Origin of the sequence: Embleya sp. NPDC008237 (genome assembly GCF_042956465.1) — a bacterium.
Lineage (GTDB): Bacteria > Actinomycetota > Actinomycetes > Streptomycetales > Streptomycetaceae > Embleya.
Genome location: NZ_JBIBGL010000039.1, coordinates 1 through 42725 on the forward strand (window position 1 = coordinate 1; position 42725 = coordinate 42725).

Annotated in this window: 42 protein-coding genes and 2 pseudogenes; 21 read left to right on the plus strand and 23 right to left on the minus strand. The window is 70.3% G+C overall.

What is annotated here, in order from left to right:
• The first annotated feature begins 500 nt into the window (after positions 1 to 500).
• Positions 501 to 1373 (plus strand): hypothetical protein, encoded by an 873-nt coding sequence (locus tag ACFZBU_RS47180; protein WP_391590008.1) that lies wholly within the window; start codon positions 501 to 503, stop codon positions 1371 to 1373.
• A 275-nt stretch (positions 1374 to 1648) separates the two neighbouring features.
• Here the strand turns inward: ACFZBU_RS47180 and ACFZBU_RS47185 are convergent, their stop codons facing one another.
• The 4 genes from ACFZBU_RS47185 to ACFZBU_RS47200 all read right to left on the minus strand — a co-directional run bounded on the left by ACFZBU_RS47185 (position 1649) and on the right by ACFZBU_RS47200 (position 4821).
• Positions 1649 to 2239, minus strand: a complete 591-nt coding sequence (locus ACFZBU_RS47185) for a hypothetical protein (RefSeq protein WP_391590009.1) — start codon at positions 2237 to 2239, stop codon at positions 1649 to 1651.
• Between the two features lie 734 nt (positions 2240 to 2973).
• Positions 2974 to 3522, minus strand: a complete 549-nt coding sequence (locus ACFZBU_RS47190) for a TetR/AcrR family transcriptional regulator (protein ID WP_391590010.1) — start codon at positions 3520 to 3522, stop codon at positions 2974 to 2976.
• A gap of 26 nt (positions 3523 to 3548) precedes the next feature.
• Positions 3549 to 4019, minus strand: a complete 471-nt coding sequence (locus ACFZBU_RS47195) for a nuclear transport factor 2 family protein (RefSeq protein ID WP_391590011.1) — start codon at positions 4017 to 4019, stop codon at positions 3549 to 3551.
• A gap of 292 nt (positions 4020 to 4311) precedes the next feature.
• A complete protein-coding gene (locus ACFZBU_RS47200) occupies positions 4312 to 4821 on the minus strand; it encodes a hypothetical protein (RefSeq protein WP_391590012.1) in 510 nt (169 codons plus the stop codon).
• Positions 4822 to 4952: 131 nt separating this feature from the next.
• On the opposite strand from ACFZBU_RS47200, the gene ACFZBU_RS47205 reads away from it, so the two are divergent.
• The 3 genes from ACFZBU_RS47205 (at position 4953) to ACFZBU_RS47215 (ending at position 8152) form a co-directional block, all read left to right on the plus strand.
• Positions 4953 to 7112 carry a transposase gene (locus ACFZBU_RS47205; RefSeq protein WP_391590013.1) on the plus strand — a complete coding sequence of 720 codons (2160 nt, stop codon included), beginning with the start codon at positions 4953 to 4955 and terminating at the stop codon, positions 7110 to 7112.
• Positions 7113 to 7470: 358 nt separating this feature from the next.
• On the plus strand, positions 7471 to 7869 hold the full coding sequence (locus ACFZBU_RS47210; RefSeq protein WP_391590014.1) for a TniB family NTP-binding protein: 399 nt from the start codon (positions 7471 to 7473) through the stop codon (positions 7867 to 7869).
• 13 nt (positions 7870 to 7882) lie between these two features.
• The gene (locus ACFZBU_RS47215; protein ID WP_391590015.1) at positions 7883 to 8152 is read left to right on the plus strand and encodes a hypothetical protein; all 270 of its coding nucleotides are present in this window, start codon (positions 7883 to 7885) and stop codon (positions 8150 to 8152) included.
• An 810-nt stretch (positions 8153 to 8962) separates the two neighbouring features.
• On the opposite strand, the gene ACFZBU_RS47220 is transcribed toward ACFZBU_RS47215, so the two are convergent.
• A complete protein-coding gene (locus tag ACFZBU_RS47220) occupies positions 8963 to 9475 on the minus strand; it encodes a MarR family transcriptional regulator (RefSeq protein WP_391590016.1) in 513 nt (170 codons plus the stop codon).
• Between the two features lie 459 nt (positions 9476 to 9934).
• Between ACFZBU_RS47220 and ACFZBU_RS47225 the strand changes: the two genes are divergently transcribed.
• The 3 genes from ACFZBU_RS47225 (at position 9935) to ACFZBU_RS47235 (ending at position 12687) form a co-directional block, all read left to right on the plus strand.
• Entirely contained in the window at positions 9935 to 10222 is a 288-nt protein-coding gene (locus ACFZBU_RS47225) for a hypothetical protein (protein ID WP_391590017.1), read from the plus strand.
• Positions 10223 to 10741: 519 nt separating this feature from the next.
• Positions 10742 to 11740 carry a phage/plasmid primase, P4 family gene (locus tag ACFZBU_RS47230; protein WP_391590018.1) on the plus strand — a complete coding sequence of 333 codons (999 nt, stop codon included), beginning with the start codon at positions 10742 to 10744 and terminating at the stop codon, positions 11738 to 11740.
• A 611-nt stretch (positions 11741 to 12351) separates the two neighbouring features.
• Positions 12352 to 12687, plus strand: coding sequence for a hypothetical protein (locus ACFZBU_RS47235; RefSeq protein ID WP_391590019.1), 336 nt, complete (start codon positions 12352 to 12354; stop codon positions 12685 to 12687).
• A 113-nt stretch (positions 12688 to 12800) separates the two neighbouring features.
• Here the strand turns inward: ACFZBU_RS47235 and ACFZBU_RS47240 are convergent, their stop codons facing one another.
• The 4 genes from ACFZBU_RS47240 to ACFZBU_RS47255 all read right to left on the minus strand — a co-directional run bounded on the left by ACFZBU_RS47240 (position 12801) and on the right by ACFZBU_RS47255 (position 15582).
• A complete protein-coding gene (locus ACFZBU_RS47240) occupies positions 12801 to 13418 on the minus strand; it encodes a hypothetical protein (RefSeq protein WP_391590020.1) in 618 nt (205 codons plus the stop codon).
• A 242-nt stretch (positions 13419 to 13660) separates the two neighbouring features.
• Positions 13661 to 14437 (minus strand): hypothetical protein, encoded by a 777-nt coding sequence (locus tag ACFZBU_RS47245; RefSeq protein ID WP_391590021.1) that lies wholly within the window; start codon positions 14435 to 14437, stop codon positions 13661 to 13663.
• Positions 14434 to 15309, minus strand: coding sequence for an NlpC/P60 family protein (locus ACFZBU_RS47250; RefSeq protein WP_391590022.1), 876 nt, complete (start codon positions 15307 to 15309; stop codon positions 14434 to 14436). Before ACFZBU_RS47250 ends, ACFZBU_RS47245 begins: the two co-directional genes overlap by 4 nt.
• Before the next feature lie 114 nt (positions 15310 to 15423).
• Complete coding sequence (locus tag ACFZBU_RS47255; protein WP_391590023.1) at positions 15424 to 15582, minus strand: hypothetical protein; 159 nt, start codon at positions 15580 to 15582, stop codon at positions 15424 to 15426.
• Positions 15583 to 16703: 1121 nt separating this feature from the next.
• Between ACFZBU_RS47255 and ACFZBU_RS47260 the strand changes: the two genes are divergently transcribed.
• Both ACFZBU_RS47260 and ACFZBU_RS47265 read left to right on the plus strand, forming a co-directional pair.
• Positions 16704 to 17162 carry a DUF6924 domain-containing protein gene (locus ACFZBU_RS47260; protein ID WP_391590024.1) on the plus strand — a complete coding sequence of 153 codons (459 nt, stop codon included), beginning with the start codon at positions 16704 to 16706 and terminating at the stop codon, positions 17160 to 17162.
• 264 nt (positions 17163 to 17426) lie between these two features.
• A protein-coding gene (locus ACFZBU_RS47265; RefSeq protein WP_391590049.1) for an IS5 family transposase occupies positions 17427 to 18331 on the plus strand; the annotation gives its coding sequence in 2 pieces (ribosomal slippage) (positions 17427 to 17763 and positions 17763 to 18331; 906 coding nt in all).
• 19 nt (positions 18332 to 18350) lie between these two features.
• On the opposite strand, the gene ACFZBU_RS47270 is transcribed toward ACFZBU_RS47265, so the two are convergent.
• Positions 18351 to 19208 (minus strand): hypothetical protein, encoded by an 858-nt coding sequence (locus ACFZBU_RS47270; protein WP_391590025.1) that lies wholly within the window; start codon positions 19206 to 19208, stop codon positions 18351 to 18353.
• A gap of 263 nt (positions 19209 to 19471) precedes the next feature.
• Here ACFZBU_RS47270 and ACFZBU_RS47275 point away from each other — a divergent pair, with 263 nt between their 5' ends.
• The 4 genes from ACFZBU_RS47275 to ACFZBU_RS47290 all read left to right on the plus strand — a co-directional run bounded on the left by ACFZBU_RS47275 (position 19472) and on the right by ACFZBU_RS47290 (position 21798).
• Complete coding sequence (locus tag ACFZBU_RS47275) at positions 19472 to 19654, plus strand: hypothetical protein (RefSeq protein WP_391590026.1); 183 nt, start codon at positions 19472 to 19474, stop codon at positions 19652 to 19654.
• A gap of 1062 nt (positions 19655 to 20716) precedes the next feature.
• On the plus strand, positions 20717 to 20848 hold the full coding sequence (locus ACFZBU_RS47280) for a hypothetical protein (protein WP_391590027.1): 132 nt from the start codon (positions 20717 to 20719) through the stop codon (positions 20846 to 20848).
• Between the two features lie 148 nt (positions 20849 to 20996).
• Positions 20997 to 21239, plus strand: a complete 243-nt coding sequence (locus tag ACFZBU_RS47285) for a hypothetical protein (protein ID WP_391590028.1) — start codon at positions 20997 to 20999, stop codon at positions 21237 to 21239.
• A gap of 247 nt (positions 21240 to 21486) precedes the next feature.
• Positions 21487 to 21798 (plus strand): hypothetical protein, encoded by a 312-nt coding sequence (locus ACFZBU_RS47290; RefSeq protein ID WP_391590029.1) that lies wholly within the window; start codon positions 21487 to 21489, stop codon positions 21796 to 21798.
• Positions 21799 to 21841: 43 nt separating this feature from the next.
• Here the strand turns inward: ACFZBU_RS47290 and ACFZBU_RS47295 are convergent, their stop codons facing one another.
• Together ACFZBU_RS47295 and ACFZBU_RS47300 are read right to left on the minus strand one after the other, a co-directional pair.
• Positions 21842 to 22198 carry a hypothetical protein gene (locus tag ACFZBU_RS47295; protein WP_391590030.1) on the minus strand — a complete coding sequence of 119 codons (357 nt, stop codon included), beginning with the start codon at positions 22196 to 22198 and terminating at the stop codon, positions 21842 to 21844.
• Positions 22199 to 23380: 1182 nt separating this feature from the next.
• Complete coding sequence (locus ACFZBU_RS47300) at positions 23381 to 23620, minus strand: hypothetical protein (protein ID WP_391590031.1); 240 nt, start codon at positions 23618 to 23620, stop codon at positions 23381 to 23383.
• A 168-nt stretch (positions 23621 to 23788) separates the two neighbouring features.
• Between ACFZBU_RS47300 and ACFZBU_RS47305 the strand changes: the two genes are divergently transcribed.
• Entirely contained in the window at positions 23789 to 25096 is a 1308-nt protein-coding gene (locus tag ACFZBU_RS47305) for a hypothetical protein (RefSeq protein WP_391590032.1), read from the plus strand.
• 733 nt (positions 25097 to 25829) lie between these two features.
• Here ACFZBU_RS47305 and ACFZBU_RS47310 read toward each other — a convergent pair.
• Positions 25830 to 26008 (minus strand): annotated as a pseudogene (locus tag ACFZBU_RS47310) (IS5/IS1182 family transposase); the annotation flags it as partial.
• The gene (locus tag ACFZBU_RS47315) at positions 26005 to 26346 is read right to left on the minus strand and encodes a hypothetical protein (protein ID WP_391590033.1); all 342 of its coding nucleotides are present in this window, start codon (positions 26344 to 26346) and stop codon (positions 26005 to 26007) included. The pseudogene ACFZBU_RS47310 and the gene ACFZBU_RS47315, both read right to left, overlap by 4 nt.
• Positions 26347 to 26824: 478 nt before the next feature.
• Between ACFZBU_RS47315 and ACFZBU_RS47320 the strand changes: the two genes are divergently transcribed.
• The 3 genes from ACFZBU_RS47320 to ACFZBU_RS47330 all read left to right on the plus strand — a co-directional run bounded on the left by ACFZBU_RS47320 (position 26825) and on the right by ACFZBU_RS47330 (position 29874).
• Positions 26825 to 28225 (plus strand): protein kinase, encoded by a 1401-nt coding sequence (locus tag ACFZBU_RS47320; protein ID WP_391590034.1) that lies wholly within the window; start codon positions 26825 to 26827, stop codon positions 28223 to 28225.
• Between the two features lie 24 nt (positions 28226 to 28249).
• Positions 28250 to 28588 (plus strand): hypothetical protein, encoded by a 339-nt coding sequence (locus ACFZBU_RS47325; protein ID WP_391590035.1) that lies wholly within the window; start codon positions 28250 to 28252, stop codon positions 28586 to 28588.
• Positions 28589 to 28656: 68 nt separating this feature from the next.
• A complete protein-coding gene (locus tag ACFZBU_RS47330; RefSeq protein WP_391590036.1) occupies positions 28657 to 29874 on the plus strand; it encodes a caspase family protein in 1218 nt (405 codons plus the stop codon).
• A gap of 256 nt (positions 29875 to 30130) precedes the next feature.
• Here the strand turns inward: ACFZBU_RS47330 and ACFZBU_RS47335 are convergent, their stop codons facing one another.
• The 5 genes from ACFZBU_RS47335 to mihF form a co-directional block, all read right to left on the minus strand.
• Positions 30131 to 30565: a MerR family transcriptional regulator gene (locus ACFZBU_RS47335; protein ID WP_391590037.1), complete on the minus strand. Its 435-nt coding sequence runs from the start codon at positions 30563 to 30565 to the stop codon at positions 30131 to 30133.
• Between the two features lie 24 nt (positions 30566 to 30589).
• Positions 30590 to 31615: an MDR family NADP-dependent oxidoreductase gene (locus ACFZBU_RS47340; RefSeq protein WP_391590038.1), complete on the minus strand. Its 1026-nt coding sequence runs from the start codon at positions 31613 to 31615 to the stop codon at positions 30590 to 30592.
• A 321-nt stretch (positions 31616 to 31936) separates the two neighbouring features.
• Positions 31937 to 32575 carry a hypothetical protein gene (locus ACFZBU_RS47345; protein WP_391590039.1) on the minus strand — a complete coding sequence of 213 codons (639 nt, stop codon included), beginning with the start codon at positions 32573 to 32575 and terminating at the stop codon, positions 31937 to 31939.
• A 476-nt stretch (positions 32576 to 33051) separates the two neighbouring features.
• The gene (locus ACFZBU_RS47350; RefSeq protein ID WP_391590040.1) at positions 33052 to 33384 is read right to left on the minus strand and encodes a tyrosine-type recombinase/integrase; all 333 of its coding nucleotides are present in this window, start codon (positions 33382 to 33384) and stop codon (positions 33052 to 33054) included.
• Between the two features lie 254 nt (positions 33385 to 33638).
• Positions 33639 to 34007 carry an integration host factor, actinobacterial type gene (mihF, locus tag ACFZBU_RS47355; RefSeq protein ID WP_391590041.1) on the minus strand — a complete coding sequence of 123 codons (369 nt, stop codon included), beginning with the start codon at positions 34005 to 34007 and terminating at the stop codon, positions 33639 to 33641.
• 118 nt (positions 34008 to 34125) lie between these two features.
• Between mihF and ACFZBU_RS47360 the strand changes: the two genes are divergently transcribed.
• Positions 34126 to 34875 carry a DUF6461 domain-containing protein gene (locus ACFZBU_RS47360; protein ID WP_391590042.1) on the plus strand — a complete coding sequence of 250 codons (750 nt, stop codon included), beginning with the start codon at positions 34126 to 34128 and terminating at the stop codon, positions 34873 to 34875.
• Here the strand turns inward: ACFZBU_RS47360 and ACFZBU_RS47365 are convergent.
• Positions 34869 to 35372 (minus strand): hypothetical protein, encoded by a 504-nt coding sequence (locus ACFZBU_RS47365; protein WP_391590043.1) that lies wholly within the window; start codon positions 35370 to 35372, stop codon positions 34869 to 34871. The genes ACFZBU_RS47360 and ACFZBU_RS47365 overlap by 7 nt on opposite strands.
• 363 nt (positions 35373 to 35735) lie before the next feature.
• On the opposite strand from ACFZBU_RS47365, the gene ACFZBU_RS47370 reads away from it, so the two are divergent.
• Positions 35736 to 37322 carry a hypothetical protein gene (locus tag ACFZBU_RS47370; protein ID WP_391590044.1) on the plus strand — a complete coding sequence of 529 codons (1587 nt, stop codon included), beginning with the start codon at positions 35736 to 35738 and terminating at the stop codon, positions 37320 to 37322.
• Positions 37323 to 37842: 520 nt separating this feature from the next.
• Here the strand turns inward: ACFZBU_RS47370 and ACFZBU_RS47375 are convergent.
• Positions 37843 to 38754 (minus strand): annotated as a pseudogene (locus tag ACFZBU_RS47375) (IS481 family transposase); the annotation flags it as partial.
• A gap of 177 nt (positions 38755 to 38931) precedes the next feature.
• Between ACFZBU_RS47375 and ACFZBU_RS47380 the strand changes: the two are divergent.
• Both ACFZBU_RS47380 and ACFZBU_RS47385 read left to right on the plus strand, forming a co-directional pair.
• Positions 38932 to 39213 carry a three-helix bundle dimerization domain-containing protein gene (locus ACFZBU_RS47380; RefSeq protein WP_391590045.1) on the plus strand — a complete coding sequence of 94 codons (282 nt, stop codon included), beginning with the start codon at positions 38932 to 38934 and terminating at the stop codon, positions 39211 to 39213.
• 253 nt (positions 39214 to 39466) lie between these two features.
• Positions 39467 to 40111: a dihydrofolate reductase family protein gene (locus ACFZBU_RS47385; protein ID WP_391590046.1), complete on the plus strand. Its 645-nt coding sequence runs from the start codon at positions 39467 to 39469 to the stop codon at positions 40109 to 40111.
• Positions 40112 to 40513: 402 nt separating this feature from the next.
• Here ACFZBU_RS47385 and ACFZBU_RS47390 read toward each other — a convergent pair whose 3' ends face one another.
• Both ACFZBU_RS47390 and ACFZBU_RS47395 read right to left on the minus strand, forming a co-directional pair.
• Complete coding sequence (locus ACFZBU_RS47390; RefSeq protein ID WP_391590047.1) at positions 40514 to 41263, minus strand: Imm53 family immunity protein; 750 nt, start codon at positions 41261 to 41263, stop codon at positions 40514 to 40516.
• A 394-nt stretch (positions 41264 to 41657) separates the two neighbouring features.
• Positions 41658 to 42296, minus strand: a complete 639-nt coding sequence (locus ACFZBU_RS47395) for an alpha-ketoglutarate-dependent dioxygenase AlkB (protein ID WP_391590048.1) — start codon at positions 42294 to 42296, stop codon at positions 41658 to 41660.
• Positions 42297 to 42725 lie beyond the last annotated feature (429 nt).

The following is a 42725-nucleotide window of genomic DNA, read 5'->3' on the forward strand; positions in this document are numbered from 1 at the left end:
GCTTCAACGTGTGGGTCACACCGCCGGCTGCGCGAAGGGGGTATTTCGGGTGCCACCCCTTCAACAAGCACGCCATCAACGTGTTGCACGGCCTCCAGTTCGAAAACAGGTACTGACCACGCTCGGCACACGCTGGAGACAGCCGACAGATCAGCCGAAGCCGAACGCGTAGTCGCAAGGGCCACCCACCGCTCGAACGCACCAAGGACCGACCGCACCGGGGATGGAGCGCGCCCGGGAAGGAGGTACGGGAAACCCGACACCGGTCGATACGGCTTCCTGTCACCGCATATTCGGGAAAATGTCACCATGATCAGCCACGAAAAACCCCTCTGACCAGCAGAGAACACCCCGACACCCGATGACACACGAAACCGAACAACCCACCGACACCCCCACCGAACCTCACATCGTCGTTTCCCTCGACGCGGCGGTCTATCGGATGCACTCTTGAAAGGCCGTTGCGCGCACTGGTTGTGACGTGTGTTCGGGAGGCGTTGATGGGCGTCTGGGGCGTGTCCATCGTGGTGCTCGGAGGATTGACGGCGATCGCACTCGTGCCGTCCGTGCGTCTGCTGCGGGCCCGGAGAGCGCGAAACCTCGCCGAAAAGGCGGTGGTCGAGCGCCTGATCGCCGCAGGACCGGGCGTGTACGAAGCGGTGCACTACGCCTCGGTCCCGAGCTGGTCGACCGTCGACGAGATCGTACTCGGCCGGCTCCATCACCAGGATCGGGTGCACGTGTCCCGGGAGGGCCTGATCACCTTCGCGACGTCGGGGGCCGAATCCCCGATGCCGGAGGACCCCCTCCTGGCGGCCGCCCTCGCCGCGGTGCGAAGGCGACCCGACGGCATCGGCCTGTACGAACTCCGCGAGGACGACGCCTATCGCGCCGCCGAGCGAACCCACGCGCCCCGGCCGGTCGAGACGTACTTCGCAACCGACACGCCGACGCGGCGTACCCCCCTGCGGGACGGCATGCAATCGGTGATCTTCCCCTGGTCGGCGGGAGTCATCGCCTACCTGACATGGTTGCTGTCGTGGGACACGGCCCACGCCGTCCGGTCGGTGCTGTTGATCGTGCTGATCCCCGTCCCCGCCGCCATGGTCACGACGGCGCTGCTCGTCGAAACGTGGCCGCCCCGCCTTCGGCCCTGGGTCAAGATGCTTCGGGACCACTGCGACGAGGTGGTGCTTCGGGAGACACGTGATCTCGACCCCGCGATCGCAACGGCGGTGCGACGGCGTCGCGAGCGTCCTCTCTCCGACGCGAACGATTGCTCATCGTGCACTTCGGGCTGCTTCGTCGGCTGCGGCGGACCCTCCCCCGAACCGCCCGCGCCCCAGGACCCTCCGATGACATGCGCATGGTAGGGGGCACGGGAAATCGTCGACGGGAATCGTGCGACCCCAACCGAACGGCGGGTAGACCCCCCGAACGGGCATGGCGGGCGGCCAACGCATTCGCTACTCGCCCGCATCACAACAGGAAAACACGACAGCCGGAGGGCACGGTCGGCCGACCACCCACACCGCCCGGCTCGGGCAGGACACGCGCCCGGGCACGCGCGGGTGGGCTTTCACCGGGCAGTGGCCTGCGGGCCCGGGTCGGGGGCACCGGGGCATAGCACGCCCGGGACACCGCCGGCTCACGCGGCTGCGGCCAGGCGGACGGCGTGCGCCACCAGCGCGGCCGCGGCGGACCGACGCAACGGCACACCCCACGAGACGGTGGTGACACGGTCGTTGCGGCGCAGCACGCCGCGGCCGTCCTCGTACGCGAGGGTGACACCGCGCAGGCCGGGCAGCCGCTCGGGAACCACCGTGGCGGGTCCCGACGGGGACACGGCAAGGTCGGCGGCCAGGTGCCGAAGGTGGTGTGCGTCGTGGTCGCACGGTCCGTGACAGACGACCCCGGCCGGCCGGGGGCCTTCCGGCGTTTCGTACAGGGCGTGGCGTGTACCGGTGCCCGGCCGCCTTCCGTGTACGACCGCCGTCGCGGCGGCGGGATTGTCGCGGGTCAGCCAGAACGCCTGGCCGTCGTCGTCGTGCCACGCCCAGCCGATACGGACGCCGGGGGTGCGGCGAACCTCCTGCCACGTCGCCGGGATCGCCGTCCGCTCGTCGGGCCACGCGTACAGGTCGAGCGTGCCGCGGCCCGAGGCCGGATCCGCCCACATCGCCCCCGGCGTCGGCGGCAGGGGCCGCACGCGGGCCAGGAACACCGCAACGCCCGCCATTCCAGCCCGCCTTCCCGCGCCAGGACACGGGCCTGCACCGGGCATCGCCCGCACCACCCCGGCGCCAGGCGGTGACAGCGTTCGTACCCTCCCCAGCAACGCATGCTCACCGCCGTACGCCTGCATGGTCAGGCCGGCGCCTGCGTCGACGACCCGGCGCCTGGGCACACCGTCGGCGGCGAAGACGTCGGAACCCGGCTGGACCGGCAACGACTCAGCGGCGCGAACCTGACACCGGCGCAGCGGGCGGCGCTGTCGGGTGTGGGTGTGGAAGTCGACGTCGGCGAGCGGGAGGAGCAGTCGGCGACGTCGGCGAGCGGGAGGAGCAGTCGGCGACGTCGGCGAGCGGGAGGAGCAGTCGGCGACGTCGGCGGCAGGGGCGGCGCGGCGGACCGGTGGACCCACACCCCCGCAGCGGCCGCGTTCCGGGACCGGAGGGACACCTCCTCGCCGGAGCACCCCGTCCACGGGTTTTCCCAACGGAACCGACCATCCGTCCCAGATCCTGCAAAACCACAGCCCACAGACCCGACAAAGCCGAGCAAGACAGCAAAACCCAGGCCACGCAGCCAAGATCCAAAATCCCGGATCCTGCAAGCCCAACGGTCAACACACGATCAAACGACAAGAACTTTCAAAACAGCCGGGACGGAGCAACCAGTACGCGCCGTGACTGCGGCCGGCGTCCGGCACGCGGAACCCGGGGCCGTCGGCGCCGAACTGCCGGTGACGGGTCATCGTGCGGTGAGGACGTGCGCCCACGGCTCGTCGATGTCGGCCAGGCCCAGCACGGCGACCACGTTGTCGAGCATTCCGGCGCCGAACCAGTGCCGCACGGCGTCGTCGTCGCCCAGGAGCTGTCGAACGGTGGCGACCTGTTTGGCGTAGCACCGGCGTACGGCCTGCCCCACGAGCGGCTCGCCGGCGGCGCAGTTCGCGTGCATGAGGAAACGCAGGATGCTCCGGTCCGCGACGAGCGCGGCGTAGGCGTCACGCGCGGCGCCCAGCGCCTCCTCCGGCTCCGGCCCGGCCCCACCTGATGCCGGGGCGTGGGCGACCAGCGTGTCGGTCATGACGACCGACACGTGGTCGACCACCGCCGCGAACAGGGCTTCCTTGTTGGGGTACAGGCGATACAGGTACGGCTGGGAGACGCCGGCCCACTCGGCGATCTCGTGCGTCGTCGTCCCGTAGAACCCCTTTTGCGCGAAGCAGTCGACCGCGGCGGCCATGATGGCCCGGCGTCGTTCGTCGCTCTTGGTGCTGGTACCGGCGGCAGGCATGGGCGTCAGTCCAACATGGCCTGGGGTCAGGCGCCAAACGTGACGCTGCGGTCGGAGGCGGCCGGCACCTCGGAGGGTGTGAGGGCCTCGATCGCGACCAGGGGGTTCCAGTAGTCCAGGTAGTGGGTGATGCGTGCGTCGTCGTCGGTGCGGACGACCGAGATGCAGGTCTGCTCGTACGGCTTGCCGGTGGGCAGCGCCGTGCCCGTCGAGCGGAATTCCGCGACCACGAGACTCGGATCGACCGTGTCGTGGAACACGAGGTCGACGAACCTGACGTCGAAGGTCTCGGGGAAGCCGCGCATGTGGGCGAGCAGGGCGTCTCGCCCGATGACCTGCTTCGGCACGCCGTCCGGGGCGTACGGAAACTCGAGTACCGCGTCCGGGGCGAACAGCTTCACCCACTCCTCGGTGTCTCCCGCGGCGGTGAGGCGCAGGTGCTCGGCCACGGCGTGCTGGGCAACGGCGCGGCGGGCGTCGTCTTCCGTGCGTGTCATGCTCACTCCTATGTTAGTGGTCGACCGATAACCTACTACGGCCGCGATCGGTGTGGGTGGTCGGTGTGCATGGTCAGCCTGCCGACACCGGTCTCACGCCTCGTTCATCACCCTGCGGCAGCCGATCGGTCACCTCACGTCAGCCGGCGATACAGGGATCCGAACCACCGGTACACGCACTCCGTCGATTACCGTCGCCGACGACCAACCACCGCCATGACACCGACCATTCACACGCCACGACAACCACCAGGCACCCCCGACAGGCCACCCGGACGCCCTCCTGCGGCCCTCACGCCCGGATCCGCCGCCACCAACCCACCAGCCGGCACAACGCCCCACAGCGCCATCGACAAGCCCGACGCCCGATCAACAACCCGACCCGAAAGTCGTAAGGAAAACCCGACGGGAAACCGAAAGGCACCACAGGAACCGCCACGCCCGCGACCCCGATTCGCCTCAACCACGCCATGGCCCGCCGACCAGGGTCGGTCGCGAGCACGTCGACCTCCCCCGCGTGCGTCCACGGGTTCTCGACGGCGTCGACGATGTTCGGATCGGAGGCCAGGCGCAGTTGCGCGGGTCGGAACTCGCCGGGGCCGGGTGTGGTGTAGCCCAGAACCACGACCCGAAGACGAGTCCCGGCCGGATACCAGCCGTCCGTGTCCCGCCACGCCGGCTCCGCGTACTCCGGTTCCAGCAGGCCGACCTCGCCGTTCGGCATCTCGACCATCATTCCGAAGGGGCGGTGACGGACCACGACCGCCTCCACCACCGCGCCCCGCGAGTACCCGTTCGCCATCGCCACCGGTCCCCCAGCCCTCGTCGGAATCCCTCGCCGTACGATCCGCGAACGCCGCGACGACCCTGGGACGGTCCCGGAAGGGAATCCTCAATCGCGACGCGCAGCAGGTCGTCGCTCTGGAGGGTCCGGTGGTGCGGCTGGTGGACGAGCGGGGTGTGGTCGCGTCGATGCTGGTCGGGTACCTGTGCGCGGCCCCGGACTTCGCGCTGGTGGGCGCGGCGCCCGTGGCGGGGGTGCCGCGGTGGGGGTTGTTCGAGGCGGTGCCGTTGCGAGAGCGCGAGCGGGTGCTCGCGTGGCAGCGGCACATCCACGAGATCGAGTGCGGGTTGCCGGACGGCCCGGGCGGTGTGGGGGTGGCGCGTGCGCAGTACGGCCCGGGTCGGTCCATGGCGGAGCGGGAGCGGGCCAAGGCCGAGGAGATGCGGGCGTCGGGGTGGGCGGTGAGTGTGGCGACGGTACAGCGGATGCGCGGCCGCTATCGGCGGCAGGGATTGTGGGAGCTGGTCGACAAGCGCACCACGCGCGGCGCGAGTGCGACCGGGCGCAGCGACGAGCCGATGGTGGTGGCCGTGTTGGAGGCGTTGCGGCGGCAGCGGGGGCGGTCGAAGGGGACGGTGGAGGGGTTGCGGCGGTTGGCCGGGGAGATCCTGGACCGGGCGCACGGGCCGGGCGTGGTGGCCTTGCCGTCGCGGGCGACGTTCTATCGGTTGGTGAACGCTCTGGCCGATCCGGCGGAGTTGCCGGGGCGGCCGGCGCGGACCGCGAGCGCGACGACGCCGCCGTTCGCTCCCGTGGGCGCGTCGCGGCCGGGTGAGCAGGTCCAGGACGACACCACCCGCCTGGACGTGATGGCCGCCCTGGACGACGGCCGGTTGGGGCGGCCGGAGTTGACGATCGCGGTGGACGTGGCAACGCGGAACATCGTGGCGGCGGTGCTGCGGCCGGCCGGTACCAAGGCGGTCGACGCCGCCTCGCTGCTCGCGGAAATGGCCGTGCCGCATCCGACGCGCCCGCACTGGCCCGAGGCGTTGGAGCTGTCGCGGGCGAGCGTGCCCTACGAACGACTGGCGGCGATCGATGGGCGGTTGGAGGGCGCGGCGGCGAGGCCGGTGATCGTGCCGGAGACGATCGTGGTCGACCGGGGCCGGGTGTTCGTGTCGGAGGCGTTTGTGGCGGCGTGCGAGACGTTGGGGGTGAGCGTGCAGCCCGCTCCGCCGCGCAGGCCCGCGGCGAAAGGAGCGGTGGAGCGGACGTTCGGCGCGATCAACACGCTGTTCTGTCAGTACGTGGCCGGGTACACGGGCTCGAACACGACCGTGCGCGGGCACGGTGTGGAGGACGAGGCGTGTTGGACGGTGCCGCAGTTGCAGGAGTTGCTCGACGAATGGATCGTCTGCGGGTGGCAGAGCCGGCCCCACGAGGGACTGCGACACCCGATGACGCCCGGGGCGGCGCTGACGCCGAACGAGATGTGGGGCGCGTTGGTGGGGGCGTGCGGGTATGTGCCGGTGCCGCTCACGGGGCGGGATTATGTGGAGTTGCTGCCGGTGCGGTGGCATCGGGTCACCGACCGCGGGATCCGTATCGACCACCGCACCTACGACCATCCGGTCCTGGGGGCGTGTCGGGGACGATCCTCGGGAGTGGTCGCGCGGCAGGGGAAGTGGGAGGTCCACCACAACCCCCACGACGGCCGCCAGGTGTGGATCCGTTTGCCCGGCGGGGAGTTCGCCGAGGTGCCGTGGATCCACCGCGACCACGTGAACGCCCCGTTCGACGTCCACGCGTGGAGACACGTGAGGGAGAGCGTCGAACGACGCGGGGACCGTGAGCGGCACGAAGCCGACCTCGCAGAGGCCCTCGCGGCGCTCCTGCGCGAGGTCCGCCCCGCCGCGGGGCCCGCCCGCGGCGAGAGCAGTGAACGCAAGGGCACGGCGGCGGGTCGGGCGGTTCCCGGAGCGCGCCGCGTCGTGGGGCAGGCGGGAAGCGGGCACGACGGGCGGGCCGCGAACTCGGCGAGTGTCACGGGATTCGCCTTCCCGGGGCGGGCACCGGGCGCGGCGGCAGCCGACGGTACCGGCGCCGGCGCCGGTGTTGGTGTTGGTGTTGGTGTTGGTGTTGGTGTTGGTGTGGAGAGTCCGGATGACCTCGACCTCGACGACGGCGACGAGTTCTTCGGCGAGGACACGGACTCCGACTCCGAGGCGGGGTCGGGTGGGGTGTCCGGCGGAGGGGGCGGTGGCGGGTTCGGGTTGTACGACGCGCACGCCGAGGCCGAACTGTGGTGACCGGCACGGAGGCGGCGGACGGGCGCCGGCCGTCGCCGGCGACGTAGGACGGCTTCCGGGACTTCGTCGACCGGCCGCCCGTCACACCGCCCGAAGCGGGCGCGGCCGAGCGCGGGATGGAGGAACGGCTGGCGTATCACTCGCGGTTCGCGGTCGTGCGCACCCCGACCATCGACGCGATCTCGCGGACGGTGCGCACCCTGATGATCCTCGGTCGCCACCGGGACACCGGCGCCCGGCCGTGTGTGATCGCCGGCGGGCCGCCGACCACGGGCAGGACCACCGCGCTGCTGCAGGTGGGTCGGGCGTGCCACCTCGCCGAGGCCGCCCGACGCGGCCGGGGGGGGTGGAGGGGTGGGTGCCGGTGGCGTACATCCTGGTCCCACCCGGAGCAAGCGCGAAGGCCTTGGCCGGCGAGTTCGCCCGCTTCCTCGGGGTTCCGGTGACCGCGAGGACGACCCAGGCGCAGATCGTCGACGCCGTGTGCCACACCTATCGCGAGGCGGGGGTGAGGCTGGTCGCGATCGACGAGATCCACCGCCTCAACCCGCGCACCACGACGGGGGCGGAAGCCGTCGACCTGTTGAAAGACCTCACCGAACGCATCGGCGCGACGTTCGTGTACGCGGGCATCGACGTCACGGCGACCGCTTTGTTCAGTGGTGTGCGGGGGGGCGCAACTCGCCGGGCGCGCCACGGTCGTCGACTGCGGGCCGGTCCCCCTCGCCGACGGGGGCGGGCGGACGCCGTTCCGTGACCTGGTCGCGGCCATGGAGGCGTGTCTGGACCTGCGGGCACACCGGGCGGGGACACTGCCCCGCGCGGCGTCGTATCTCCACGCCCGCACCGGCGGACGCATCGGCAGCCTCGCCCGCCTCGTGCGCCAGGCCGCGATCGCAGCGATCCTCGACGGCACCGAGAAAATCACCAAAGGCGGCCTCGACGCCATCGTCTTGGACCACACCGCCGAAGACCACTACCGGCCCCGAGCCGGCGGACGCGTCCGCACCGGCGGCCGCACACGCCGACACGACACGTGAAGGCGACCAAGGCGGTCCCGGAGTCGGCCCCGGGGTCGAAGTCGGGGTCGAGGTCGGGAGGACTCGCGCGACACGACGACAAGGACCCGCGGGGCCCGGCCGCCGAACCCGCGCCACGGGATCGGACCGGCACACGAGCGGGCGCGTTCCGTGTCGCGCCCCTGCCCCACGAGTCCACCGCCTCCTGGGTCGGCCGCGTCGCGGCGACGTATCGGCAGAGCGTGCCCGAGTTGCCGGACGGCATCGGCATCACCACCACGGGCGCGCGGGGCGCCGACGACTGCGACACGACCGAGATCCACCTCGACGACGCCGCGTGGCACCGACTCCCCGTCTTCACCCGAGTCCCCCGCCACCACCTCGCGCGAGCACTCCCCCACCTCGAACGGCCACGGAACCGGAACCCGGCCCGAACACCGGACACCGTCGGGACAACTGTCGGGGCGACCGGGGCCGGCATCGCCGCGTGGCACCGGCCCGACCCGTACGAACAACCCTCGTGGGCGTGCCCGTGGTGCACCCTGCGCCACACCCGCGGCGCCACCGCGCGGGCACGGGCGTACCTGCCCGCCCACCGCGTGTGGTGCCCGCGGCACGCGTGTTGGAGCACCGGCGGACCCCGGCCGCGGCTCCTGGACACCCGGGGTGTGCCCGAACTCGCCCACACACACCGGGAACACCGAAGGCTCCTGCGCCGGCCGAACGCGAACACCGCCTACACGTGGGCACAGGCGATCGTCACCCGCTGGTACGACCACGAGCTGTATCCCACCGGCCGGTGGCGGGCACGACGACACCGCCTGGCCACCTTCAACCGAGACCACACGCCGACGCGGTGTCGTGTACGGCCTCGCCGGGTGCGGGCGCGGCCGGGGCGGTGGTGTCCTCCTTCGTCGCCGTGGGTTCGCCGTCCTGTGCGGGTTCGCCGTCCTCGGGCGCGGGCGTCCGTGTGCCCGGGGCCGCGTCGTCGTGCGCATCCCGCATCTGCGTCGCGTCGTTGGCCTCGGTCGCCTCGGGTGCGGGGTCGACAGCGGCGTCGGCGACGGTGCTGTTCGTGTCGGCGGTCGCGTCCGGGTCCGGGTCGGCGGTGGGCGCGGGCGTGGTGTGCCAGCGGGTGGGCTGCGGCTTACCGTCGACGCGCGGGGTGGTTTCGCGGCGTACCGCGCCCCGGGCCTCCAGTTCGGCCAGGAGCTTGGTGACGGTGGAGCGGCCCAGGCCGGTGGCCTCGGACAGGCCCGGTGCGGTGAACCCGCCCTCGGGGGCGGTGTCGGCGAGGGCCGTGCGCAGGCGTTCGGCGGCGGACGTGCGGGTGTTCTCGGGCATGGTGGGGTCCCTGTCTCGACGGTGCGGATGGGCCCCCGGCCGGGGTGGCCCGGCGCGTGGCCTACGCGGTGTCCCGGGCTTGGCTCCATGGACGCTCTGCCCTGCCCGCAGAGTCAAGTCGCCTTCCCCGCCAAGCATTTCGTCGCGGCCGAGTCCGGGCGGGTGTTGTCCGCCGTGACCCGTCTCCGGATTCGCCATGGGAGATGCCGGCGGATCGATGGAATGTCGCGGATTCCCGGCCCGCCGTCATGATCGGCTCATGGGCCTTGACGGTGGTGATCGCGTTGCCTGCGGGAATCCTTCTCGAGACCGGAGCGCACTGGCTGCGTTCCCGTCGCGCGCAGGAAGACGCGATCGAGAGGCATCCCTGGCAGGTCTGGCCCTGCCGGATGGAGGACGTCCACGGCACCAGTCCGCGCCGCGCCCAGGTCCTCCGGCCCCTATGAGTTCGGTCGACCTGTGCGGCGTGTGCTGCTTCTGGGCCCCGACGGCCGAGCGGTTCGCCGCTACCTCACGGTCATTCCGGACGACGTATGGCCTTCGACCACCGACGGACTCGGTGCGCTGTGGATCTGCGGCGACCTACGCTCGGCCATCGTGTTCGCCACCCCTGGCGCCGCCACGTGCTGGCCGGGCATCCCCGAGCCCTCCACACCGAGTACACACCGCGACCCGGAGTTCAACTCGGACGTGATCAGCACCATCGCCCGAGAGGCCGGAGCAGCGGCAGCGCTCGAATGGTTCTGACCACCGCAGCCATGGTGTTCGCGACGGCATGACGCGGTCGAGGTGCGCGATCGCCGATCGCCGCCGGGCACGGTCTCGACGACAACTGCGCACCTGCCTGGTGACACGTCTCGTGTCATCGCCACCGACATCCCATGTCGTTTCGCTGTTGTCGGCTGTGAACCGCGTGGCACACGACGGCAGAGGCGCGGGTAACGCGTGTTACCCCGAGTAACACGCGCCGTTACCCTCGCAGGTCACCGCTCCGGGCGGGCGTCGACGGGGGTGTCGGCGGGTGGTCGTTGAGCCAGGCGCGCAGGTGGACGGCGCGGTCCTGTTTCAGGCGCAGGGTGCGGCGGATCAGGCGGATCAGGCGGATGGACGCGGGGCGTCCGGTCTCGGTACGGGTGTGTTGGTCCAGGCGCCACGCGGCCAGGTAGAGGAAGCACGAAACCGAACTCGCCCGACTTCAGGGGCACCGCTTGGTCGTGTGCTCCGAGGTCAACCAGGACGCCCGTTTCGACGAGGCCCGGGGCCCGGATGAAGCTCTTGACGGGCGGCGACACGCTCACCGCGAGGTTCATGCGGCAGGACCATTTCACGTTCACGCCGACCCACCACCTGTGGCTCATGGGCAACCACCAGCCCCAGGTACGTGCCGGTGGCGACTCGTTCTGGCGCCGGCTCCGACTTGTTCCCTTCACCCGCACCGTGCCACCCGGGCAGGCAATCGAGAACCTGTCCACAATCCTCGTCGCCGAGGAAGGCCCCGGCATCCTGGCGTGGATCGTGGCCGGCGCCAGCGCCGTGTTCCGCCCCGGCGGCGGCCTCGCCGAGCCCGAGTCCGTCATGGCCGCAACACGCGTATACGCGGCCGAGGAGGACGCCCTGGGGCGGTTCCTCGGCGAGTGCTGCCACTTCGGTGGTGGCGACCACGTCCGCACCGAGACCAAGGTTCTGCGCGCCTCCTACGAACGCTGGTGCCACGCCGAGGGCGAAACGCCCATTGCCCCAAGCCCGTTCGGGCGCGAGCTCAAGCAGCGCGGCATCACCTCAAAGATTGACAGCAGAACAGCAGATGTGTACATGACGACCCCCGCGCGCACATGCGCATACGCGGGAGTGACGAACGACCGAAACGCAAGTTGCTGTTCTGCTGTCATGCCGTTCTGCCAGCCCCGGGCGGTGCCCGACGACGCGCCGCCCGGCCTGGCTCGACGACCGCGACCCCCGCACAAACAAGGTCCGCGTCGTGCCCTGCCCGGTCCCATGCGACGACGAACCCGAGTTGTTCCGACGGCGTCATGCTCTGGCCAGCGGCCGAGCGCGCCGCCGCAATTGGCCGCATCCTCGACACCCACGTCCTTGGCCGAAATCACCGTGCTGCGTGGCGATCGGGAACGAGCCGACGCCGCAGAGACCGCGCTCGCGCCCGAACGCGCGGTCGTCGCCGAGTGGATCCGCGCTGCAAACGACGGCGAAGGCAAGGACGTTGACGACCTGATGTACGCACTGGAGCACGCGCACGACACCCCCTGACACGCCGACGGCCCGCCCGACATGAAGCCCATGGCCAACCGCGACCACCCGATCGTCGGCGAACACCACTGCCCCGGACCCGCACCGCCCCCGGTGCCCGAGCCCGAACCCGACCGCCTGTCCGGGCGGGCCGAGGCCCCAGGCGCCCACACCGTACGACCGCAGGAGCAACCAGTGAAGAGCACCGATATCGACATTGACACGCCGCCGGCCGACGTCATCGCCGAGCACTGGGCTGACCTGCGCGCAGCATCGACGCCCGGCACCCGGCGACCGCGGGCCAGCCACATCGGGCGGCACCTCGCCGACGCGATAGCCGAGCGGGACCGGATCGAGCGCGCCGAACGGTCGACCCTCGGCCGCGGCGCCTCCCCGGCCGCCGCCGACCTGTCCGCCGTCCAGGTCGCGCGCGTCGCCGAACAAGCCCTGCCCTACGTCGAGTCCGAGGCCCGCGCCGCCCTCGGCCTGACCATGTACAGCCGGCCCACCGGCAACCCGCTCACCGTGCCGGCGGCCTGCCGAGACCTCGCGATCTACCGAGACTGGCTCGGCGGCGACCAGGTCCGATGGGTTGATGCGACGCTTCGTCCGTCGCCCGCCGGGTCGTCGCCGTGCTCGGCCTCGGCGACGACCGCCCGCTCACCCTGCTCCAACCGTGTCCCTGGTGCCGGTCCGCGCTGGTCGTACACGCGGCACACGCTCTCGGCCCGCATGTCGAGTGCACCGGTCGCATCGACGTATGCGAGGCGCCGTGCACCACCTGGGTCCAGGGCCGGCCGATGTGGCGGTGGAACGACCTTGCAGCGCTCGGGCAGGCCCTCGACGCACCGATGCAGCAGGACGGGCCGGCCCTGGTCGACGACGCCGAACGCGGACGGCGTGCACCACACCTCACCACGGCCGAGCAGGACCGGATGCGGGCCGAACTGACACCCGGCGCCGCCTGATCAGTTGCGATGCACGCGATCACGATCTCACCTAATCGAAGTTATCCACAGCTTGTGATTCCGGCATGCCCGGATACACCCCCGAGCCAAGCGGCCCGGGGTTGTCGCGGATTTTAGTAGTGCGGCACAACCCAGAACGCTTCGAGCCACCTAGCCTCGCCCGTGGTGCCGATTGTGATGTCCGACAGCACTCCCGTGCCCACCCAGTTCGGGTTGTTCATGATGTGACCCGCGCCCTCGAACGTGCCGTTGGTCGACCGGAAGTTAATCGCCTCGATTGCCGGTCCAGCCGTACCGGGTGCCCCGAACCTGATCGTGTAGTTACTCACAACCGTCTTCCAACTGCCCCAGCCCATCCCGGCGAAGTGAACCCTGACTTGAGCCTGCATGACCGTTGGCGCCATGAAGATGAACTCCACCGATTCAAGCGGCTCGCCCAGTCCCGTGGTTCCCGTGAAGCCCGACTCTGCCGGGCTGCACAGAAAACGGTTCATGCCCACATTGCGAGTTTCAGACGAATAACAAAGATTTACGGTAGAACTGGCCGACTGCTGCCGTTTAGCAAGTATCTCCGGCGGTACCGGTCCTGTGCTGAAGAGCGCATCGGCAGCAGCGCTACTCGGGGTGACGGGGGGTGGACTCGGTTCGGCCGCCTGCGCGGTCGGCGCGAGGCCAAATGCAGCCATCGCAACGACCGCTAGCGAAACGACTGCTTTCACGCGGATTCTCATGATTTCCTCCTCTGGCGGCTCGGGTCAGCCGCGCATAGGAATTCAACTGTCTGAACAATCCGCTGGAACATGATCTTTTGAGCCTGGATCACGCAATGTTCGGCTCGAAACCTCGGCAACCTTTTGGCCAACTCGTTTGTCCGCCCGCGCTTCCCCAGCGCCGCCCACCGCATGCCTGCGGACCTCCCGATCGGCGGGCCGAGTTCGGTCCCGGCGTACAACCTCCCGACCGTGCCGCCGGTCTACCAGGGAACATCAACCCTGGGGGCACAGTGCGACGCATCACCCGGCACGCAACGCCCGCCGCGGCTACGGCCGCCGGCACCGCGCCGTGTTCCGGCCCGGAGTCCTGCGGCATCCCAGCCGTCCGGGCCGTCCGGGGGCGGGTCGGGGACCTCGTCCTGTTGGGGAGCGACGACCGTGGCGGGGCCCGGTGGTGGAGGCGGTGCGGGTTTCGGCACATGGGCGTGGTGCGGGAGTGCCGGTGTCGGGTTCGGGTGCGTTGTCGGTGGGGGTTGGAGGAGCTGATTCCGCAGGTGGGTGATGAGTTCGGTGATGCGGCGGCGGTAGGCGGCGACGGCCTCGGCCAGGAGCATCAGCAGGATCGGGGGGATGGAGTGCAGGACCACTGCGGCGGCGTCGGCGTCGCGGGGGACGCCGACGCGGCCGGTCGGCCACCAGGCGGTCCAGGTGTTGACGGTCAGGGTGGCGATGCCCGCGTACCAGCGCAGCACGCTCCCCCACGCAGGCGGCCGCACGTGGTGGTCGGCCAGGCGGGAGTCGGTGAGCAGGCCGGTGGCCAGCGCCAGCGCGAGCATGGGGTCCAGCAGCCAGGCGATCGACGTCGAGACGCCGTGGTCGCGGGCGAAAGTGGTCACGTTGACGGCGGTGAACACCAGCGCGAGGGCCGCCACTCCGACCAGTGCGGCGGTCAGGCGCCGCAGCAGGGTGCGCAGCCGGGCGATCTCGGCTTCGACGGCGTCGGGGGTTGCCGGGGTGTGGTGAAGGTGGGTGGTCATCGCGCCGCCGTGGGTCGGGTGACGCCGAAGAAGTCGTTGCCGGGGTAGCGGATCGGGCCCAGGCGGACGGGGACGCCCGGGCGGGGCGCCTCGATCATGCGGGTGGCGTCGACGGCGAGTCCGACGTGGTGGATGTTGGACGCGGTGCCGAAGAAGACCAGGTCGCCGGGCTGGATCGGGGTGCCGGGTGGAAGGCGTGGCGTCGAGTAGTACTGGTCCTGGGCGACGCGCTCCAGGGTGATGCCGGCTGCGGCGTAGGCGGCCCTGGTCAGGCCGGAGCAGTCGTAGCCGCCCTCGGCCGGGCCGTCCCCGCCCCACACATACGGGGTGCCGAGGGTGGTGCGGGCGAACGCGATGGCCTTCGCGACCGCCTCGTTCGGCGGCGCGCCGCCGGCCGCGGTCGAGGGTGCGGCGTATTTCGCGGCTTGGGCGAGGACTTGGTTCACGTACCAGTCGGCGTGGTTGTAGGCGAAGATCGCGCCGCGCAGGTTGCGGCTGTCGCGGGCGCCCTCGGCGCAGAGCATGCGGGCGGCGGCCGGGATGGCGTCGGCGGGGTCGTACACGTTGGGGGTCGCGCCGGGTTTGGTGCCGGGAGGGTTGTACACGGCCCAGGTGGAGGCGATGAACTGCATGGGTCCCATGGCGCCGGAGCCGTTGGTGCCGGAGGTGACGCCGGGCAACGGGCTGCGGCCGTGGTCGGTTTCGACCTTGCCGATCGCGGCCAGCACGGTCCACGACAGCCCCGGGCACGTCGCGGCCGCTTGTTGATACAGGGTCAGCCTCCGGGACGGCGAACCCGAGATCGCCGTGGCGACCGCTACCCGTTCCCTCGACCTCGCCAGTCGGATCGACGCGCCCCGGTGTGTGACCATGGTGCGAGACCTCGAACCGGCCTTCAGCCCGCACGCGGACGCGACCGGTGTAGCCGAACTCCTTGAAAGGCTCAGAGCCACCGGCTGACACCGATGTTGCCGTTGGAGTAGCTCTCAGGCGGCGGCCGGTACTTCCTCTTCCGCGTCGAACTCGACATCCAGATGCGGGTCGAACGCGTCCGGGGGCACGGTGAGTTCCGTGGTGGCGTAGGTGCCGAACCGCATGATGTAGTCGGTCAGGTACGGGCTGATCGAGGCCAGGTCCCCTTTCAACCACGGCAAGATCAAGGTCGAGGTCGACGGCGAACGGCCAGGGTCGAGGCCACGGTCATCGACATGAACGCATCCGTGTCCGGCAATGAGATCCGCCACCGTCGGCGCGACGTTTGTCGGTGGGGGTGGCAATCTTCCGTGGAGCGAGAAGCTACGAGCGCTTGGGACTCTCGTTCGACGTGGTTTTCGCCGCCGGGCGTCGGCGCCGGGGTTTCGGAGCGGGGGCAGCCTCGGCGTTGTGCCGGGGGCAACGTCCGCCTCCGGTGGCCTTCGCGCAACGCGTGCCGTCGGGCTGGGTCGCCCCACATTGCGTCGCCGGGTCGTGGACGTGGCAGTAGCCCGATCGTCGCGCGCCGATAGGGCACGGCTTGCCCGCGTTCGTCTTCGCCTTGCACAGGCCGTTCGCTGCGGCCGGGGCAAGTTTGCGCGGGTCGATCTTGTTGGCCTTGACCCGTGCCGGGTGCACTCCGCCCGGCGGGCTCCCGAAACACTTCTCGCCCTGGAACGCGTAACACGTGGGGCACTTGCCCTTACGTCGGGGATCGGCCTTGCGCTTGGGAACCCGGCACACGGTCATCGACGTACCGACGCTGCCTCGCATGGCGGCGAGTGTAGGGATGGGCGCCCATGGCGGGGCCGAAATCGCGCTCGCCCGAGGAATCTTCCCCCAGCAATCCCCCGGATGGCTCAACCGGCAGCCCAGCCGTGAGAGTGGGTATGGCCAGCGGAATGTGACCGACCGGAACGAGTGCGGACGGTATGACACCGTGCGTGAGCCGGATTCCGGCATAACGATCACGGGTCTGAAACGGCGCTCCGACTCAAGCGCGCGGCGCTGGGGAGCAGTCCACCATGCGGTGATCTCACCGCCTCCTCTGGGTGGACGCTGGGCCAGGCGGCGACCACGCCCCCGGCGACCACACCCGGTGACATCCGACGCATCATCTCGACATCACCCGCACGAACACTGACCACTCGATCACCGGTGTTTACCAGTCAAGCGACCGGATCACCCCCGGCGGCCCCACGCGGCGACGGGTTTCGGCCCGGGTCGAGCAGGGCCGCGTGCTGTCGGTGGCGGGTGTCAGGGTCGGGGCGACGAACACCGGGAGGGGATCGGCGTGTTGCCCAGACTCGAATCGCACCACGAGTACACGGTCGTGGTGATCAGGACCGACTACACCGACGACGCGGCGTGGGCCGAGGTGACGGCGGAGTTGGCGGAACCCTGGGGCCCGGACGACGACCTCCCGGCGATCGTGCTCCTGGTCGACGATCCCGCTTGGGCGGACGCCGAGCCCGACGACGTGCTCGCTGCGGCTCGACGTGGCTCGCACACATCCGTGGTGTTCGTCGCCGACCGGCACACCATGTGGTGCGACGACCATCCACTGCTCGCCCTTGACCCCTGGTACGACGAGGAGGATCCGGACCCGATCGACATCGCGTCCCCGCGCGCATTCCGGATCCTGCCGGCCGCCACCCACCGTGTGAAAGCCAACCTGGCTCAGGTAAACCTGTTCTTCGCGGAATTCGCCGAGAGCGCCCACGCCGACCCCGACGGCGTCCTGCGCTGGTGATGGCGGCGATCGCCCTCCGTCGGTGCGGCATCGCGACCCCCGCAGCACCACCGCGCGCGGGTCGCCCGGGCCATCGACGGGCAAGCCGGCACACGGCGGACAGCGCGTCCCGCGGGCGTCACCCTGGAGCCGATACGCCCCCAGCGACCACACCCGGTGACATGCGACGCCTCATCTCGGCGTCACCGGCACGAACACCGACCACTCGATCACCGGTGCCTACCAGTCCGGGATCCCTAAGGCCTGTCTGATAATGATCTTGTGGTGTCTCGGGGTGGGTTGACGGATGCGGCATGGGTTCGGATCGAGCCGTTGTTGCCGGTGGTGGACGGTCGTGGTCGGCCGTGGCGTGGTCATCGGCAGGTGATCGACGGGGTGTTGTGGCGGTTGCGGACCGGTGCCCCGTGGCGGGATGTTCCGGCGCGGTACGGACCTTGGCAGACGGTGTACGAGCGGTTCGTGCGGTGGGAGGCGGACGGGACGTGGGCCGCGCTGCCGGAGCATGTGCGGGTGCGGGAGGACGCGGTCGGTCGGGTCGACTGGTCCGTTTCGGTGGACTCCACGGTCGTCCGCGCGCACCGACACGCGGCCGGGGCGCGTGGAAAGGGGTTGCGGGCGGGGACGAACCGGGCGGCGTGGAGCGTGCGGCGGCGGGCCCGACGCATGCGGGCCGCGAGGGTCTCGGCCGCTCGCGGGGCGGGTTGACGACGAAGCTGCATCTCGCGGTGGACGGGCGGGGGTTGCCGTTGTCGATCGTGGTCACCCCGGGGCAGGCCGGGGACGCGCCGGCGTTGGACGCGCTGCTCGCCGGGATTCGCGTGCCGCGGCTCGGTCCGGGTCGGCCGCGGGTGCGGCCGACCCGGCTGATCGCGGATCGGGCGTACTCCTCGCGGGCCATCCGTGCCCGGTTGCGGGCGGCGGGGGTGCGGGTGGTGATCCCCGAGCGGGCCGATCAGCGGGCGAATCGTCGCCGTCGGGGTCCTGCGGGCGGGCGTCCGCCGGCGTTCGACCGGGAGGCGTACCGCGAACGCAACGTCGTGGAGCGGTGTTTCGCCCGCCTGAAGCAGTTCCGGGCGATCGCGACACGTTACGACAAGCTCGCCGCCCGCTACACCGCAGGTGTCGTCCTGGCCTCACTGATCCTGCGGCTCCGCGAACCACAACCATGATCGTTTTGTCAGACAGGCCCTAGTGCTCGGGTTGCGTCGCGGTGTTCGCGGCGGGGTCCAAGTGGAGGCCGTCCAGGTTGTACATCGCGGCAAGTCTTCCGTCACCGAGGTCGACGATGAGCCGCACGTGGCTGGGCACGTTGTGTTGGTCCTTCACCGCGCGGTGCCAGCGCCCGGGGGCGATTTGGACCTGAACGGCGGGCTGGTCGCGCAGGTAGGCCAGCCGGTTCGTCGTGACGGAGAACCACAGTGGCGGGTCGCCCGGGAACGGGGATACGGGTGGGGGATCGTCCTGTGTGCGGCTCGCCGCACACAGGACGGCGACCTCGTCCCACGCCGTCTCCAGGCGTTGCTCCATGTTGCGGAACTCCTCCTGCCACACCTCGCGGAGCATGGTCAGTGCCCCGTAGATGTCCCCCTCGGCCCCGAACGGATCATCCTCGTCCTCGTCCAATAGGTCCTTTATGACGGCTGTGAGTCCGGGGAACATGGCCGTGAGCGCGGCCTCCGGGTCGAGCTTGATCGTGGGGGCCGTCGGGGCGGGAACCGCCGGTGGCGGGGCGGCGAGGTCGGCGCGCCACAGGGCGTGGAAGCGTGCGACGGTCGCGTCCTCGTCGGGCTCGCGGAAGGACAGCGAGACCAGATACCGCACCGCGGTGTCGAGGCGGGACCACGCGGGGACCGAGCGCCCGTGCAGGAGTTTGGCGAGGGTCTCGTGGCTGACGGTCGTGGGGAAGCGGTTGTTCCGGTTGATGCCCTTGGCGAGGTTGCGGGTACCCGGGCATCCCGCCTCGGTGTACAGCTCGTGGAACGCCGCGACCAGGTCGCGTCTGGGCCCCGGCGGCAGTCCTTCCTCGTTCGGCATCTCGATCGCCATGTGCGGCATCGCCCCCCGACCACTCGTGTCCGTCCGGCCTAATAACGCCAAGTCTGGTGCCGGGGGCGGGTGGAGCGCAGGCCAAGTACCGTTCCCGTTCCGCCCGGTCGCGGACGGTTCGGGACTGTTCCGGGACGATCCGCGCCCAGGGCACGGAGGGCACACGGCGGGCGGCCCAACGCTTGTCCCATGCCCCGCACCGTCCGGTGACCGGGGCGCGGACCGCCCGCCCGAGGGCGGGCCCCGGACCCCGGGAGCCCGAAATGCCCGTCGACCCCGACAACCCCCAGCCGCACGAGCCGTTCGACCTGCGCGCCATCGTCCTGCTCGTCCTCGCCGGCGGCGCCTGCCTCCTGGCCTACCGCGACCCCGCCCGCTGGGGTGTCGCCCTCGCCGTCGGCGTCACCGTCCTGCTCGCCCTCCACACCCTCGTCCGCCGCAACTGAACGACGATCGCCGCCGCCGCGCATTGCCGCGCGGCATGCACGTGCCGTGGACCCGACGACTTCGTGTCGGGCGCGGCGGCGGCGTACCGGGAACGCGTCGGGAACCTCGAGGTCCCACGCGGGCATGTGGAGTCGGTGGTGGCGTTCGACGGGTGGTCGGAGGACGTGCGGCTTGGGGGTGTGGGTGACCACCACCAGGTCCCGGCGACCGAAGCTCCCGCCGGAGCGCATCGCGGCGTTGGACGCGCTCGGGATGCGGTGGGTGTGAGGTTCGAGTGAGAAAGGAACGGCCCCGACCACTGTCGGGGCCGTTCTCGTCGGGCCGTGCGAGCGCGGCCGGGCCCGGCCGGACGACGACACGGAGCAGGACGGCGACGCGGAACGGGTGGAGCGGCGCCCGATCCTGCGGTATTCGACACAGCGGGATCCGGTGGACCCCTCGGCGGGAGAGGACCCGCGCCGGGCCGCCGGCCGGGCGCACCACCCAGGAACGGAAGCCGTCCCACTTCGGCTCGAACACCCCCGCGCGGGGAAGCGCTTCGACCGGGGCGGCCAGTATCGGCTCGGACGGGACCGTGAACGTCATAGGCGTGCCGGTACCACCCGGTGGCGACCGTCACGCCGCGCAGGTAACGGATCCGTTACCGGGGGTCCCCAGTAAGGGATTCGTTGCCCGCGCAGGTCCTCCGCAGGACCGGGTGTTACCCCAACGGACAAGACGAGTCGGGTCAGGCGTCCGTGGACGCGTCCCGAATGCCGTACGGCTCACCCGCGGACGCGGCAAGCCCGCCGCGCTCTACCGCCCCGGCCCGGCAACCACCTTGCGCCACCGCTGCTTCGACCTCGGCTCGACGGACATCCCGGTATCACGGGACCGTGACGGTTCGCGTACGTGGCGCACCTGCCGGCCGGCCTGACCCGATGTCAGGATCCTGGGGGTACGCGCACCATCCTCGAGCGGGGGGTCGAGCGATGTTCGGTCGATTCGTCGCCGAGCCGAATGGAACGGCTTGGGCGCCCCCTCCCTCGACACCGCCGGGCGGATCGAGGTGGCGGCGAGGTGTGCGGATCGCGGCGGGCGTGGCGTCGGCGGCGATGGTCGTCACGGACGTGTTCATGTACTTCGTGTACCGGGACTGGCGTGCCGACCTGGCGTCCCGCATCGACGAACCGGCCAAGCGGCCTTGCGGCTGACCGACCAGCACGTGCCGGTGGGACACGGCGCCACCGGCGTGGCGATGAGGTCGGTCCTTGTCATGGTGCTGATGGTGGTGCTCGCCTGGTGGTGGGCCGTGCTGGTTTCCTGGAACCGTGCGGTCCGGCGCGGGAAACGCGGCGCGGCGTGATCGGCTCGGCAGCGTTGGAGGCGACCGCGATCGTGGCCGCCGCCGTGATCGCGCCGGCCCCGATGATCCGGCTGTGGCGTTCGATGGGTTGCCCGTGGCTCGGAACGACCGACGAACGGATCGAGCACGAAATGGGCTTCGTACACGAGCGGATGACGTTGTCGCTCGTACACGCCGCAGGCGCCCTGTTGATGCTGATCGTGGTGACCCTGACGACCCGCCGCCGCGAACGATACTGAGACCCTCGGTTCGGCGTGACAATGGGGCGGTGGGTGTTTACCGTGTCATGCGGTATCCCGACGGGGGCGGCCTGACCGCGAAACAGCGGGCCCAGCGGAAGCAATTGCGGTTCAAGGCCGCCGAGATGTCCACGCGGGTGTGGCGCTGGCGCCAAGGCCCTGCGAATGTCACGCAAGTCCGCGTACCCCTGGCAAGCGGCTCGGGCCAAGGTCCACGATCGGCGCTGCACCGGGCCACACTGGGTTGGTGAATCCGCAACTTGTCGAGATCATCGACGAACTCCTCGCGATCGTTCGGTCCGGCCCCCAGGACGTGGACTGGCAGCCGTACTACGACAACGAACAGGAACTCGTCGACGACCTACACGACCATGCCGAGCGAATGCGACACGGCGACGACAGCAGGCTGCCAGAGCTGAAATTCTCGCTGCTCCCGACCGGTGACTTGAACGAGATCGCTTTCAGCAGTGGTTGGGGACATCACTACGTGAGACTGGCCGACCTGTTCGACGAACTCTATACAGGGACCTGCCGACCACCGCGCAAGCCGAACCCGTAGAAGATCGAGCGGCTGGTGAGATGTTGCCCTCGCGTCGAGCGGATCACAGGCCGACCGCGGGCCCCATGCCCAGTGGTGCACGGTCACCATCCGTGCCGGTCGGAGCCTGCATCCCGCCGTGCGCCGCATCGGTAACCCGAAAGTTGACCACGCTTCCGGGCTCGGGCGTTGTTCGGCTGTTGATGACGACGCGGTAGGGCAGTCCCGTCGGTTCGATGACCTTCGCGATGGTGCGGGCGGTCGGGTCGAACGCGAGCGCCTCGGGAGGGAGCGGCACGATCACGTCGTGCGCGACCTCGAGGGCTTTCTTGAGGAGTTCCTCGTCCTGCAGGCTGCCCGGGATGTCGATGAAGACGTGCTGAAGGCCCTTGTCGCTCTCCCCCAGGACGGCCGCGCACACGGCCCCAGGTTCAGGGTCGTCGTGGTCTTGCCGACGCCACCCTTCTGGTTCGCGATGACGTGGACCTTCGCGCCGGTCCCCCTGAGAGCTTCGAGGTTCTCCGGGGTCTCGTGCTCCTGCGAAAAATCGAAGGGCAGGCTGGTGATGCGGTTCGCCCACCAGACACTCGATGCCTGGGGGGGTCGAGCGATACGACCTAGACGCTTGCCATCTGCTCCGTTTGCTTCCCGTGGGTTCCGGTACTTCGGGCAGGGAGCAGTTTTCCGGACAACTGGGCCGTGAACGTACGCGACCCGGCTTTCGCCGCAACATCTCACACGACCGGCCCCTCCACTCCCCCGGTCTTTACCGCCGTCAAGTTCCCCTCCCCCAGCCCGAAACCGTGACATTCCCGAGTGAACGGGTCGCACGGGCAGACGCGTTGCCCGGGCGCCCTCGCTTCGAGGGACCAAACGCCGGGTGGTCCCGGTCGACGTCCCCGCGGCCGGAATCGGGCGAGCCGCCACCGCAACCCGCACCGGCGCTCCGGGATGCCTCCGCTCCCCCACCGCATCTCCGGAGCAAAACCGGGCGGATCCGCCATGGGCTCGGGGGCACACATGTGGGGCATCCACCGGCGTGGGGTGGACCTTCACAGGGCTCGACTTCCTCCTGCTCTCGTCCTTGCGACTCCGCCCTTCCGGATCGGCGACCGTCCAACGCCGTCCCGGCGGGTCCGAACATCGACGCCGGCGCCGCAGGCCGGCACCGCGAACGGTCGTGTCGACACGGGCCCACCGCCGGGGAGCGGACTTTACGGCCGTCAAGTTCCACCGAGACGACAAGACTTCGGCCCGGCCCTTCTCCCCCCGCGTGCGGGAGCCCGAATCCGCGAACCCCGGCTTCGGACGTTACGGCCGTCAAGTCCCCGCAGCGGCCGCCGCCTCGAGAACCGGCCGGGGGTTCGAACCGATCATCACCCGGGATGTCCCGGCTCGGGGCGAACCGGGACTCCTCGGCGGCCGGGGGCTTCGAACTTCCCGGCCGTCAAGCTCGTCGAGCCCGGGAGCACGGCGAAGTACAGCCGTGGATCGGGCTGTCCTCGGCGAAAACCTTCCTCGGGCGCGCCGACGTGGCCAAGGCCTTCACCGGCCTCGGGTGTCCGGGCTTCGGCCCTGCCCCGATCGGTCGTCTCACCGGCGGCTACCCGGCGGGGCGGTCCCGGTCGTTGTCCCGGTCGCGGACGGCGGGCGGCCCACCGCTACGACCGGTGTAGGCACCGTAAATGGCGCCCACCCCCGCGCCCATGACGACCAGGGAGTCCGGAGCGAGGCCACCGACCAGGACGAGGACGACCCCGGCCGCCAGGACCGCGAGGAAGACGAACCGATCGATCCCGGCCCCGTCCTGCGGGCCTCTGCGCCTGGGCTTGTCGTTGTTCATGGAGTTCTCCCCTTCGGTTCACGCCCGCCGCGGGGCACGAGGGCCCGGACGAGCGGCCGCTCCTTGCGGCGGTCCCAGCGAAGCGGCGGCGCTCGTGTTGCCGGAAGCGCGACGAGGTGTTGCCGCGACGCAACACCCCGGATCCCGCGGAATCCGCCAGGATGGGTCGTGAAGGACCGCGTCGACTGGGGGAGCTGCATGGACGCGCACGCCGCGGAGGAAGGCCGTCTGCTCGGCGGGATCGGCCCCTTGGCCTGTCCCGCGCATCATCGCGACTTCGTACTGTGGGCCCGCAGGATGTGCATCGACGGCGGGTGGGAATCCCTCGCCGCCCTGGACCGGGCACTCTCCCAGGACGATCCTCCGCTCGAGCCCTACGGGCGAAGCGAGCTGTCCCGCATGCTCCGCGGCGAACGCATCGCGAACAAGGCGGGCTTTGCCGAGCGTCTGTGCGCCGCGCTGCACCGGGCGACCGGGGAGGATGTCCGGAACCGGACGGCCGAGGGACGCAGGCTCTTCCACGAGGCCACCCGGGACTCGCATCCGGACCGCTACCAGGCCTATCTCCTCGGCGAGCAACTCGTCGCGATGGACGCGGAGGTCACCGCCCGGGCCGCCCAGGCCGCCCGGCGGGAACACGAGTTCAGAATTCGGCTGGCCGCTGTCGAAGACGACCGCGATGTTCTTGCCGACGAACTACGTGCCGTCGGTCGCGAAGGGTCGGACGCGGCAGCGGCCGCGAGTACCCGTCTGTACGCGCTCGAGACGGAGAACACCCGCCTGCGCGCAGCCCTCGACGCCGCCCGCGCCGACCTCGAGCAGGCCGAGAAGACCCACCAGGGCCTGCTCGGCCTCCTCCGCCGGGCCGAGCAGGCCGCGATCGACGAACGCGAGTCCCGTCTCGTCGCCCAGGACGATGCGGCCGCCCGGATCGCGGCGCTGCGTCTGGAGGCGCGCGAGTACGCCGACCTGCTCGCGCCGACACACGCTCCCGGGGCGGCCTTTCGGCGCGAGGCAACGTTCTCGTGGGGCGACGAACCCGTCGATCCGGAGCGGGAGTGGGGTGATGCCTCCCGTGCAACACCCTCCGAGCGGCCCGTTCGCGAGGAGACGTTCCGGTCCTCGTTCCCCGGCGACCCGATCCCGTACGGGCACGAGTTGAACGGATGGCCCCGGACGATCGGGTACTGGGTGCTGCTGGTTGCGTCCGTGTGCGTGTGGGTCGCCGGCGAAGTCGTGTTGTGGATGCCGGACATGCCGGGTTGGGCCTATGTGTGTGCGGGTGTGGCTCTGGCCGTCTCCGTCGGTGCGCTGCATTTCCAGGTCAGGATCCGCGAGGTGCGCTGGAGGTTCGGGCCGCAGGTGGGGCGGTGGGCCGACGCGTTGTGGACCGTGGCGTGGATCGGTTCGCTCCTGGCCGGGTTCATCGCGAATCCGCTCGTCCGGCTCGAGGGCCGTCTACCGCTGCCCTGGTAGGTCGGCCTGCACGGCAAGACCTCGACGTCGGGCGGCCGCCAGGAGTCTGTCGGCATCCTGGTTGGGGCAGGGACTTTACGGCCGTCAAGTTCCTGTCGACGCGAGCGAACCCACGATCCGGCTCTCCGGACTCCCCGTGGACAAGCCGCGCTCCGTGTGATGGTCTCGGCTTGAGGCTTTACGGCCGTCGAGTTCCGTAGGTCACCGGCTCGGCTTCGTAACCGAGAGCTCGACTTTGCCCGGGAACCAGAGTGTTGCCACCGACTCCATCCGCATCCTGGCCGCGAAGCGGGACCTGAATCCGCCGTGGAACCGGTCACCACGGCGATGTTCGCCGCCCTGGACGAGTACGCCCGCCGGCCCCGCACGAGCCGGTCGACATCGTCACCGAGGACCGAGTGCCCGCGCCAGGAACGCGCGGAGACCGACGGCCACTCCACCGCCTGCTGTGCTTCGTCCGCATCCACCCGCAGCGGCTGTGGGACGGCCCGCAAGTCCGGACGTTGCGGCAGCTCTTCCTCCGAACTCCTTCATCGGCCGCCGCAGCACGGTGCGATGGCGCATCCCGGCGGAGAGGGACCTACCCGGCGATCGTCTCGCCTTACGACCCGATCGCCCGCCACGGGCCGGAACGACCCGCCGGTAGGGCTTCGCCGCACACGTCACCCAGACCTGCGAGAAGGGGGCGGCCGGCCTCATGACCGACGTCGCCACCCCCGCGCCGCCGTCCAACCGCGATCAGCATGACGCGGTCTTCCCATGCAGGCCTCCGGGGCTTACCCGACCGCACGGTGTCGGCACCTTCGCGGCGGAGCATCGTCACCAGCTTGTGGAACTCGCGCGGGCTGGGCCGGTCAACGGGGCCGTCGAAGACGACTCCGACGCCGTGGTCACACGCCACGCCAAGATCATTCCACTGCTTCACGATTCTCCTGCGCGTAGACGTCCCGGCAGCGTTCGACCTGCTCGGTGACCTGCTCCATGAACCAGCGCATGATCTCGAACGGGATGACGTGCTCGTCATGGCTGTGGATGTGAACGGTCGGCTCCAAGGTCGGATCCTCGTCGGGGACGAACGCGGCCAGAAAGCCGACCCCGTGCGTATGAGTCGGTCCACCGGGGATCTCGGCCCACGCCGCCGGCGCCGGCACGGCCTCGCTCAGCTCCAGGGTCCAGGCATCGTCGGGTCCCGCGTAGAAGGACAGGACGGCGTAGTAACGGCCCGCGTGTTCTCTCAGCTCTGCCGACATGTCCGCAGGCTGCCATAGCCGTCGGGCCGACGTCGCGCGGATATCCGACCGAGGACCCCGCTTCTCGGAGCCGCAGCGACACGGCGCGACCAGCGGTAACAAGACCACCCTTAGAAATCTCCGACAGCGTCAAGTAATGAGCGAGTTTCCGGTCCCGTCACCACTCCGGAGCGTGGGCCCGCGCGAGCCGAGGATTTCCGGCGGCCCTCGAACTGCGGACTTTACGGCCGTCAAGTTCGTCGGACACGCGGGTGACGCGGCCCGGCGCCGCGTCGGTGCGCCGGGCCGACGGGTTCGAAAATGACCCCACCTCCTCGGCGACGCCTGCCCGCCGTTCCAGTCGTGCGCTCCTGCGGCGGCCCGATTTCGTTCCTCGGAAAGGGCCTCGCTGGCCTTGGCAGGCGACGGTCGATAGCGGTCTCCTGCTTGCCGGTTGATTCGCGGTGGTCCAGGCTTGATGCAGCGTTCGGGGGTGGGAATGCGCACAGTCGCCGGTAGGTACCGGTTGGAGACGCGAATTGGTTCGGGCGCCGCCGGGAGCGTATGGGCGGGCCGCGACACAATGCTGGACCGCGAGGTCGCAGTCAAGATCGGACGGGTCGTGGACGGCATCGACGACCTGCGCGACAGCCGCGCGCGGTCGGAGTATCGCTTCGCGGCGCGACTCGAACACCCCAACATCGTGCGGATGCTCGACATTCTCCATGAGGACGGCGAACCGTTCCTCGTCATGGAACTGCTGGACGGCGAGTCGCTCGACCACGTCCTGCGCCGACACCGTCTCGACATCGGCCAAAGCTGCGCAATCGGCGTGGCGCTGGGCACCGCCCTCGACGTCGCCCACCGGGCCGGAATCGTGCACTGCGACGTCAAGCCGAGCAACGTCGTCCTGTGCCGCAGCGGCAGGGTGGTGCTCCTGGACTTCGGCATCGCCGTGGACTCCGTGGTCGCACGCAACCGTACCGCCAGCGGCCACCTGATCGGCACACCCCTGTACATGGCGCCGGAGATGATCGCCGGGTACGACATCGGCGCCGGCATGGATGTCTACGCGCTCGGCTGCGTCGTCTACCGGATGCTCAGGGGGCGCCTGCCCGAGGAGTTCGACGGAGGCAACATCGCCCGCGTCCTGATGGCCAAGTTCCTCCGGGACATCGCTCCTCTGACTCCCGCGGACGTTCCGGGCATCCCGCAGGCGCTCGTGGGGTTGGTGGGCCGGATGCTGGAGCGCGACCCGACCCGGCGGCCGTCCGCGAGCGCATGCGCGTCCGCCTTCGCCGAGTGGTCCGACGAAATCCCGCTTCAGGGCCTGCTCGTGGACATCAAACACACCACGCCGATCCCGGCGGGCGAATCCCCCGCCGTCGACCGCACGTCCTCCACGCCACGCACCTTCCCGGGGTCGGCAGGTCTGGCCGTGGCGGGCGGCAACAATCGGTCCGTCGCCGAGTTGGGGGTCGTCGAGAGACCTTGGTGGGCCACACCCGCGCTCAGTCACGCACTACTGGACGAGGCCGGGCACGCGGAGGCGGGCCCGTCGCCGCACTCCACCTCACGGCTTCCTCGACGACCTTCCATGGAGCGCATCGACAGTCGCTTCCACGAAGCGGTTGCCCTGGCGAAGCGGGGCGAACTGTTGCCCGCGCTGAGGTTGCACGAGGACATCGCCGAGCTGCGTGCCACACTCCTGGGCGCCGACCATCCCCTGACACTGGCCGGCCGCTTCTGGGTGGCGTGGTGCCTGGGCGCCCTCGGAGAACACGACCGCGCCGGTGCGCTGTTGCGCCGCGTCGTCGAACAGACGGAAACGACTGCACTGACAGAAGCCACACGCACCGCGGTATCCGGGTCCCGTACCCGACGGGAGCCCGGACTCTGACCTTGCCGGATGGGGGAACATCGGATGTACCTTGAGATCATCGTCGACCACCCGGATCGGGAGGGCGAACTCCGCGCTCTGTACGCGTGGTTGCTGGCCGATGAGCGGCTCGCGTCGACGGGTCCCGAGCTCGCCTCGTCGCGTCCGATCGGGGACGGCGAGATGGGGCCGGGTCTGGACCTCATCCAGCTCGGCATCGACGGGGGCCTCGGGATCGCCAACCTGGCGCTCGCGGTGGCGACCTGGCGCAGAAGTCGGGTCGAACCGCCGTCCGTGGAACTCAGGCGCGGCGAGGTGTCCGTCGTCCTGCGGGGTGCCGACGACGACGATGTCCGGCGCATCATCGCCGTCCTGGATCAATGACACGCCGAAGGAAGCCCACCGGGAACCCGTAACCATCCGGCATTCACGACAAGGACGGGGAGAACCGGGTGCAGCAACCCCCAGACCCCGCGGCGTCCCGCGCGGTCCTGATCGGCACCGCCGGGTACGCCAGCCTGCCCGAACTCACGGCGGTGACACGGAACCTGGTCGCGATGCGCACGATGCTGTGCGACGCGGAACTGTGGGGACTGGCGGATGCGTCGTGCCGGATCATCGCGGACCCCGAGCGGGCGGCCGACGTCGTCGACGGGGTGGAGGAGGCGGCGCGCGAAGCGAAGGACACGCTCGTGGTGTATTACGCGGGCCACGGACTCCTGGACGCCGACAACATCGATCTCCACCTCGCGCTGCGGCATTCGCGGGAGTTCCGCGGGTACACGGCCCTGTCCTACTACTACATCCGCCAAGCCGTGTTGCGCAGCCCCGCAAGGCGCCGGATCGTCATCCTCGACTGCTGCTACAGCGGCCGAGCAGCACACCCGTTGATGGGCGCGAACGACGTCGACCTCGCCCGGCGCGCGGACGTCGAAGGCACGTATGTCCTGACGTCGTCAGCCCACGACGCCGTCTCCCTCTCACCCGCCGGAGAGGTACACACCGCGTTCACCGGCGAGTTGCTCTCGATCGTGCACGACGGAATCCCCGACGGGCCGGACCTGATCGACCTCGAAACCCTCTACACGCACCTCGACCGGCGACTGCGTGCCCGCAACCGTCCCCCTCCGCAGCGGTGCAATCACAACACCGCAGGCCTGTTGCCGCTGGTGTGGAACCGTGCCCGCCGGGCGCCCCGGAAGAACGCCATGTCGGCGGCGGACGTGGCCGCGAGCGCATGGGACGTCGGCACGCGTCTGGCCGATGTGCTGGGCGCGACCGGCCACAACCGCGAGGCCGCCGAGATCCTGACTCTCCTGTGGAGCGCCCGGGACACCGACAAGCCACCCGACGATCTCCATCTGCACCTGCACCTGTCGCAGCTGTTCAACGAACTCGGCCAGGTCGACGAGGCCGAGGAGGTTCTCCGGGAGGCGTACGTGAACCTCGACGACAGTCACCCCCGCGACGTGCTAGCCCAGGTGTCGTTGGCCTTCGCCAGGCTCATGCGCGAGCGCGGCCACTACGCGAAGGCATGCGACGTGCTGGAGTCGGCCGTCGAATCACTCGGCGGCGCGCCGCCGCCAACGACCCAGGCCCCCACCGCGAACGCGGGGTATCCGGGCGCCGACGACATGCATCCCGAGGTGGAGGAGACCGCGAAGCCTTGACCGCTCGCCGTCCCGAAATCGACCGACGTGCCACGTCTTCGGATGTGTGGGCCCTGCGGAGCGCCCAACGCGGGAAAACCGTTCTGCGCATCCTGCGGGACCGCGCGGGACAACGGGTGACCCGGCTGCCGGCGACGGTGGCCTCGTGCCGGTCAGATGCGCGGGTCGACGAGTACGGCGCGCTCGTCCGTCAGCGGGTGGGCATCACTCGCCGCCCTGGACCGGGCACCGGCCCAGGGCGATCCCCGCACGAGCCCTACGGGCGCAGCGAAGTGTCCCGCATGCTCCGCGGTGAACGCATTGCGGCGCGGGCGAGGCGATCGCGCAGGCGGGTCAGCCGGTCGATCTCTGCGTCGAGCGCGGCAAGTCTGCGCGCGACCGCCACCGATGCGGGGGATTCCGCGCCGGGGAGTCCGTCGGGAGCGGCGTCTGCCGCGTCTGCGTCCCCACAGCGCGGCGCCGTGTCGTCCGCCAGCAGGTCCAGGCGAGACGCGAAGCCGCGCACGTCCTCCACGGTGAGCCCGAGCCGCAGCAGGTCCCGGACGACGCGGACGCGAGCGACGTCGATCGGCTCGTACTCGCGCTGCCCCGACGCACTGCGGGCGGGCGCGGGAAGCAGGCCGCGCTGCTCGTAGAAGCGCAGCGCCCTGGGCGTCGTGCCGGCCGCTGCGGCCGCGTCCCCGATCCTCATGTCCCACCCGTCTCGTCCCCGTCGTCAGGGCTCCACCACGACCGTGCCGAAGTGCCGCCCTTCCAGCAGTTCCTGCAACGCCGCCGGCGCACGGTCGATGCCCCGCACCCGAACGCAGGGGAAGCGGATCCGGCCGTCCCGCAACCAGGCACCGAACCGCTCCTCCCACTCGGCGGGCACGTCCGGGTGGTCGGCGCCGCGGTATCCGCGCACCGAGACCCCTCGGACGACGAGCCGATACGTGTCGATCTCCGCCGGCGCGCTGCCGCCCGCACGGTCCGCGGACAGCTGCCCGGACAGCGCACCGAGCAGGGCGAAGCGTGCGCCGGGACGGGCTGCGGCGACCGCGGCCGTCAGCTGCTCGCCGCCGACGGTGTCGACGACGACGTCCACTCCCTCGGGCGCCGCCTTCGCGAGTTGCTCGCCGATCGGAGCCCGCCCGCGCACCACGACCGCGTCGTAGCCGAACTCCGCCCGCAGCCGCTCGGCCTTCACCGCCGAACCGGTGCTGCCGATCACGCGACCCGCGCCCGACAGCCGGGCAATCTGCCCGGCCAGCACCCCCGTCGCTCCCGCCGCGCCGGTGACGAAGACGGTTTCGCCGTCGCGCACGGGAGCGAGTCGCGTGAGCGCACCGTATGCCGCCGACCCCGTCGACAGGTGCGCCACCGGGTCCGGGAGCCTGTCGCCCGCGACGGTGTATCCATCGGCGGGCAGCAGCGCGAACTCGCGCCAGCCCGCAAGGTGGACGACGGTCTCACCCGGCCGCGCCGACGCTCCCTCGCCCGCCGCGACGACCTCGCCGACCGCCGGGCCGAACAGCGTGTCGCCCGCACGCAGCGGCGGCAGGGGGACGCCGTCGGTCTCGTCACCCATGAGGGTCCGCAGCCCCGGGAAAACCAGGAAGTATCGGTTCCTGACGAGGATTTCACCGGGGCCGGACTCCGAGATCGGCACTTCGACGACCTGGAGGTCGGCGGCCGTCGGCAGCCCCGGTGGGCGTACGGCGAGGCGGACTGCACGTGTGGTGCGGGGCAGGGGTGTACTCATCGCGGACTCCTCGACTTTGGCCGTCGTTCGATGCCGCGGCACGGCCGCTCCGCCGTGACGCCGTGGCGACGCTAAACCCTGACGTGCGGGTCAGGGGCAAGCCCGTGCGCGGCGGGGCGGCCGGTCGGGGCGGGACGGAGACGGCCGGCGGGACTGGCCGGAGACGCGGTGCGGGTGCGGTGGCTCTGCGAGGGAGTGATCCGGACGGGCGTGCCGCCGTGCCGCAGAACAAAGAAGGGCCCTCGCATGCGAGGTGCGCATGCGAGGGCCCTTTGGAGTAGGGGTTGCCTATCGGGCTCTCGCGGGATTCCGAATCGGGGATCACCACGTGCGGAGGGACGGAGGGCGGGTGTGCGGTCCGGCTCGCGAACTGCCGCGCGCGGGCTCGGCAGTCGTGGTCGTGCGTCGGCCCGTTCGGCGTTCGGCGCAGACGGGGTGGCACGGTCGTCCGCGCGGGGACCGTGCCCGGGTGTGGGCCTTGCACAGGTCGCAGGGCATCTCCGCGGGTGCGGTCATCCAGTGCTCGGGCAGGGCCGCGCAGGTGTGTGCGTGCCATTCGGCGGCGAGGGAGGCGGCCTCGGCCGGGCTGCGGGTGCTGATGGAGGCGTTCTCGCCGCAGTCGTTGCAGAACCAGGTCACCGTTCCCAGGGCGAGTCGGTCCCGGGGCGGGACGATCCGCATCGACCCGCGTTCCCAGGCGGTCGGCAGGGTGTACGTGGTGAGGGGCGGGCTCGTCGTCACCGGGCACACTCGCGTGAGAGCCCCGGCCAGGGCTCGGCCCTTCACTCCCTGTGCGGTCGCGGCGGTCGTCATGGCGTTGAACAGATCGGGCCGGAACACCTGCTGCGCGTAGGTGAACAGCCGGAAGGCCCGGTAGCAGGCCATGAAGTCGTAGCTGGGGGCGACCACGCGGCAGAGCAGGAGGCTGCCCAGGCCGCCGATCACATCAGCGCGCGGCACCAAGCCCGCAGCTCCGTCGGTATCGGGAACGCTTGCGGTCCAGGCGAGGCCGCTGTCGGCTCCGGAGGCGACCCACCGATCCTGCCCCGGCGCCTGGGTGCGTGAGCAGCCATTCCAGGATGGCGCGAGCTCCGTCAAGGATCTGTCGGCGCTTTCGGTGGTAGTCCCAGTTCCGGTAGCGGGTCTCATCCGGCCGGTTCGGCAGCGACGGGAACAGCCCAAGGATCCGGTCGATCGACCAGCTGTCCCGCTCGCCGACCCATGCGGCCGTCTCGAGAAGGTGATCGTGCCGCTTGAAGGTGTGCGGTCGCCGTGTGCCGGCCGGCCCCGCAGGCTGAAGGTCGAGCTGATCGGCGGTCACAGGCTCCCTCCGAACAACACCTCAAGGTCGGTGGGTTCGTAGCCGATCGCAACGGGTGAAGGAGGCTGGTGGGCACGCCGTTCACATTCGGCGAGGTGATGCTGGACCCGACGGATCACGGCGGCTTCGTCCTCGACCAGGTAGATCTCCGTGGTCGACAGGTCGGTGCGTGGCCGAGGATCTCTTGGACGTCCCTGAGCGAAAGCGCCTCGTCCCGGGCCATACGAAGTGCAGCGGTGTGCCGCAGGTCGTGCATCGACCAATTCGCGCCGAGCAGCGCGTTGGCCCGTCGGAACACTGCCCGCAGCGCCTCGTAGTTCAGTGGATGCCGGCGCAACCCGCTGTCATGGTCGCGGCGGCTCAGGGTCTGCCAGACCCTGTCGGTGGGGTGGAGCGGGGCGCCGAGCTCGGCGAGGTAGAGCCGAAGCCAGACGAACGCGTCCGACACCGCAGTCGGCGGTGACGATCGGTGTCGAACTCTGCCTTGCCGGGCTGCTGTACGCCAACGACTATGGGCGGGTCGATGGGTGGCGCTGCGGCTCCGGTGTGAGAGTCGCCTGCGGCGCGCAGGTCGTTGGGCACGGTGGACTCAGCCGGGGTACGGGCGGCTCCAGGTGCAAAGCGTTCGCGCGACGCCGGTGAGCGAGTGCTTGCGTTCGCGGATGGTGCGGGTGAACCGCACCCGGCCACCCACGGGACCGGTCAGGGGTTCGTCGGAGCCGTCGAAGTGGGGCGTTGGCACCTCGCGTCCGCAGGCCATGACCGAGGTGCGCAGCGCTCCGGAAGCCGCTCGCGCTGTTGGACGCCCAGGCCGCGGACTCGGCGGTTCTCGGAGATAGCCGACTCGACGAGAAGTTCGGCGGCGCGTGCCTTCCCGATGGCCGGGAGGGATTCGAGCAGGACCCGGACCGGCATCTTGCCCACGGCGAGGGTGTCGGTGGCCAACACCTCGCCCAGGGACAGCCGGCCGCTCTTGAGTGCCGCCTTCACCGCGGCTCGTTCCCTGCGGACGGCGGCGGCCTTGGCGAGCGCGGCGCTGCGCTCCTCGGGACTGATCGTCGGCACGGCCATCGGGTACTCCTCGCGTGATCCATCCGGAACGGGCCCATCATGTCCGCGACGTCGGACCGCGTCGCCCCGGTGTGCCCGAGGCCCGGCGGGTGTCGGACACCGGCTCCAGGGTGGGGACATGAGTGCCCGGGACGGTATCGCGTGGCTGCGCGAGGCCCACGAGTTCGGAACCGACTACTGCGTCACGTTCGCCCGGGGCCTGGAACCTCTGGAGTTGCTCACCCGCATGGGCTGCGACCCCGGCACGGCCGCGCCGATGGGGCTCGTCGACGCCACCGAGACCTACTTCGACACCGGCGTCGAGACCATCCGGGCCGGCACCTCCCGCGGATGGGCGTACGCCGTGGAAACCACCGGGAACCGCGGATTCGAGGACGGAGTCCTGGACGCGGTCTCCGCCGGCACCGAGGCGGTACTCGTGTACGGCGACTGCAACCCCGCCGCGTATCTGATCCACGCCGAGAACGGCGAGGTCGTGTGCGGTTTCGAGGCAGGTGCTCCCGGGGCCGACCCGAAGTCCTGCCGGAGCATTGCCGCTCCGGCAGGACTTCGGCGTATTCCCCGGTCAGGAACGGTGCAGCGGGCGGCCTACTCGGCTTGGACGCGATTCCCGGAGTGGCGAAGAACGACTCGGCGAGTGCGTTGTCCCGACACCGAACGGTCCGGTCGACGGACAGCCGAATCCGAATTCCCCGTCATGGCGCGCAAGTTCCCGGCTGGCGCGAGGTCGCGAGGTCGCGAAGTCGCGCGCACCGGGGTTCGACGGCACCTCGGGCCTGGCCGGCCCAAATGTGACGATCGAAGCGGCGTCGAACCCCTGGCTGTCGATCCCCCCGCCGCGCCGTGGGCGGGGCTGATGGATCAGTAGGTCAAAGCCGGGCTGAACGCACTCTTGCCGACACACCAGATGTCGACGTTGTTGGGATTGTGGTGCATCTTGACCGACCAGTTCGTGGCGCTGGGCGGACTGGCCGACTGGATCACGGTCATGGCCTGACCGGCGGAGATCGTGCCCGCCGTCTTGTTCAGCGGACCCAGGTTGACCGGACCGAAGGGGCCGGACGTGCCGGCGGTGCCGCTGAAGGTGACCGTGCCGCTCGGTCCCCCGAGGTTGGCGGTGATCGCGAGGTCGCCGTTGTTGATGGTGATCAGCGGCGCGAGCGCGATGGTGGCCGAGAGCTGGTGCGACGCGTTGGTGGTGAACGTCGCGGTCTTGCCGGTGTAGCTGACCCCGATCGAGGTCACACAGTCGTACTTCGCGGTGGACGGGCCGCCGGCCGTGGCCGTGCCGCTGAGTGCGACTGTCGCGGCCATGGCACCGGCGAAGACGGCGGCGCCGGCCGCGAGGGCTGTGGATCGTGACATGGAAGGTGCCCCTTTCGACAGATACTGCGGAAGTTCCTGTCGGCGCATTTGGAGTGAATCCGAAGTCTCGGATTTCGTCAAGCACGATCGGAACGCAATTCTCCGCCGGCGAAATCCACGATGGGAGATTCATGATCGCAATTCACGACCAGTCACATCGGCAAAGAATATTCGGTTTCCCGGGTATTTCCCGATCATGGTGACACGTGTCGAATGAATCGGGTCCCGTCTCGCTCTTGACTACGGATGATCCAAATGTGCGAATGGTTCGCTACGCCTTTCGTTTCCGACGGGCTCCGAACAGGCCGTCCGCACCGGCCGTCCACACGAAGGAGCAACGTGTCAAAACGGTTATCCCGAAGATTGACCCGCCATCGCTGGGCCGCCTCGGTGGCGGCGGCCGCCCTGGCCCTCGGCGGCGGTCTGGTCGCCCTCGCGCCGTCGGCGGGCGCGGGCACCGTAACCCCGGTCATGCGGTGTACGACCCCGGTCGGCGCCCCGGAGGGGCAGCAGCAGTTCGAGGTGACCCTGGACCCGACGCACGGTGACGGTGCCACCTCGATGCACGTCGTGGCGGGCGGGAGTCCGGCGACCAGCCCGATCCCGATTCCGCTCGCGACGATCAAGTCCGTCTACACGTTCGCCATGTCCGGCGGCACGACCGGGGACCTCTCGGTGGCGCCACCGTCGTTCGAAACGCCGATCGAGGTGAACACGCCCATCGTGCCGCCACCGTTCACCGTGCCTACGACGATCGTCGGCGCGGCGGCCGGGTCCACGGTGGACCTCACCCTGAAGTCGATCGTGGTGCAGACCATCGTCGGCGGAAACCTGCTCGCGACGGCGACGTGCGTGCCGATCTCCGGCAACGGCGTGGTCGCGTCGTACACGGTCGAGCAGGGCAGTCAGGCGCCCACGCTGACCGCGACACCGAGCACCGTCGACTCGAACTCCCGGGTCACGCTGTCGGGCGCGCACTGGCCGGCCGGTCCGGTGGGGTTGACCATGTGCTTCCCCGAGTTCGGCGGATTCTGCGACAACGGCTACTCGACCATCGCCGCGAGTGACGTCAAGGTCGTGGACGGCGTGCTGTCGGGGTGGGTGCACGTCGCCGGCGCGGTTCCCAGTACGGCGGCGCTCCTGAAGGTCACGTCGGGATCGGTGGCCCTGGAGGCGCCGTTGACCGTCGTGTCCGTACCGGTCGGCGGGCGGGGGCTCGTGCTGAGCCCGAACACCGGTCCGGTCGGCACCCGGGTGACCGTCACCGGTACCGCGTTCTCGCCGAACGCCCAGATCACCGTCCAGCCCCAGGACGAGCCCGGGGCGCCGACGGAGGACGCCGTGACCACCACCGCGGACGCGAACGGCTCGTTCACCGCGACGTTCACGGTGACCGCCGCGACCACCGCCGCGGTCGCGGCGTACGAATTCGGCAACCCCGCGATCGGCATGCGGACGCCGTACACGGTGGGCGAGGGCCCGGCTGGGCTGACCCAGTCGGTCAGTGGGCAGATCAAGCCCGGCGGCCTGACGATGTCCCAGGCCGGCGGCCGGATCGACTTCGGCAGCGCGACGATCGACGGCAAACCGCTGCGCCTGAACGCCGCGCTCAACCGGGTCACCGTGGTCGATGCCCGAGGGACCGACCTCGGGTGGTCACTGACCGGCACGATGTCGGAGCTGACGGCCGAGAACGGCACCGACAAGCTCCCGGCCGGGAGCGTGGCCTGGACCCCCGCGTGCGTGGCGGTCGATGGCACGCCCAAAACGGTCACCCCCGGTACTCCGGGGCCGCTCGGCGCGACCCAGGCCCAGTTGTGCGTGCAGACGCCGGTCGCGGGTCGGGCCACGGGCGGCAGCGTTTCGGCGGACGCCGCCCTGACGTTGACGACCCCGGCGTTCGTACGTCCCGGGACCTACTCGGCGGCGCTCACGCTGAGCCTGAGTTAGCCGAGCGGGAGTCAACCAAGCTCGAGTCAACCAAGCGCGAATCAACCGAGCTTGAGATGGTCGACACACCGAGTCGACGCGTCGGGATGTGCAGATGTCGACGCTTCGAGACGGTGCCGCTTTACTCGCCCGGTGGTGGGGGACGACTCGGCCGATACCGGCCGGCGCCCGCGCCACCGGGCGTTTTCGTACAGGGCGCAGGATCGTGATCGGCCGCCCGGAGCAACGGCGTGGGGCCATCGCACGCTTTTCGCGACCGCCCGGTATCGCGACCCCTCGGGGGGACAGCGGGGAATGCGTCGACACCCTCGGGGCGAAAGATTCGGCGAACAGGCCGTGAGGACGTCTCGCTCGCCCGAGTAATAATCCAGGGATCGTGAAAGATTATGGCGTTTTTTCCGATTGTCCGTTTCGCGAGATTGAAATTATGGCGAGCCGGATCATGCTCTCGGAGTGCTCGGGCCTGGTCTCGTGGTCGCTGGCCGTGACGGGGCATAGGGCCTTGAATCCCAGCGACCTGGGTGTATTCACCCGTGAGGTTGGTGACGCGGCTGGCGGGTGGGTGGCCCTTGAGTGCGGTGTGTCCGCGGTGGTGATTGTAGGAGTGCAGCCAGGTCGGGAAGGCGTCGCGTCGTTCGGTCTCGGTGCGGTAGGGCTTGGCGTAGGCCCATTCGTCGAGGAGGGTGCGGTTGAACCGCTCGACCTTGCCGTTGGTCTGCGGTCGGTACGGGCGCGTGCGCTTGTGTGAGATCCCTTGTCCGGCAAGGGTGTCGCGCCGGTCGTGGGACTTGTAGCAGGAGCCGTTGTCGGTCGGGACGCGCCGGACCGTGATGCCGCGGGAGGCGAGGTAGGCGTGCGCCCGTCCCCAGAACGCAACGGCGGTCTCCTTCTTCTCGTCGGTGAGGATTTCGCTGTAGGCGAGGCGGGAGTGGTCGTCGACGGCGTTGTGAATGTAGCCGTATCCGGCGTTCGCGCGGTTCTTGCGTCCGGCGGCGCGGCCGAGGGCCTTGTGGCCGCCGCCGTCGGGGATGTTGCCGAGTTTCTTGATGTCGACGTGGATCAGGTCGCCGGCTGCGGGGTGTTCGTAGCGGCGGATCACCCGCCCGGTGGCCCGGTCGAGGTGGGTGAGGCGGGCGAGGCGGTAGCGGGTGAGGACGCGGTGCACGGTGGCCGGGTTCAGGCCGAGGAGGTGGGCGATCCGGGCCGGGCCCCAGCGGCGGAGCACGCGGACCTTCACGATCCGGCGCTCGGTCCGGGTCGGCGTCCTGCGCGGGCTGTGGTGCGGCCGCGAGGAGCGGTCGACCATCCCGGCCTCGCCGGACTCGCGGTAGCGGGCGGCCCATCGGGCGGCGGTGGTCACCGACACCTGGAAGCGTTCCGCGGCCCGTCGCAGCGGCCACCGGTCGTCGACGACGCAGCGGGCCGGACGCAGGCGGCCGGTCTCGGTCCCGAAAGCGGCCGGAGGCGGCGCCCGACGGACCGCCTCGACTGGACGCCGCGAGTCGGGCGAGTTCCCATGGAGACGGGGCCGATCGACTCCGTGGCCGGTGCACACCGGAACTGCCGCAGCCCCCGGCACCCCGTCGGTGACGTCCTCGAGGATTTTCGAATGAACGTCCGGCAGGATGAGCAGGCAGCAATCCGGCATGCGGCGGCCCGGTTGAAATGCGCCTTCCCCTCCGTGGATCCGGCCACCGTCGACGCGCTCGTCGAGGCGGCCCAGGACGCGCTGAGGGACGCCCCGATCCGGACGTACGTACCGATCCTGGTCGAACGGCGCGCCAAAACGATGCTCGCGGACGGCGTCACGCCCCCGGCACCGGCACCGTTGCCGCCCGACACCGAGCCCCGGGGACACGGGGCCACGGCCTGGCACATCGTGGATCGGTGAGCCGAACAGGCGGTCACCCCGGCACGCATCGGCGCCGTGCCGCCGAGAAGCCGTGCTGCCGGGCGCGTGGGGGACGGCCCGAAAGATTCTTCGGAATTTCCCGCGGAGTCGTGTCGAGAACGGGAGAGCGACTCCGACCCACCCGTGAGAGCACGCGCGAGCCCGGCCGAACCCGTGCGAAGCACATCGACCGGGCACCGCCGATCCGCGGCGGTGAGTCTCATCGCCGTTGTCGACAACATGGGAGGAACTCGTGACTCAGCTATTGAGGGTGCAGAACTTCAGCGTCTCCGCGGACGGTATCGGCGCCGGTGAGGATCAAACTTTCGAGCGCCCGTTCGGCCACGTCGAGCCGGAGCGGCTGTTCGCCTGGGCCGGTGCCACGGCGAGCTGGCCCATGCGTACCGATCCGGGGGGCAGCCGGGGCATCGACGACCTTTTCACGCGGGACTACCCGCGTAACATCGGTGCCGAGATCATGGGTCGCAACAAGTTCGGGCCGCAGCGCGGGCCCTGGCACGATCACCAGTGGCGCGGCTGGTGGGGCGACGAGCCGCCGTTCCGCACCCCGGTGTTCGTCATGACCCACCACGGGCGTCCTTCGTTCGCGCTCTCCGACACTACGTTCCACTTCGTCGACGGCGACCCGGCCACGGTTCTCGAACAGGCGCGGGAGGCGGCCGGGGGCAAGGACGTGAGGCTCGGCGGCGGGGTCACCGTCATCCGGGAGTTCCTCGACGCCGACCTCGTCGACACCATGCACGTGGCGGTCTCGCCGATAAAGCTCGGGTCCGGGCTGCGACTGTGGGAGTCACCCGACGAACTGCTCGACCGCTTCCACCTGGAGGTCGTGCCCAGCCCGAGCGGCGTGACGCACCACATGTTCTGGCGGAAGTGACACGAAACTCGCCCATGTGAAGCGCACGGGGCCTCCCGGCCCCCCAGGCGTGGGTCCGGGTCCCGTGGGCCTCTCGGGTCTCCGGTGTCGATCCGTGGTCCGGGGCCTCCTGGTTTGGTGCTGGCCCAATTTTTCCGTCGCACAGTGGCACTGCGCCCTGGTCGTCCCGGGCCCTCGTCCGGTCGACGGCGGTATGCGGTCCGGCCCGGTCACTGCGAGCGTTGCCGGGCGCCGTACCCGTGCGCGGTGGTCCGGTCGGCTGCGGCGCGCTTCGCGAACGACCCGCAGTACGCGCTGCTGTGGGACCGGCCGGCGACGTCGTGAGCGCCATGGCGGATCGAGGTGCCGCGCGGCGGTGGGTCGAGTGTCGTGGGGCGACCACCGGGATCGGCGGTCGGGTGTTCAGGCAGGGACGGGGACCCGGGCGGGCAGGTGGTGGCGGCCGGCGTCGGGATCACCTTCCCGGACGTACCGCTCGTGTTCGGGGATGGTGATGCCGTGGTCCCAGCGGTTGATGTTGCCGTGCGCGGTCCACCCGTCCCAGGCGGTCTCGAATGCGTCGAACACGCGCCCGGGCCCGCCCTGTTCGGTCCGAGCGCCGCCGTCGGGCAGCGTGGTCACCACGGCCCGGGAGGCGATGCCGTCGAGGAAGGGCCGGACGGCGGCGAGGAACGCCGGTCGCAGGTCCCGAAACGCGCGCATCTCCTCGTACTCGTGGAGGAACCGCTCCCCGTGCCGGCGTTCGCCGATGGCGACGCACTCGTCGTCCGCGTCGCGGGCGGTGTCGCCGAGCCATTCCAGCAGTCTCACCAGGGTCGGGCGGCGCGAGGGCGCTGCGGCGTCGGGGTCGAAGTCGCCTACGGTGAGGTGGGGTTGGTCGAGGATGGCCGCAACGTGCAGGGCAACCGTCACGGTGGCTTCGTAGATGGTGTTCTGGTGCATCACCTCCCCAGCAACCCACATCCATCGACTCCCAGGGAATTCCAGGATCTCCAGGGAAATTTCCATACCCTCGAGATCCGTTTCCGAAATGTCGACCGTTAGATCCCATCCCGGATTGTCGACCGTTTCGAGTCGAATCCCGTACTCGTGCTCCCAGTCGCCGTCACACATGGAGGCATACCACGATTCGAGATGTTTCATATGTCCCATCCTTGGCAACCCGGCAGCTCTGGCAGCTTTCCCGGCAGAAAATCGCGAGCCGTGCCGTCCGGAAGGTCGATGTGCCGAGTCTTCATCTTTGATCCGTCAGGGTTCGGGTGCGCCGGACCCTCAAGGTCGACCACTCCACAGGCCAGGTTGGCGGTCTCCAGGTGCTGGTCGGCCTGGTCCCGCCCGAGAGCGGAACCATCGAGCGTTCCGTAATACCCCGGCTCCCCCGCGGCGTCAGCCTCGGGGAGCTCCTCGACACCATCGACGCCGCGCCGCCGGCCCGCTCACGATCCGCCGGCGCGAGAACACCGACGGCGAGGTAAAGCAAGGGCGCGCCGGCCGGAGGCGGCGAGCCGTGCCGCATCCGGTCGTCAACTCGGCCGACTCCGCGCGGTCACCGCCCGGGAGGTCGAACGCCGGCGCCGTCAACGCCGGCGTCGTCTACGTATCGGTCCGATGCCGCAGTGGGCTCGGGGGCGTGCAGCGAACCCCGGCGGGTGGACGTCGACGCCCGATCGAAGTATCGAAAGGTGAGGCTGACGCGGCGCCCGACCGTCCGCTCACGCGGCACCGCATGGCTCCAACCGCGTTGCGTCACGCCCGTCATGAGCAGCAACGAGCCGTGTTCCAGCGCCAGTTCCTTCTCGTGGACGCGATCGAGGCTGCGGAACACCAGTCGGCGCGTTGCGCCGAGCGAGACGATCGCTATCGCGCTGCCGGGGACGAGGTCCTCGTACGAGTCCTGGTGGAAGCCCATCGTGTTGTCGCCGGTCTCGTACAGGTTCGCCAGGCAGTTGTCGAACGGATGACCGGCATGCTCCTCGGCCCGGGCGGCGATCGCGGCGATCCGAGGGGGCATCGGAGTCGCCGCATAGCGCTGATTCGCGTAGTTGTACGGCACGCCGAAGCCGGCCGTCCGCCGTGCCCGCATGCGCTCGTCCCAGACGACCTCGGCCGAGACGAACGCCAAGTCGGCGTCGGGATCGGCCGATACGCCGGGGAGGAGACGGATTCCGAGGGGTGGTGGCGCCATCGTCTCTCCGAGTCAGTGCCAACACGGTGAGCCGTGGTGCGTGGTCGTCGCCGAGATCGTCCCTGGCCGCTTCCAGGTTCACAGCGGTGCTTCGCCGCGGACCGCTCCTCGGCCGGGACAGCCGTGCGGCCCGAAGGCTCGAAGTCGATCAGTGTCCGGACGGCCGATGCTCCTGTGCCGCACGAAGGACGTCACGACCGACCCTATGAACCTGGCTCCATGATCCGCCAAGGATTTACCACGCGGTCTCGTCCCGACGTCGAGAGTCGATTCCCCCTCGGCGGGCCCACCAGAGGTGCTGTTGTGCACTGGATGAGTACCTGTTTTCGAACTCGAGGCCGTGCAACACGTTGATGGCGTGCTTGTTGAAGGGGTGGCACCCGAAATACCCCCTTCGCGCAGCCGGCGGTGTGACCCACACGTTGAAGC

Coding starts and splice junctions, on each gene's coding strand:
- mihF (WP_391590041.1), bottom strand. CDS start 34,007: ATGGCCGTGCCGACGATCAGTCCCGAGGAGCGCAGCGCCGCGCTCGCC.
- ACFZBU_RS47240 (WP_391590020.1), bottom strand. CDS start 13,418: ATGAGAATCCGCGTGAAAGCAGTCGTTTCGCTAGCGGTCGTTGCGATG.
- ACFZBU_RS47365 (WP_391590043.1), bottom strand. CDS start 35,372: ATGTCACGATCCACAGCCCTCGCGGCCGGCGCCGCCGTCTTCGCCGGT.
- ACFZBU_RS47245 (WP_391590021.1), bottom strand. CDS start 14,437: ATGACCACCCACCTTCACCACACCCCGGCAACCCCCGACGCCGTCGAA.
- ACFZBU_RS47320 (WP_391590034.1), top strand. CDS start 26,825: ATGCGCACAGTCGCCGGTAGGTACCGGTTGGAGACGCGAATTGGTTCG.
- ACFZBU_RS47190 (WP_391590010.1), bottom strand. CDS start 3,522: ATGCCTGCCGCCGGTACCAGCACCAAGAGCGACGAACGACGCCGGGCC.
- ACFZBU_RS47180 (WP_391590008.1), top strand. CDS start 501: ATGGGCGTCTGGGGCGTGTCCATCGTGGTGCTCGGAGGATTGACGGCG.
- ACFZBU_RS47325 (WP_391590035.1), top strand. CDS start 28,250: ATGTACCTTGAGATCATCGTCGACCACCCGGATCGGGAGGGCGAACTC.
- ACFZBU_RS47275 (WP_391590026.1), top strand. CDS start 19,472: ATGCCCGTCGACCCCGACAACCCCCAGCCGCACGAGCCGTTCGACCTG.
- ACFZBU_RS47215 (WP_391590015.1), top strand. CDS start 7,883: ATGGAGGCGTGTCTGGACCTGCGGGCACACCGGGCGGGGACACTGCCC.
- ACFZBU_RS47395 (WP_391590048.1), bottom strand. CDS start 42,296: ATGGCGCCACCACCCCTCGGAATCCGTCTCCTCCCCGGCGTATCGGCC.
- ACFZBU_RS47380 (WP_391590045.1), top strand. CDS start 38,932: ATGAACGTCCGGCAGGATGAGCAGGCAGCAATCCGGCATGCGGCGGCC.
- ACFZBU_RS47270 (WP_391590025.1), bottom strand. CDS start 19,208: ATGGCGATCGAGATGCCGAACGAGGAAGGACTGCCGCCGGGGCCCAGA.
- ACFZBU_RS47185 (WP_391590009.1), bottom strand. CDS start 2,239: ATGGCGGGCGTTGCGGTGTTCCTGGCCCGCGTGCGGCCCCTGCCGCCG.
- ACFZBU_RS47220 (WP_391590016.1), bottom strand. CDS start 9,475: ATGCCCGAGAACACCCGCACGTCCGCCGCCGAACGCCTGCGCACGGCC.
- ACFZBU_RS47360 (WP_391590042.1), top strand. CDS start 34,126: ATGAGTGCCCGGGACGGTATCGCGTGGCTGCGCGAGGCCCACGAGTTC.
- ACFZBU_RS47340 (WP_391590038.1), bottom strand. CDS start 31,615: ATGAGTACACCCCTGCCCCGCACCACACGTGCAGTCCGCCTCGCCGTA.
- ACFZBU_RS47335 (WP_391590037.1), bottom strand. CDS start 30,565: ATGAGGATCGGGGACGCGGCCGCAGCGGCCGGCACGACGCCCAGGGCG.
- ACFZBU_RS47230 (WP_391590018.1), top strand. CDS start 10,742: ATGAAGCTCTTGACGGGCGGCGACACGCTCACCGCGAGGTTCATGCGG.
- ACFZBU_RS47315 (WP_391590033.1), bottom strand. CDS start 26,346: ATGTCGGCAGAGCTGAGAGAACACGCGGGCCGTTACTACGCCGTCCTG.
- ACFZBU_RS47300 (WP_391590031.1), bottom strand. CDS start 23,620: ATGAACAACGACAAGCCCAGGCGCAGAGGCCCGCAGGACGGGGCCGGG.
- ACFZBU_RS47250 (WP_391590022.1), bottom strand. CDS start 15,309: ATGGTCACACACCGGGGCGCGTCGATCCGACTGGCGAGGTCGAGGGAA.
- ACFZBU_RS47195 (WP_391590011.1), bottom strand. CDS start 4,019: ATGACACGCACGGAAGACGACGCCCGCCGCGCCGTTGCCCAGCACGCC.
- ACFZBU_RS47390 (WP_391590047.1), bottom strand. CDS start 41,263: ATGGGACATATGAAACATCTCGAATCGTGGTATGCCTCCATGTGTGAC.
- ACFZBU_RS47200 (WP_391590012.1), bottom strand. CDS start 4,821: ATGGCGAACGGGTACTCGCGGGGCGCGGTGGTGGAGGCGGTCGTGGTC.